We start from the raw sequence: 40712 nt of genomic DNA, 5'->3' as shown, positions 1-40712 counted from the left end.
CGGCCACTTCGGCCGCGAGCTGCCGGACTTCACCTGGGAGCGCACCGACCGCGTGGACGCCCTCAGGAAGGCCGCGGGTCTGTAGGTCCCGGACTCCGGCGACCCGGATCCCGGAAACTCCCGGCTGTACGTGACGGAAGCCCGGTACCCCTTGGGGGGCGCCGGGCTTCCGTCTGCCTGACTGTCGGTGCCGTCTGGTAGGTATGGGGCTGTGAGCAGCGAGAAGGAGCACGACGAGACCACGGACGGGCCCGAGCAGCTCGCGCTCATCCGGGAGACCGTGCGGAAGGCGAACGTGCCGCGGGCCAAGCCGCGGACCTGGCGGGGGGCCGCTCTGGCCAAGGAGCTGCCCGTCGCCCGGGTCGTCGTGAACAAGGGGTCGCTCCACCTCGACCAGTTCTTCGACTACGCGGTCCCGGAGGAGCTCGACGGCGTCGCCCGGCCCGGGGTGCGCGTCCGGGTGCGGTTCGGGGCGGGCGCCCACCAGGTGCGGAACGGACGCCGTGAGGGCGGGCGGCTGATCGACGGCTTCCTCGTCGAGCGGCGGGCCACCTCCGACTACTCCGGACCCCTCGCCGCCCTCGCCGACGTCGTCTCGCCCGAGCCGGTGCTCGGCCCCGAGCTGCTCGGCCTCGCCCGGGCCGTCGCCGACCGGTACGCGGGCAGCCTCGCCGACGTGCTCCAGCTCGCCGTGCCGCCGCGCAGCGCCCGCGCCGAGGGCCGGACCTCCCCGGAGCCGATGCCACCGCCGGAGCCCCCGGAGCCGGGGACCTGGCAGCGGTACGAGCAGGGGCCCGCCTTCCTGACCTCCCTCGCGCGCGGCGGAGCACCCCGGGCCGTGTGGAACGCGCTGCCGGGACCGCACTGGGCCGAGGAGATCGCCCGTGCCGTCGCCGCGACCCTGGCCTCGGGCCGGGGCGCCCTCGTCGTCGTACCGGACGGACGGGCGGCCGGCCGGGTCGACGCGGCGCTGACCGAGGTCCTGGGGGAGGGGCGGCACGCGCTCCTCACTGCCGAAGCGGGCCCCGAGAAGCGGTACGGGCAGTGGCTCGCCGTCCGGCGCGGCTCCGTGCGCGCCGTCGTCGGCACCCGGGCCGCGATGTTCGCCCCCGTGCGGGACCTCGGGCTCGCCGTCATCTGGGACGACGGCGACGGCAGCCACAGCGAGCCGCACGCTCCACAGCCCCACGCGCGCGAGGTGCTGCTGCTGCGCGCCGCCCACGACCGGTGCGCCTTCCTCCTCGGCAGCACGAGCTGCACCGTCGAGGCCGCCCAGCTGGTGGAGTCCGGCTGGGCCAAGGCCCTCGGCGCCGGACGCGAGCAGGTCCGCAGGGCCGCCCCCCTGATCCGGACCGTCGGCGACGGCGAACTGGCCCGCGACGAGGCCGCCCGCGCGGCCCGGCTGCCCTCGCTGGCCTGGCAGGCCGTACGGGAGGGGCTGAAGACCGGGCCGGTGCTCGTCCAGGTGCCCCGGCGCGGATACGTGCCCCGGCTGGCCTGCGAGCGCTGCCGGACGCCCGCGCGCTGCCGTCACTGCGCCGGGCCCCTGGAAGCCCCCGAGCAGCAGGAGCTGCGCTGCGGCTGGTGCGGGCGCGGCGCCCCCGACTGGCACTGCGTGGCGTGCGGATCGAACCGGCTGCGGGCCCAGATCGTGGGCGCGCGGCGCACGGCGGAGGAGCTCGGCCGGGCGTTTCCCGCGGTGCCGGTGCGGACCTCGGGGCGCGACCACATCCTCGACACCGTGCCCGGGCGCCCCGCGCTCGTCGTCTCCACCCCCGGCGCCGAACCCGTCGCCGAGGGCGGCTACGCGGCCGCGCTGCTCCTCGACGGCTGGGCCATGCTCGGCAGGCCGGACCTGCGCGCGGGCGAGGAGGCGCTGCGCCGCTGGATCGACGCGGCTTCGCTGGTGCGGGGGCAGCCCGAGGGCGGCACGGTCGTCGTGGTCGCCGAGCCGACGCTCCGTCCGGTCCAGGCGCTCGTCCGCTGGGACCCGGTGGGCCACGCCCAGCGGGAGCTGGCCGAGCGGGCCGAGCTGGGCTTCCCGCCGGTCTCCCGGATGGCCGCGGTGTCCGGACCGCCGGCGGCCGTCGAGGGCTTCCTGGCGGCGGCCGGGCTGCCGGGCGACGCCGAGGTCCTCGGTCCGGTACCGCTGCCGGTGGTCCGCCCCGGCGGGCCGCGGCGCCCCGGGGACACGCCCCCCGGCGAGCAGTGGGAGCGCGCCCTGGTCCGGGTGCCGCCGGGCAGCGGGGCGGCCCTGGCGGCGGCCCTCAAGCAGGCCCGGGCGGCCGGGCTCGCTCGCGGTGGCGGCGAACCGGTGCGGATCCGCGTCGACCCGCCGGACATCGGCTGACGCCGCCGTCGGCACCGCCCGGCGTCTCCACCGCCATGACGCGCGACGGCCGCCGGCCCCGGTGGGGCGGGCGGCCGTCGGAGGCCCGGAGCGGGTCAGCCGTTGCGCGGGCCGGGGAGGGCCGAGGGGCGCGGGTCCTCGCGGAGGGTGGCGCTGCCCGAGGTGGGCTGCGGCGGCATCGAGCGGGCGGCGGGCACCGCGGGAAGGGTGCGGGTCACGCCCGGCTCCGTGGCGTGGTCCTGCTCCGCGGGGACGCCGGGCTGCGGTGCGCGGCGGGCACCGTAACGGCGGTGGACGGCCTGCTTGGTGACACCGAGCGCGGAACCCACCGCGTCCCACGAGAAGCCGAGCGAGCGGTCGAAGTCGACCGCCGCGGTCACCAGGGTCTCGACGCTGTCCCGCAGCTCCTGGGCGAGGCGGACGGTCGGGGCGGGCGCGCGCCCGTAGACGACGAAGCCCGTCGACGGGCCGGAGCGGCGGGGACGGTAGACATTGCCCAGCTGGGCCGTGAGTGTGCGCAGTGCGTCCACCTGCCGCCGGACCCGCTCGATGTCCCGCACCAAGAGGTGCAGACTCGCCCGGGCTTGGGCGTCGTGGGTTGCGTGGTCGGCCATGTGAAAGCCTCTCGAACCGGCGATTAAGGGGGCGGGTCGCAGGGGGGGGGAACGGCGACCCGATTCGGTCAATCTCTCTTGACCAACGCGCCACCGGGAGTTGGGTCACGCTGCGGGGGCGTACACGCATATGCGCGGGGCGCTCGTCCTTCCGTACGCCCCCTTCGCGTGGGCCCTCTAGACTGGTGCGCTGCCCGTAAAGCCCCCGGACAGACAGGCAGCCGCCACCCATGAAGCTCGTCTTCGCAGGCACCCCCGAGGTCGCCGTTCCCGCCCTGGACGCCCTGCTCGCCTCCGGCCGGCACGAGGTGGCCGCCGTGGTCACCCGCCCGGACGCCCCGGCGGGGCGCGGGCGACGGCTCGTCGCCAGTCCGGTGGCCCAGCGGGCCGAGGAGGCCGGCATCGAGGTCCTCAAGCCGGTCCGGCCCCGCGACGAGGACTTCCTCGCCCGGCTCCGGGAGATCGCCCCGGACTGCTGCCCGGTCGTCGCCTACGGCGCGCTGCTTCCCAAGGTCGCCCTCGACATCCCCGCCCGCGGCTGGGTCAACCTGCACTTCTCACTGCTGCCCGCCTGGCGCGGCGCGGCGCCCGTGCAGCACTCCCTGATGGCCGGCGACCAGGTGACGGGCGCGTCCACCTTCCTGATCGAGGAGGGGCTCGATTCGGGCCCGGTCTACGGCGTCGTCACCGAGGACGTCCGTCCGACGGACACCAGCGGCGACCTGCTGACCCGGCTCGCCTTCGCGGGCGCCGGGCTGCTCGCCGCGACCATGGACGGCATCGAGGAAGGCAAGCTCCAGGCCGTGCCGCAGCCCGTCGAGGGCATCACCCTCGCCCCGAAGATCCAGGTCGAGGACGCGCACGTCGACTTCGCGGCCCCCGCCCTGCGCGTCGACCGGGTCGTCCGCGGCTGCACCCCGGCCCCCGGCGCCTGGACGCTCTTCCGCGGCGAGCGCCTCAAGCTGATCCAGGTCACCCCCCTCCCGGACCGCACCGACCTCGCCCCGGGCGAGCTCGTGGTCGGCAAGAACAACGTGTACGCCGGCACCGGCTCGTACGCCGTCGAGCTCCTCTGGGTCCAGCCGCAGGGCAAGAAGCCGATGAAGGCCGCCGACTGGGCCCGCGGCGTCCGCATCACCGCGGGGGAGCGGCTGGGGGCCTGACCCCGTGCTGCTGCCGCTTCCCGAAGGGCCCTGGTGGGACTGGGAGGTCCGTCACTACGACGGCAGCCGGCTCACCCTGGTCGCCGACGACGACCTCGCGTACCACCACGGGCTCGAGGTCGTCTTCACGGACACCCTCTACGTCCGGTGCCCGATGCACTTCATGGACCCGGAATTCCGCGCGCCCACGCCCGAGGAGCGCGCGGAGGTCACCCGGCTCGTCGGCGACGAGCCGCCCGTGCTCGTCGCCTTCGAGGCGGACGGCGGTGGCACGGTGCCGGCCGGGTGCCTGATCGCGGCCGAGGGCTGGGCGATCCGCCAGGGGCGTTTTCCCCGGGGGACGTCGGCGGACGTACGCTGAGGGGGTTCGACCCCTCATTTCGTCACGCGGAGCACCTTTGAGCGAGCAGGCACGTCGCCGTCCCCACAAGCCCTACCGGAGGCCTCAGAAGGACCCCGTCCGGATGCTGGCCTTCGAGGCGCTGAGGGCGGTGGACGAGCGCGACGCCTACGCCAACCTGGTGCTGCCGCCGCTCCTGAGGAAGGCCCGCGAGAAGGGCGACTTCGACGGGCGGGACGCGGCCCTCGCGACCGAGCTCGTCTACGGGACGCTGCGCCGCCAGGGCACGTACGACGCGATCATCTCCGCCTGCATCGACCGGCCGCTGCGCGAGGTCGACCCGCCCGTGCTCGACGTGCTCGCGCTCGGCGCGCACCAGCTCCTCGGGACCCGGATCCCGACGCACGCGGCCGTCTCCGCCAGCGTCGAGCTCGCCCGGGTGGTGCTCGGCGACGGACGGGCCAAGTTCGTGAACGCCGTGCTGCGGAAGATCTCGCAGCAGGACCTCGACGCCTGGGTGGCGCAGGTCGCCCCGCCGTACGAGAAGGACGCCGAGGACCACCTCGCCGTCGTCCACTCGCACCCGCGCTGGGTCGTCTCGGCGCTCTGGGACGCCCTCGGCGGGGGCCGCGCGGGCATCGAGGACCTCCTGGAGGCCGACAACGAGCGGCCCGAGGTCACCCTCGTCGCCCGCCCCGGCCGCTCCACCACCGAGGAGCTCGCCGCGGTCACCGAGACGCTGCCGGGCCGCTGGTCCCCGTACGCCCTGCGGATGGCCGAGGGCGGCGAGCCCGGCGCCATCGAGGCGGTCAAGGAGGGCCGGGCCGGCGTCCAGGACGAGGGAAGCCAGCTCGTCGCCCTGGCCCTGGCCAACGCGCCGCTCGAGGGGTCCGACGCCCGCTGGCTCGACGGCTGCGCGGGCCCCGGCGGCAAGGCCGCCCTCCTCGCCGCCCTCGCGTCCGAGCGCGGCGCCGCGCTGCTCGCCTCCGAGAAGCAGCCGCACCGCGCCCGCCTCGTCGAGCGCGCCCTCGCCGGCAACCCCGGCGCCTACCAGGTCATCGCCGCCGACGGCACCCGCCCGCCGTGGCGCCCCGGCTCCTTCGACCGGGTCCTGATGGACGTGCCCTGCTCGGGTCTCGGCGCCCTGCGCCGCCGCCCCGAGGCCCGCTGGCGCCGTCGCCCCGAGGACCTGGACGGCTTCGCCCCGCTGCAGCGCGCCCTGCTCACCGAGGCGCTGAGCGCCGTGCGCGTCGGCGGGATCGTCGGCTACGCGACCTGCTCGCCGCACCTCGCCGAGACCCGGGTGGTCGTCGACGACGTCCTCAAGAAGGTCGGCGGAGCCGAGCTGATCGACGCCCGCCCCTTCATGCCCGGCGTCCCGGCGCTCGGCGACGGCCCGGACGTCCAGCTGTGGCCGCATCTGCACGGCACGGACGCCATGTATCTGGCGCTGCTGCGTCGCACCGCCTGACCCCGGGCCGTCCGACCCCTCGATCACCTGACCGCAATCTCCCGGTCCGTCCCGGTCCGCGGCTCGTCGCTTCGTACCGAAATTGGTCTGGACCGGGTCCGAAACCGCTCAGCGGCAAAGAAGTACCCAAGAACGTGGGAGGCTTGGCACATGGCGCAGATCAACCCCAGCATCCTGTCCGCGGACTTCGCCCGGCTCGCCGAGGAGGCGAAGGCGGTCGAGGGCGCAGACTGGCTGCACGTCGACGTGATGGACAACCACTTCGTGCCCAACCTGACGCTGGGGGTGCCGATCGTCGAGTCGCTCTCCCGGGCGACGGGGACGCCGCTCGACTGCCACCTGATGATCGAGGACCCCGACCGCTGGGCGCCCCAGTACGTGGAGGCGGGCGCCGGTTCGGTGACCTTCCACGTCGAGGCCGCGGCCGCGCCCGTGCGGCTCGCGCGGGAGATCCGGGCCAAGGGCGCCCGCGCCTCGATGGCGCTCAAGCCGGCCACGCCGATCGAGCCTTACGAGGACCTGCTCCCCGAGCTCGACATGCTGCTGATCATGACGGTCGAGCCCGGCTTCGGCGGCCAGGCCTTCCTCGACATCATGCTGCCCAAGATCCGCCGGACCCGGGAACTGATCTCCAAGCACGGACTGGAGCTGTGGCTCCAGGTCGACGGCGGGGTCGCCGAGTCCACCATCGAGCGGTGCGCCGAGGCCGGCGCCGACGTGTTCGTCGCGGGCTCGGCGGTCTACGGAGCGGCGGACCCGGCGGCCGCCGTGGCCTCGCTGCGGGCCCGCGCCGAGGCCACGACGGCCTCGGCCGCGTGGGCGTGTGGCCACTGAACCACCGTCGGATGAACGCGGCCCGACGGGTCGCCGACAGGACCGATCAAGACCCGCCGGATCTGACAGGATGAACGGCGAGTCCAGAGTGTGAACGACAGCCGTATGCGAACAGCCGTATGCGAACAGCGGTACGTGAACAGCAGTGAGGAGATCGCGGTGGCCGGTATGTCGGCGGGACGGTCAGCCCTGCGGATGGGCCCCGCGGAGCTGGTGCAGGCGGCGGCCATGGCCCGCCGCTTCTACCTCGAGGGCAAGTCCAAGATCCAGATCGCCGAGGAGTTCGGCGTGAGCCGCTTCAAGGTGGCACGGGTCCTGGAGACCGCCCTGGAGCGCGACCTCGTGCGCATCGAGATCCGCGTGCCGGCCGAGCTGGACGCCGAGCGCTCCGACGCGCTCCGTGCCCGCTACGGGCTCCGCCACGCCGTCGTCGTCGAGTCCCCGGCGGAGGGCGAGGACGAGTCGCCCGACCCGGAGAACCTCGGCGAGGTCGCGGCCGACCTGCTCGGCGAGCTGGTCACCGAGGGCGACGTCCTGGGCCTCGCCTGGGGCCGCTCCACCATCCACATGGCGGCGGCGCTCGACCGGCTGCCGCCCTGCACGGTCGTGCAGCTCACCGGCGTGTACGACGCCGGGACCGCCGAGCGCGGCTCGGTCGAGGCCGTACGTCGTGCCGCCCAGGTCTCCGGCGGCGAGGCGCACCCGATCTACGCGCCCATGCTGCTGCCGGACCCGGCGACCGCCGCGGCGCTGCGCAGCCAGACCGGCATCGCGCGGGCCTTCGAGTACTTCGACAAGGTGACGGTCGCCTGCGTCTCCATCGGCTCCTGGGAGCCGGGCATCTCGACCGTGCACGACATGCTCTCCGACGCGGAGCGCGCCCACTACGCCTCGCTCGGCGTCGCCGCCGAGATGTCCGCGCACCTCTTCGACGCCGAGGGCCGCCGGGTCGGCCGCGACCTGGGCGAGCGGTGCATCACCGTCGAGGCGGACCGGCTGCGGCGCATCCCCGAGGTCGTGGCGATCGCCGGCGGGCAGCGCAAGGCGGCGGCGATCGGGGCGGTCCTGCGCTCCGGACTCGTCACCAGCCTGGTCACGGACCGCGCCGCCGCGGACTACCTGCTGACCGAGTCCAGCCCGGGCACGCACCCGGCGCTCGACCGGACGGACCCCGACGGCAGCTGAGCCGCCACCGCCCGCTCGCGCGGTCCTCCAGGGCCGGAGCCATCCCGTAACGGTATCTTCGGGACATGTTGCTCCGGCCCTTTCGCGTACTCCTCGCGCTCGTCCTGTGCGTCTTCCTGGCCGGATGCTCCGCCGCGGGCGGCACGGTCTCCCCGCCGCAGACCGCCACCGCGACTGCCACCACCCCCGCCGCCACCGCCCCGGCCCACGCGGCCACCGGGACCTCGGGCCTGCCCACCGTGCGGGCCGCCGACCTACCCCCCGAGGCCCGCCGCACCCTCGAACTCATCGCGCGCGGCGGCCCCTATCCCTACGCCAAGGACGGCGCCGTCTTCTCGAACTTCGAGCGGATCCTGCCGCGCAGGGAGCGGGGGTACTACCGCGAGTACACCGTGAAGACCCCCGGCGAGCGCGACCGCGGGGCGCGCCGGATCGTCACCGGGCGGGACGGCGAGATCTACTGGACCGACGACCACTACGAGACGTTCCGGGAGGTGCTCGGATGAGAATCGACGACGCCGTCCTCCTCGACCTGACCGGAGTCACGGACAAGGCCGCCCTCATGGACCGGTGCGCCGTGACCCTCGCGCTCCCCGCCTGGTTCGGCCGGAACTGGGACGCCCTGGCCGACTGCCTGGCCGATCTCCCCGAACCCGTCACCGTCGTCGTCACGGGCTGGCAGGAGTACGCCAGGACGCGCTCCCGCGAGTGGCGGACCGCCCAGGACGTCTTCGCCACGGCCGTCGACGAGAGCCCCACCCGCCTCTCCGTCCTCCTCTCCCTGGGGGAGGGTCTCGTAGGATCCGACGAACCCCCTGCCGCAAGTCTCGGATGAATGGCCCGGGGCTGGTATTCGTACCGCCGTGGGACAATGAACTACGTGCTTTTTCCCCTGGCTGAAATGCCTAGGGGCCGATCCGAACGACTGGGATGTCAGCACGTGCGTTTCCTCAATGACGTCAAGCCGCCCTACGACCTGACGTACGACGATGTGTTCATGGTGCCGAGCCGCTCGGCCGTCGGTTCCCGCCAGGCGGTGGACCTCGCCTCGCCGGACGGGACCGGGACGACGATCCCGCTCGTCGTCGCCAACATGACCGCCATCGCCGGCCGTCGCATGGCCGAGACCGTCGCCCGCCGCGGCGGCCTGGTCGTCATCCCCCAGGACATCCCGATCGAGGTCGTCACCGACGTCATCTCGTGGGTCAAGAGCCGCCACCACGTGCTCGACACCCCGATCGTCCTGGAGCCCCACCAGACCGTCGCCGACGCGCTCTCCCTGCTGCCGAAGCGGGCCCACGGCGCCGGCGTCGTCGTCGACGAGAACCGCCGCCCGATCGGCGTCGTCACCGACGCCGACCTGTCCGGCGTGGACCGCTTCACCCAGCTGTCCGAGGTCATGTCGAAGGACCTGCTCCTCATCGACGCCGACATCGAGCCGCGCGAGGCGTTCAACACGCTGGACCACGCCAACCGCCGCTACGCCCCGGCCGTCGACACGGACGGGCGCCTGGTCGGCATCCTGACCCGCAAGGGCGCGCTCCGCGCGACCCTGTACACCCCGGCCACCGACGCCGAGGGCAAGCTGCGCATCGCCGCCGCCGTCGGCATCAACGGCGACTTCGTGGGCAAGGCCAAGCAGCTGCTCGACGCGGGCGTGGACACGCTCGTCATCGACACGGCGCACGGCCACCAGGAGTCGATGATCGCCGCGATCAAGGCCGTGCGGGCCCTCGACCCGCAGGTCCCGATCGTCGCGGGCAACATCGTCGCCGCCGAGGGCGTCAAGGACCTCATCGAGGCCGGCGCCGACATCATCAAGGTCGGCGTCGGCCCCGGCGCCATGTGCACCACCCGCATGATGACCGGCGTCGGCCGGCCGCAGTTCTCGGCCGTCCTGGAGTGCGCGGCCGAGGCGAAGAAGTACGGCAAGCACGTCTGGGCCGACGGTGGCGTCCGGCACCCGCGCGACGTGGCCATGGCGCTCGCCGCCGGTGCGTCGAACGTGATGATCGGCTCCTGGTTCGCCGGCACGTACGAGTCCCCGGGCGACCTCCAGCAGGACGCCAACGGCCGGCTCTACAAGGAGTCCTTCGGCATGGCCTCCGCCCGCGCCGTCAAGAACCGCACGAGCGACGAGTCCGCCTACGACCGTGCCCGCAAGGCGCTGTTCGAGGAGGGCATCTCCACCTCCCGCATGTTCCTCGACCCGACCCGTCCGGGCGTCGAGGACCTGATCGACTCGATCATCGCGGGCGTCCGCTCCTCCTGCACCTACGCCGGTGCGGGCTCGCTCGCCGAGTTCGAGGAGAAGTCCGTGGTGGGCATCCAGTCCGCCGCCGGTTACGCCGAGGGCAAGCCGCTGCACGCCAGCTGGAGCTAGGGAGCCCTGGTCCTCCGTCGTCATGCGCCGTGGGCCCCCGGGAAATCGCTCCCGGGGGCCCACGGCGTTCCCGTACGGTTCGGCGCATGGAGATCAGGCCCTGCCGCGCCGAGGACGTGCCCGTACTCGACCGCCACATCCCCGCTCCCGGGGCGCCGAGCCGCCACGCCGACCGCTTCGCGCGCCAGGAGGCCGGCGCCGGGACGTACCTCCTCGCGTGGCGCGACGCGGTGCCCGTCGGCCACGGCCAGGTCCGCTGGGACGGCTGCGCCGCCCCCGAGGTGCGGGCCGTCCTCGGCGACTGCCCCGAGCTCAACGGCCTGGACGTGTGGCCCGAGGGGCTGCGCGGGCAGGGCATCGGGACGGCGCTGGTCCACGCGGCCGAGGAGCTGGTGCGGGAGCGCGGCGGGACCCGGCTGGGGCTCGGCGTGGCCCGTGACAACCCGCGCGCGGCGGCACTCTACGCGCGGCTCGGCTACGAACCCGTCGTCGCCTACACCGACCGCTGGACCTGGACGGACGCGGCGGGCCGCACGCACGCGTGCGCGGACGCGTGCACCTTCCTCGTCAGGCCTCTGGCGGTACGCGGCCGCTGACCGGCACGTGGGGGAGCAGGACCTCCGCCACCGCCGCCGCGATCCGGGCGTGCCCCCGGTCGTTCGGGTGCAGGCCGTCCGCCAGGTGCTCGGGGCCGAGCAGAGGGCGCCCCGGGAGGACCAGGAGCCGCCCGTCGCCCTCGGCGGCCAGATCGCGGCCCGCGCGCTCCATGGCCCTGCGCAGCTCCGTGAGCGTGGCTCCCAGGGCGTTGCGGGTGTGCTCGGCCTCCGGGCGCAGGACGGGCGAGACGAGCAGCAGGGGGACGGCCGGGTGGCCCCGGCGGACCAGACCGACGAACGCCCGGACCGTCGCGTACAGCCAGTCGGCCGTCGCGGGCACCCGGGACCAGCAGTTGGTGCCGAAGGCGAGGGTGACCACCTCGCCGGGGAGCCGCGCGAGGTGCTCGGCCAGCGGGAGCTCGCCGCGCGCCCCGCCCGCGTACCCCAGATTGACCGGATCGAGCCCGAGCAGCCGTCCCGCCGTGGCGGGCCAGGAGTGCGCGGGGCGCGTCGACCACCAGCCCTCGGTGATCGAGTCGCCGTGGACGAGCCAGCGGGGCCGGACCGGAGCGGGGGAGAGGCGGCCGCCGACGGCCCGCAGGGCGAGCGGGACCGGGGACTGGCCCTCGGGGAGATGGACGGTGAAGACACCGCCGCACGGCGGCAGGGGGAGGCTGATCGTGCCCTCCGGCGCCGGGACGGCGCAGGTCTCTCCGACGAGCCGCCGGCCCTGCCAGAGCGCGAAGCAGTGCCGCAGCGCGGCGAGCGGGTCGTCCGGATCCGGGACGGCGGCGCGGTAGCGCAGCTCCACCGCCCGCGTCCCGGGCTCCGCCGTGAACTCGAGGCGTACGCCGATGGGCAGTGCCGCCCGCTCGGCGATGTCCCACGGGAGCCGCTCCAGGTCGGCGGGGTCCGCCCGGACGGGCCGGCCGCCGTCGAGCCAGGCCGTGCCGCGCAGGAAGGGCGCCGGGGCGAGCCAGCCCACCGAGACCTCCGATCGTGGGGTTGCCGGGGGATCGCAGCGTCGGACACGGGGCGCGAGGAGTCAAGGCACGCGCAGGCGTCCGAGGGGGTGGGCGCGCCGGGCCGCCCGGGAGGGCGTGGAGACCCCAATGTGCCGATTCATGCAGGGGCGCGCAATGTTTCCCCGTCTGCGCCGCGAGAGCGCAATGATCATTCGGCACTGCGCAACAACCCTGCATTACGAGTGCGAACCTCAGCCCCTTAGGCTCGTGCCCCGTACCAGGAGTGGCGGCGACCGCCTGCTCGGCGGTTCCCCTCCCCCGTGGGCTTGTTCCGGCATGCCCACGTGCCGCCGTGGTCGTCCCACCGCCTACAGGCAGCGATAAGGAGCCTCCGCAGTGCTGGACCACGGCGCAGCCCCGCCGGTCGTCGACACGGCCACCCCCAAGACCTCCGCGCTCGGCGCTCTCACCCGGCGCAAGCCGGTGGAACGCCTGGTCATGGAGGGTGGGCAGGGTGAGGGCGGCAGCCTCCGCCGCTCGCTCTCCATGTGGCAGCTGACCATGATCAGCATCGGTGCCACGCTCGGCACCGGCATCTTCGTCGTCCTCGGCGACGCTGCCCCCAAGGCCGGACCCGCCGTGACGATCTCCTTCGTGATCGCGGGCCTGACCGCTCTCTTCTCCGCCCTGTCCTACGCGGAGCTGGCCGGATCGGTGCCCGTCTCCGGGTCCTCGTACTCGTACGCGTACGCAACGATGGGCGAACTCATAGCCTGGGTCTGCGGCTGGTGCCTCGTGCTGGAGTACGGCGTCTCCGTCGCGGCCGTGGCCGTCGGCTGGGGCGAGTACCTGAACGAACTCCTCGACGGCACCCTGGGAATCACGATTCCCGAGCAGGTCTCCTCCCCGATGGGCGAGGGCGGCTTCATCAACCTGCCCGCGCTTGTCGTGGTGCTCCTCGCCATGGTGTTCCTGATGCGTGGTGCCAAGGAGAGCGCCCGGATCAACTCGATCATGGTCGCGGTGAAGATCGTCACCCTGCTGCTCTTCATCGGCATCGGCTTCCTGGGCATCAAGGGCGGCAACTACACCCCCCTCGCCCCGCTCGGCATCATGGGCATCAGCGCCGGTGCCGCCACGCTCTTCTTCTCGTACATCGGCTTCGACGCCGCCTCCACCGCCGGTGAAGAGGCCAAGAACCCGAAGCGCGACCTGCCCCGCGCGATCATGCTCTCGCTGCTGATCGTCACCGTGCTCTACGTCCTCGTCGCCTTCGTCGCCGTCGGCGCCATGCCCTGGCAGGACTTCGGGGACACCGAGGCCGCGCTCGCCAAGATCATGACCGACGTGTCGGGGCACTCCTTCTGGGGCGTCGTCCTCGCCGCGGGCGCCGTCGTCGCCATCGCCTCCGTCGTCTTCGCCGTCCTCTACGGCCAGACCCGCATCCTCTTCGCGATGTCGCGCGACGGACTCGTCCCCAAGGTCTTCGCCAGGGTCGACACCAAGTCCGGCGCCCCCCGCGCCAACGTGGTGATCGTCTCCCTCTTCTGCGGCACCCTCGCCGCCTTCATCCCGCTCGGCAAGCTCGCCGACGCCACCAGCATCGGCACGCTCTTCGCCTTCGGCCTCGTCAACGTCGCCGTCGTCATCCTGCGCAGGACCCGCCCCGACCTGCCGCGCACCTTCAAGGTCGCGCTCTTCCCGATCACGCCGATCCTCGGCCTGCTCGCCTGCGGCTACATGATGTTCAGCCTGGACACCGCCACGTGGATCGTCTTCGGTGGCTGGATGGTGGCGGGCCTCGTGTTCTACTTCCTGTACGGCATGCGCCGCTCCCGACTGGCCTCGGACCCGGCCGTGGCAGAGGCCCCAGCAGAGAAGTGATCCACCCGCAGTGCGACTGAACGACCTCGACGAACGCATCGTCCACGCCCTCGCGGAAGACGCCCGCCGCAGCTACGCCGACATCGGCTCGCTCGTCGGACTCTCCGCGCCGGCCGTGAAACGGCGTGTGGACCGGCTCAGGGCCGAGGGCGCCATCACCGGTTTCACCGTACGGGTGGACCCGGCGGCGCTCGGCTGGGAGACCGAGGGCTTCGTCGAGATCTACTGCCGCCACAACACCTCGCCGGACGACATCCGGCGAGGTCTGGAGCGGTATCCCGAGGTGGTGTCCGCGTCGACCGTCACCGGTGACGCGGACGCCGTCGTCCAGGTCTTCGCCTCGGACATGCGCCACTTCGAGCGCGTCCTGGAGCGGATCGCGGGCGAGCCCTTCGTGGAGCGCACCAAGTCGGTGCTGGTGCTCTCGCCGCTGCTACGGCGGTTCTCCTCGGGCTCACCCGCGTAACCCCGCGGGGCGCCGGCGGTCCGGGCGGCGCGGGCCGTGGTTCCCGCACCGCCCTCCGCCCACCCACCCCCGTGGGGCGGTCTACTCGGTCGGGTAGACGAACTCCCAGGGGGTGACTTCGAAGTCGCCCGTGCCCTTCTCGACCTTCTCGAAGGGTGCGCCGCTGAGGCAGGGCTGCACCTTGTCCTTCTTCGGGTCGGCGGTCATCCACGTGTAGCCGAGCCGGTCGCCGTTCACGTCGTCGTGGACCGTGACGCCGACGCGCGCCTTCTTGAACTCCTTCACATCGGTCTCGACGACGACACCCGTCACCACGGCGACCTTGCCGCCGGTGGTGAGGCAGTCGACCTTGACCTTCGCGTATCCGCCCCAGTCGCCCTTGTAGTGGCTGAAGCGGAACGTGCCGGTGGCCTTCATCGGGTCCATCCGGTCCTTCTCCGCGAGATGCGCGTCGAAGGTGAAGGTGATGTCGTCCCCGGCCGGCCTGTACAGCTTGGCCGTGCCGGTCAGCGCGGCGGCCTCCGAGACCGTGGCCCGGGCCGCGGCCGGGGCGGGAGCCTCGTCCACCGTGGCGGCGGCGATGCCCCCGGCTCCCAGAGTCAGCAGGACGGCGGCGGCGACGGCGACGGTCTTCGTACGGCGGTTCATGGCTTCCCGTTCCTCTCGGCAGGTCGTCCGGTGGGTCTTCCGGACGAGCACCACTCTTCCGGCCGGCCGCCGCCCGGTCGTCGCGCCGCAGGACGGTCCTCGTCTCCGCCGCGCGGCGGGGAGCCCTCCGCCCTCGGGCGGAGCCCCGCGCCCCTCGCTGGAGCCCCGCGCAACGAATCGCCGTGGTGGCCGGAGATCGCGCAACGGTTCGACGGTCGGTCCGCAACGCTCCCGCCTTGTCCGAACAGAGCGCGAAACCGTACCGTTTTTGACGTCTTCCCCTTGTACTCCGACCCACCCGAGGATCGCCCATGCCCGCGCTGCGCACCGCCCTGCTCCAGAGCTCCGGCGAGCTCGGTGACGTGGCCGCCAACCTCAAGATCCTCGACGAGGCCGCCGCCCGCGCCGCCGCCGCCGGAGCGGGCGTCCTGCTCGCCCCCGAGCTCTTCCTCACCGGCTACGCCATCGGCGCCGACATGGCGCGCCTGGCCGAACCGGCCGACGGCCCCTCCGCCCGCGCCGTCGCGGCGATCGCCGTGCGCCACGGCCTCGCCGTCGGCTACGGCTACCCGGAGCGGGACACCGAGCGCCACGGAGTCCTCTACAACGCGGCCCGGCTCGTCGGCCCCGACGGGGACGTGCTCGCCGACTACCGAAAGACCCACCTCTTCGGCGGCTTCGAGACGACCTGGTTCACCCCCGGTGACCAGGCCGTCGTCCAGGCCGAGCTCGGCGGACTCACCGTCGGCATGATGATCTGCTACGACGTCGAGTTCCCGGAGAACGTACGGGCGCACGCGCTGGCCGGCACGGACCTCCTCCTCGTGCCGACCGCGCTCATGCACCCCGCCGAGATCGTGCCCCTGTCCGTGGTGCCGGTCCGTGCCTTCGAGAACCAGCTGTACATCGCGTACGCCAACCGGACCGGCCCCGAGGGCGACTTCGAGTTCGTCGGCCTCTCCGCCCTGGCCGGCCCCGACGGCACCGCCCGCGCCCGCGCCGGGCGGGGCGAGGAGCTCGTCATCGGGGATGTCGACCCCGAATTCCTGGCGGCCTCCCGCGCGGAGAACCCCTACCTCCGCGACCGGCGCCCGGGCCTCTACGGCCCCCTCGTCTGAGCCGCCCCCCCGCCTTCCCGACCGCCTCACCTTTTTCCGTGCAAGGAGTCCGTACCCCATGACGTCCACGGTGCCCACGACCGCCGTCCCCCACAGCGACGGCCAGCCGCCGATCACCATGTTCGGTCCGGACTTCCCGTACGCCTACGACGACTTCCTGGCCCACCCGGCCGGGCTCGGTCAGATACCGGCCACCGAGCACGGCACCGAGGTCGCCGTCATCGGCGGCGGTCTGTCCGGCATCATCGCCGCGTACGAGCTCATGAAGATGGGCCTCAAGCCCGTCGTCTACGAGGCCGACCAGATCGGCGGCCGACTGCGGACCGTGGGCTTCGAGGGCACCGCCACCGAGGGCCTCACCGCCGAGATGGGCGCGATGCGCTTCCCGCCCTCCTCGACCGCGCTCCAGCACTACATCGACCTCGTCGGCCTGGAGACCACGCCCTTCCCGAACCCGCTGGCCGAGTCGACCCCCTCGACCGTCGTCGACCTCAAGGGCGAGTCGCACTACGCCACCACCGTCGACGACCTCCCGCAGGTCTACCGCGACGTGATGAACGCGTGGAACGCCTGTCTGGACGAGGGCGCCGACTTCTCCGACATGAACCAGGCCATGCGCGAGCGCGACGTCCCGCGCATCCGCGAGATCTGGTCGAAGCTCGTCGAGAAGCTCGACAACCAGACCTTCTACGGCTTCCTCTGCGAGTCCGAGTCCTTCAAGTCCTTCCGGCACCGCGAGATCTTCGGCCAGGTCGGCTTCGGCACCGGCGGCTGGGACACCGACTTCCCCAACTCCATCCTGGAGATCCTCCGCGTCGTCTACACCGAGGCCGACGACCACCACCGCGGCATCGTGGGCGGCTCGCAGCAGCTGCCGCTGCGCCTGTGGGAGCGCGAGCCGGAGAAGATCGTCTACTGGGCGCAGGGCACCTCGCTCAGCTCCCTGCACGAGGGCACCCCGAAGCCGGCCGTGACCCGGCTCAACCGGACCGCCGGCAACCGGATCACCGTCACGGACGCCTCCGGCGACATCCGCACCTTCCCTGCGGCGATCTTCACCGCCCAGTCGTGGATGCTGCTCTCCAAGATCGCCTGTGACGACTCGCTCTTCCCGATCGACCACTGGACGGCGATCGAGCGCACCCACTACATGGAGTCGTCGAAGCTCTTCGTGCCTGTCGACCGGCCGTTCTGGCTGGACAAGGACGAGGAGACCGGCCGTGACGTCATGTCGATGACGCTGACGGACCGGATGACCCGCGGCACGTACCTCCTGGACGACGGCCCGGACAAGCCGGCCACCATCTGCCTCTCGTACACGTGGTGCGATGACAGCCTGAAGTGGCTGCCGCTCTCCGCGAACGAGCGCATGGAGGTCATGCTGAAGTCGCTCGGGGAGATCTACCCGAAGGTCGACATCCGGAAGCACATCATCGGCAACCCCGTGACGGTCTCCTGGGAGAACGAGCCCTACTTCATGGGCGCCTTCAAGGCGAACCTGCCGGGCCACTATCGCTACCAGCGCCGCCTGTTCACGCACTTCATGCAGGAGGGGCTGCCCGAGGACAAGCGCGGCATCTTCCTCGCGGGCGACGACATCTCCTGGACGGCCGGCTGGGCCGAGGGCGCGGTGCAGACGGCGCTCAACGCGGTCTGGGGCGTGATGCACCACTTCGGCGGCGGCACCGACGCCACCAACCCCGGCCCGGGCGACGTCTACGAGGAGATCGCCCCGGTCGAGCTGCCGGAGGACTGAGTCCCCGTACGGGTCACGGCCTGGTGAGCGGCGTGAGCAGCATCCGCCCCACCAGGCCCACCGAGCGGTCGAGGCGCTCGGTGAACTCCCCGGCCAGCTCCGGCAGCCCGCGCAGCTGCCAGAGCGAGCGCGCGGCCAGCCAGGCCCCGTCGCGGGCCCGGTCCAGGCTCCAGCAGCCGAGCAGATGCGTCAGCGGGTCCGCGATCTCCAGGAGGTCCGGGCCCGGCATCAGTTCCTCCCTGATGCGCTCCTCCAGGAGCAGGAGGATGTCGCCGACCTGGTCGAACTCGTCCTCCAGGTCGGCCGGCGTGCACTCCAGGGCGCGGCACGTGTCGACCACGGCGAGCGCCAGGTCGTGGCCGACGTGGGCGTTGATCCCGGCGAGCGCGAACTGCAGGGGGCGCACGCCGGGGTGGCGCCGGTAGTGGAAGAGCGGCCGCCAGCAGGCGGGCGCCGGGCCGCCGGCGGCGACGGCGTCGACCGCCGTGAGGTAGCGCTCGGCGAAGCGCACGTCGAGGGTGGCGGCGGCCGTGCGGTCGGCGAAGGTGCCCGCCTGGATCGCGTGGCCGATCTCCTCGGTGACCGTCAGGTAGACGCGGTTGAAGACCGCGACCCCGTCGGCCGGATGCCAGGTGGTGCGAAGGGTGCGCATGCGGTCGACCACGGGATCGACCGCCACGAACTGCCCGATGTCCCGACCGGCTTCCCGACCGGTCTCCCGGGCGACGTCCCCGCCGATGTCATGACCGCTGTCCTGCCCGAGCTGCTGGGTCTGCGCCATGGGGGCAGGTTTCCAGGCGCCGGGCCGGGAGGGAACTCCCCGGGCCCGGCTTCCCCAGAACGGGCGAATCAGTCAGCTCTTCGACAGCGGATCCTCGTCGGAGGTGCTCTCGTACGAGCTCGTGCCGGAGTCCAGGAGGGGTTCCTGCTCCTTCAGGTGGGCCGGGGCGAAAGCCCGCAGCACGTGGTAGCCGGTGATGACGACGATCGTGCCGAGCGCGATGCCGCCCAGCTCGAAGGTGTCGGTGAAGGCGAGCTTCACCCCGCCGACGCCGATGATGATGCCGGCGGCGGCCGGGACCAGGTTGAGCGGGTTGCGCAGGTCGACCTTGGCGTTGATCCAGATCTGGGCGCCGAGCAGGCCGATCATGCCGTAGAGGATCACGGTGATGCCGCCGAGGACCCCGCCGGGGATGGCGGCGACGATCGCGCCGAACTTGGGGCAGAGGCCGAAGAGGAGCGCGAAGCCGGCCGCGGCCCAGTAGGCGGCGGTCGAGTAGACCCGGGTGGCGGCCATGACGCCGATGTTCTCGGAGTACGTGGTGTTCGGCGGGCCGCCCACGGCGGTCGACAGCATCGAGGCGGCGCCGTCGGCGGCGATGGCCGTGCCGAGCTTGTCGTCCAGGTTGTCCCCGGTCATCTCGCCGACGGCCTTGACGTGTCCGGCGTTCTCGGCGATCAGTGCGATGACCACGGGCAGCGCGACCAGGACGGCGGACCACTCGAAGCTCGGTCCGTGGAAGGACGGGAGCCCGATCCAGTCGGCCTGCGACACACCGGACAGGTCGAGTCGCCAGTGGTCGGTGACCTGGCCGCTCGGGGACATCGAGTGGATCCTGCCGAAGACGAGGTCGAAGATCCAGGAGATGGCGTAGCCGAAGATCAGACCGAGGAAGATCGCGATCCGGGACCAGAAGCCGCGCAGACAGACCACGGCCAGACCGGTGAACAGCATGACGAGCAGCGCCGTCCACTGGTCCTGCGGCCAGTACGTCGACGCGGTGACCGGGGCCAGGTTGAAGCCGATCAGCATGACGACGGCGCCGGTCACGATCGGCGGCATCGCCGCGTGGATGATCCGCGCGCCGAACTTCCGCACCGCGAGACCGGCGAGGAAGAGCACCCCGCCGACGACGAGGACCGCGCCGGTCACGGTGGCGCTGGTGCCGCCCGAGGCCCGGATGGCGGCGGCGACGCCCACGAAGGAGAGCGAGCAGCCCAGGTAGGACGGGACGGTGCCGCGGGTCGCGAGGAGGAAGATCGCGGTCGCGACACCGGACATCATGATCGCGAGGTTCGGGTCCAGACCCATGAGGACCGGGGCGACGAAGGACGCCCCGAACATGGCGACGACGTGCTGGGCGCCGAGGCCGACGGTACGGGGCCAGGAGAGCCGCTCGTCCGGCCGGACGACGGCCCCGGGAGCAGGTGTTCTCCCGTCGCCGTGCAGGGTCCAGCGCACGCCGAGGTTCATGAGGTCGCTCCCGTTCCGAGGTTCCGGCGGCCGTGTCGTGACCGCAAAAGATCAGCCACATGCTATGCGCCCCGACCTGCCGGAACCGCCTCGCGTCCGGCGTCTCGGAACCGCCTCGCGTCCTGCGCCCCGGGCCCGTCCGCATCCGGACGGACCCGGGGCGCGGTCGCCGTTGCGCGGGTCGCCGTTACGCGACCGGGCCGGGGCTCTTCGCCGCGGCGTCGTCGGCGCGGGTCGAGGCCGCCGCCGAGCGGGCGCCGGACCGGAGCACGCCCGCGCCGAGCACCAGGCCCAGGGCCAGCAGGGTGACCAGGCCGAAGGAGAAGAGGAGCGAGGTCGCGTCGGCGATGCCGCCGATCGCCGAGGGGGCGATGAGACCCGAGGTGTACGTGATGGTGGCGACGCCCGCGATGGCCTGGCTGGGGTTCGGCCCGCTGCGGGCCGCCGCGGCGAAGGCGAGCGGGACGACGACGGCGACGCCGAGCCCGATGAGGCCGAAACCGGCCATCGCGACGGCGGCGTGCGGGGCGAGGACGACCATGAGCCCGCCGAGGGTGGCGACGGCGCCCCCGACCCGTACCGTACGGACCGCGCCGAAGCGGTCCACGACGCGGTCGCCGACCAGCCGGGCCACGGCCATCGTCAGCGCGAAGGCGGTCGTCGAAGCGGCCGCGAGCCCGGCCGAACTGCCCAGCTCGTCCTGGAGGTAGACGGCCGACCAGTCGAGGCTGGCGCCCTCCGCGAAGACCGCGCAGAAGCCGATGGCGCCGATGACCAGCGCGGACTTCGGCGGCAGGGAGAACCGTGGCGGTGCCTCCTCGTCCGGGGAGCTCTGGACGTCCAGGACGCCCTGGCAGCAGGCCAGGCCGAGCGCGGTGAGGGTCAGGGCAGCGAGCAGGTGGTGGACGCGGGCGTCGGCGCCGATGTGGGCCGCGACCGTGCCGGCGGCCGAACCGAGCAGCGCGCCCACGCTCCACATGCCGTGCAGGCTCGACATGATGGACTTGCCGAGCCGGTTCTCGGTCTCGACGCCGAGCGCGTTCATCGCCACGTCGGACATGCCCGCGGTCGCGCCGTACACGAAGAGCACGCCGCACAGCCCCCACACGTTCGGTGCCAGCGAGGGCAGCGTCAGGGAGAGCGTCCACAGGGCGAGCAGGCCGCGCAGGGCCGTGCGGGCGCCGAAGCGGTGGCTGATGGCGCCGGCCAGCGGCATCGAGAGGGAGGCGCCGAGCGCGGGGAAGGCGAGCGCGAGCCCGAGCTGTCCGGCGCTGACGCCCGCGTGCTCCTGGATCCACGGGATGCGGGTCGCGAAGCTGCCGGTGACCGCGCCGTGGACGCAGAAGACCGCGGCGACGGCGAAGCGCGCCCGCCGCAGACGCTCGGTGCTGAAGACGGTCTCCGCCGCCATGTGCCCTCCCTGGGTGGTGTGTGGGGCTGTGCCGGTGCTCTGGCGCGTAAACTATCAGGAACCCTGCCTGATAAATAGATCGCGGGACGGCATCCGTGCCGGAGCGCGTCTGAGAGGATCGCCGCATGGCCGCATCCCCGAGCACCGCACGAGCCATCAACGACCGGTTCGCCCTGCGACTGCTCCAGGACGAGGGTCCGCTGACGGCCACTCAGCTCAAGACCCTCACCGGGCTCTCCCGCCCCACGGTCGCCGACCTCGTCGAGCGTCTCCAGGGCTCCGGGCTCGTCCATGTCGTGGGGGAGTCCGGAGCCGAGCGCCGGGGCCCCAACGCCAAGCTGTACGGACTCGTCGCCGACCGGGCGCACCTCGCCGCCCTCGACGTGCGCACCAGCTCCGTCTCCGTCACCGTCGCAGACCTGCTCGGGACCACCCTCGCCGAGGCCTCCGTGCCCGTCGGTGACGACAGCGGCACCGGATCGGCCGTCGAGAAGGCGGTCACGCTCCTGGAGCGCACCGTGAAGGAGGCCGGCGCCGACCGGCTGCACACCGTGGCCGTCGGCGCCCCCGGCCTCATCGACCCGGCCACCGGAGAGCTGCGCGACTCCTCGGGACTGCCCGCCTGGCACCGGCGGTTCGTCGGCGTCCTCCAGGAGCGGCTCCCCGCCCACGTCCTCGTCGAGAACGAGACCAACCTCGCCGCCCTCGCCGAACTGCGCGAGGGCGCGGCGCACGACCGCGAGGACTTCGTCCTGCTCTGGCTCGGCCAGGGCGTCGGCGCCGCCGTCGTGCTCGGCGGGCGGCTGCGCCGCGGGGCCTCCGGCGGCGCGGGCGAGATCGGCTTCCTGCCGGTCCCCGGCACCTCGGGGCTCCCCTCGGCCACCGGCTGCGACGGCGGCTTCCACGAACTGGCCTGCGCGGCCGCCGTCGAGACCCTGGCCGCCGCCCACGGCCTCGCCCCGTCCGAGGCACTCGCCTCGGCCCACGCCCCCTTCCTGGACGCACTCGCCCGCCGCCTGGCCGTCGGCGCGGCGGCCATCGCCTCCGTCCTGGACCCGGGCTGCGTGGTCCTCGCGGGCGAGACGGGGCACCAGGGCGGCCCCGCGCTCGCGGCCCGCGTCGAGTCGGAGCTGGCGGCCCTCTCCCCGCTCCGCACGGAGGTCCGCCCGACGGCGCTCGGCGACGCGGCCGTCCGGCGCGGCGCGCTCCTCCTCGCCCGTGACACGGCCCAGGACGCGCTCTTCGGGCCACCGGCCAGGGGGCTCTAGGGGGAGTCGTGCGGATTCGTGCCGAGATGTCTACGGGTCACGGTCCGACCGGCCTGATGGGCCGCTACGCCCCCGTCGGCCGCTCCGGCCCGCCGAACCGCCGCGCCAGGAACTCGTCGAACGTCACGTGGCCGACCGCGCGGTCCGGTGCCAGGTGCTCGCCGCGCCGCAGCCCCCGGTACGCCCTGCCCGGCAGCGGCACCTCGACGATGCGGCGCCGGCGGCCGCTGGCCCGCAGGTAGGAGTGGGCCAGCTCGACGAAGGTACGGATCTCCGGGCCGGCCATGTCCTCCACCCGGTGCGCCGGCGGCCCCGCGGCCAGCCCGGCGAGGCGCGCGGCCGCCTCCGTCACCTCCAGGGGCTGGTCCCGTACCTCCTTGGGCAGCAGCATCACGGGCGGCTTGGCGAGGCCTTCGAACAGCCGGAGGATCAGGTCGTGGAACTGGGTGGTGCGCAGCAGCGTCCAGCCGATGCCCGAGCCCTGGATCATGCGCTCCACCGTGTACTTGGTGCGGTAGTAGCCGAGCGGCACCCGGTCGACGCCGACGATCGAGATGTACAGGAGGTGCGGCACCCCGGCCCGCCGTGCCGCTTCGAGCAGGATCCGCGTGGCGTCCTGGTCGCCGCGCAGGATGTTGCTGCAGTGGACGACCGCGTCCACCCCGTCGACCGCGCGGTCGAGCAGCGGCCCGCCCTGTCGCAGGTCGACCGCGTACGGCGGGGAGTGCCTGCTGAGGACCCGTACGTCGTGGCCGTCCGCGCGCAGCCGCTCGCAGACGGGGCGGCCGAGGGTTCCCGTGCCACCGGTCACCAGGATCGTGCTCATCTCTCCAGACTGACGGCCCCGGCCCCGGTCCGCTACACGCGGGAGGCGCCCGGCGCGCGAACGCCGGGTCCGTCGTCGCGGGGTCCGCCCACACGGCGCTCGGCACACGCGGCGCTCGGCACACGCGGCGCTCGGCACACGCGGCGCTCGGCACACGCGGCGCTCGGCACACGCGGCGCTCGGCACACGCGGCGCTCGGCACACGCGGCGCTCGGCACACACAGCGCTCCGCCCACACAGCGCTCCGCCCACACAGCGCTCCGCACACGCGGCAGTCCGCACACGCGCGGAGCGCCGCGCCCCGGACAGGGGGGCGCGGCGCGGTGGGGGCCCGGCGGCGGCAAGGGCCGTGGGAATCCGCCGCCGGGGGTCTTTCGGGTTTTTCCCAGGGCTGCGTCAGCACTGGGTCAGCAGGGGGTCAGCAGGCGCCGAGGTCCTTCCAGACGCCCCAGTCGCCGGTCGTGCCCGGCGTCTCGTTCTGGGTCCACCACTGGGCCTTGTACTTGCGGCCGTTGTGGGAGACCTCGTTGCCCGCGTTGTAGATCGTGCCGGCCACGTACGCCGGGACCGTGCCGCAGCCCGTGGGCGGCGTCGTCGGAGGCGTGGTCGGGGGAGTGGTCGGCGGGGTCGTCGGCGGAGTGGTGGGAGGCGTGGTCGGCGGGGTGGTGGGCGGGGTCGTCGTACCCGGCTCCACGACCGTCGTGCCGCGCGCCAGGTCGCCGGCGAGGGCGTACGTCGTGCCGTTGATGTTCACCGTCCAGTTGGAGGGGGTGGACACCGGCAGGTAGTAGTTGAACGCCAGGTCGACCGAGGCGCCCGGGGCCAGCGACTGCCAGGCCGGGAGCTTCAGGGAGACGCGGTGGAAGTCGCCCTTCAGGCCGCCCACGTTGGAGCCCGTGTGGTCGCTGCTGATGACCTTGGTGCCGAAGCCCGACTGGTCCGAGGCGTTGGACGGGGCAGAGGTGCCGTAGTCGAACTGGAACTCGGTGCCGCCCGGCAGCGCCGTCGCCGTGTTGTTGGTGATCTTGATCTTCGGGGTGATCGGGTAGTTCGAGTCGCCCAGCTTGAACTCGGTGAACTGGGTGTCGATCTTCACGGCCTGGGTCGGCAGCGTCGCGTTGGACTTCTTGGCGCCGTACGGGGTGGCCGCCTTGAACTTGTCGTACATCAGCGAGGTGAGCGTGGAGCCCATCTCGTACTGGCCCTTGGTGGCGTTCCAGGCGTAGTCGCCGGCCATCTCCCAGACCATCGTGCCGCCGATGCCCTTGTCGACCACGTAGTCGGCCTTGGCGGCCACCGACTGCTCGTCCTCGGTGGAGAGGAAGACCTTCTTCTGCGCGTTCCACAGCCACGGCGCGACCAGGGTCGAGTCGTACTTGCGGGCGTAGGTGCCGGTCAGGGTGGTGTTGGCCGGGAAGCCGTACTGGGTGACGTAGTCGCCGACGATCCCCTTCTCGAGGTTCTTGGCGTGCCACATCGGGTTGGAGCCGGCGGGCGACTCGACACCGTTGGTGTCCTTGTCGTGCCACAGGTTGTCGATGCCGGTGGCGCCGTCACCGCACTTGGTCAGACCGGCGCCGGCCGGGCAGGTGGTCGCGGAGGCCTTGCCCCACAGACCGTCGGTGCCGCCCTGCACGTTCTTGTGGCCGCGGGTGTAGTAGGGCAGGCCGATGTTGATCCGGCCGGCCGGCATCGAGCCGCGGAAGTAGTGGTAGGCCCAGTCGGTGTTGAGGTAGCCGATGTTGCCGTACTGCGCCGAGCCGTAGACGTTGGCGGCGGCGAGCTCGCCGTCCTTGCCGTCGTCGAAGAGGGAGGCGTTGGGACCGACGTACTCGTTCCAGGCGCCGTGCAGGTCGTAGGACATGATGTTGACGTAGTCCAGATACTTCTGCATCTGGAAGGTCTCCATGCCGCGCAGCAGGTAGCCGGAGGAGGGGGCGGCGACGGTCAGCAGGTAGTGCTTGCCGTCGGCGGCGCCCGCCGCGTCGAGCTTCTCGCGCAGGGACTTCATGAGGGCCGCGTAGCCCTGCACGAGTCCGGCGCGGCGCGCGTTCGCGAGCTGCCAGTCGAGCGGGTTGCCGGCGTCCTTCATGGTCGTCGGGTATTCGTAGTCGATGTCGACGCCGTTGAAGCCGTACTTGCGGATGAAGTCGACGGACGAGGCGGCGAAGGTGTCGATCCCGGCCTGGTTGACCGAACCGTCGGCGTTGGTGGCCATCGAGTAGAAGCCGCCGGAGTTCACCCGGTCGCCGTTGTCCGCGAAGTAGCCGCCGGTCTCCGCCCAGCCGCCGACCGAGATCAGCGTCTTGACGTTCGGGTGCTGCTTCTTGAACTTGTTGAGCAGGTTGAAGTGGCCCTTGTAGGAGAACGAGGGGTCCATCTCCGCGCCGGCGACGCCGGGCCAGGTCATCCCGGTGGCCGCGTTGTTCGGACCGTCCGTGCCGACGGAAAGCTTGTTGTCCCCGCCGATGTGACCGAAGGCGTAGTTGATGTGGGTGATCTTCTCCCACGGGATGTCCTTGGCCAGGTACGCGGGCTGGCCGTTCTTGCCGTCGCGCCAGCCGGTGAAGTAGCCGATGACCCGGCGCTGGTGGTCCGCGCCCATCTTCTCGCGGCCCTCGGTGTCGTAGACCGAGCAGTACGGGACGTCGACGCCCGGGGTCTTGTAGAGCCCGTCGGGGCGACAGGACTCGTTGTCGGCCGCGTACGAGACGCCGCCGGAGAGCGAACTGAGCAGCAGCCCGGCGACGGCCGCGCCGGAGGAGAGCAGCGAGGCTCTTTTCGCGGTGGGGGACAACACGATCGGTTCCTCCTGGGGGCGGAGTCCGCCCACGCCCTCAGGGCGTAGGGGGGAGTGATGGAACACAACGAACAAGGGGGTGGGTCGTGTTGGGCCCGTGGAGTGCGCACCCCGCCGGACCGTTCCTAGGAGGTGACACGGAGATTAAGAGGACTAGACCAGTGCGTCAATAGGTCTGGACCAAAGAGGAATCCTGTGGGACTCTGTGAGCCAGACCACAGGATCTCGGCCACATCGCTTCGCGCGGCTCGTGGCACACTGGCCCTGTATCAGCAGCAGCGCACTCCGGGGTCGGTGTAATTCCGAACCGGCGGTATAGTCCGCGACCCGTCCGCAGCCAGCGGCCGGTTGACCAGGTGAAATTCCTGGACCGACGGTGAAAGTCCGGATGGGAGGCAGTGCGCGGCGGGTGACCCTTCCAGGGGTGTGCCGGCCGTACGTCCGCTGGTCGCCGTGTCGTCACCGATCGGCGTACCCAGAGGGCCGTGGCCTCGGCGCACCCTGTGCGAGGCGTCCCACCCGCTCTCTGTCGTCATCGACAGGCCCCGGAGTCCGTGCCCGAAGAGGCAGGAGGACCCGGTGGCCCAGCAGGCCGACATCACCGCCATGCGACGCGCCGTCGAGCTCGCCGCACGCGGTCTCGGCGCCACCAGCCCCAACCCCGTCGTCGGGTGCGTCGTCACCGACGCCTCCGGACACCTGGTCGGCGAAGGCTTCCATCAGCGCGCCGGCGGCCCGCACGCCGAGGTCCACGCCCTGCGCGAGGCCGGAGTCCTGGCCCGCGGCGGCACCGCCTACGTCACCCTCGAACCCTGCAACCACACCGGCCGCACCGGCCCCTGCGCCCAGGCGCTGATCGAGGCCGGGGTCAGCCGGGTCGTGTACGCGGTCGGCGACCCGAACCCGCAGGCCACGGGCGGTGCCGACACCCTGCGCGCCGCCGGCGTGGAGGTCGAGCAGGGCCTCCTGGAGGACGAGGCCCGGGCGGGCAACATCGCCTGGCTCACCTCCGTCCGCCACGGCCGGCCCTTCGTCCGGTGGAAGTACGCCGCCACCCTCGACGGCCGCATCGCCGCCGCCGACGGCACCTCCCGCTGGATCAGCTCCCCGGAGTCCCGCGCCGACGTCCACCGGCTGCGCGCCGAGGCCGACGCCGTCGTCGTCGGCTCCGGCACCGCCCGCGCCGACGACCCCCATCTGGCCGTACGTGGGATCGAGGAGGCCGTGCAGCCCCTGCGGGTCGTCGTCGACACCGAGGCGACCGCCGTGAAGCCCGGCGCCCGGATCCTCGACGACGCGGCCCCCACCCTGATCGCGATCGCCGAGAACGCCGAGAACGCCGAGAACGCTGCGACCGGCCTGCCCGACGTCGTACGCCTCCCCAGGGCCGGGCGCGGCCTGTCCGTACCCGCCCTCCTGGACGCCCTGCACGAGCGCGGCGTCCGCTCCGTCCTCCTCGAAGGCGGCCCCACCCTCGCGGGCGCCTTCGTCGCCGCGGGCGCCGTCGACCAGGTCGTCGGCTACCTCGCCCCGGTCCTCCTCGGCGCGGGCCCGCAGGCCCTCGCCGACGCCGGAATCACCACCATCACCGACGCGTTGCGGCTCGACGTCATCGAGACCGCGCGCATCGGCACCGACATCCGCATCACCGCCACCCCCAAGGAGCGCTGACCGTGTTCACCGGAATCGTCGAAGAACTGGGCGAGGTCGTCGCCGTCGAGCAGCTGGAGGACGCCTCCCGCTTCCGACTGCGCGGCCCCCTGGTCACGGAAGGCGCCCAGCACGGCGACTCCATCGCCGTCAACGGTGTCTGTCTCACGGTCGTCGAGCACGGCGACGGCGAGTTCACCGCCGACGTCATGGCCGAGACCCTCAAGCGGTCCAGCCTCGGCGCCCTCGAAGCGGGCTCCCGCGTCAACCTGGAGCGGCCCATGGCCGTCGGAGACCGCCTCGGCGGCCACATCGTCCAGGGCCACGTCGACGGCACCGGCACCATCCTCGACCGGACCCCGTCCGAGCACTGGGAGATCGTCAAGGTCGGCCTCCCCGCCCACCTCTCCCGCTACGTCGTCGAGAAGGGCTCGGTCACGGTCGACGGCGTCAGCCTCACCGTCGTCGAGGTCGCCGACGACTGGTTCACCATCAGCCTCATCCCCACCACCCTCGCCCTGACCACGCTCGGCATCAAGCAGAGCGGCGACCCGGTCAACCTCGAGGTCGACGTCATCGCCAAGTACGTCGAGCGGCTGCTCGGCCCGAACGCCCAGGAGAACGGCAAGTGAACTGGCTCAACTCCGAGGCGTTCACCGTCCTCGACCAGCACATCAAGTGGTCCGACATGATCGGCAACACGATCGGTCTGATCGCGCTGGCGCTCGGCTGGCGCCGGTCCATATGGACCTGGCCCGCCCAGTTCCTCTCCGGCGTCATCCTCTTCGTCGCCTTCGCCGCCGGACACCTCGCGGGCAGCGCCGGCAAGCAGGTCGTCGTCATGATCGTCGCCGCCTGGGGCTGGGCGCAGTGGAACCGCGGCCGCCAGAACGCCCAGGACGGCTCCATCGCGGTCCGCTTCGCCACCTGGCGCGAGCGCGGCCTGCTGGTCGGCGGAGCCGCCCTCGGCACCGTCGCCGTCGCGATGCTCTTCACCGCCTTCCCGAGCCTGTCCTGGGACCCGTGGCCCGACGCGTACATCTTCGTCGGCACCGTCGTCGCCATGTACGCCCAGTCGCGCGGCATGGTCGAGTTCTGGTTCGCCTGGCTCCTCGTCGACCTGGTCGGCGTCCCGCTGAACTTCGCCAACGGCTATGCCTTCTCCGGCTTCGTCTACATCATCTACGGCGCACTCGTCCTCTGGGGCATGCGCGACTGGTGGCTGCGCTCCCGCGCCACCACAGTCCTGGAAGGAGCCCACGCATGAGCGCGATTCCCCTCTGGGACGCCACCGACCTCGCCCTCGACCCCGTCGAGCAGGCCATCCGCGACATCGCCGCCGGCCGCCCCGTCGTCGTCGTCGACGACGAGGACCGCGAGAACGAGGGCGACCTCGTCATCGCCGCCGAGAAGGCGACCCCCGAGATCGTCGCCTTCATGATGAGCGAGTGCCGCGGACTGATCTGCGCGCCCATGGAGGACGAGGAGCTGGAGCGCCTCCAGCTCCCGCAGATGGTCGAGCACAACACCGAGTCGATGCGGACCGCCTTCACCGTCTCCGTCGACGCGTCCCCCGCCCACGGCGTCACCACCGGCATCTCCGCCGCCGACCGCGCCACCACCCTGCGCATGCTGGCGAGCGGCAGCCACGAGCCGACCGACTTCGTCCGCCCCGGCCACATCTTCCCGCTGCGCGCCAAGGCCGGCGGCGTCCTCGTCCGCAACGGCCACACCGAGGCCGCCGTCGACCTCGCCCGCCTCGCGGGCCTCCGCCCGGCCGGCGCGATCGTCGAGATCGCCGGCGAGGACGGCGTCATGCTGCGCCTGCCCGAGCTGGTGCCCTTCGCCCGCAAGCACGGCCTCACGATCATCTCCATCGAGGACCTGATCGCCTACCGGCGCTCCGCCGAGCCGACCGTCCGCCGCGAGGCCGAGGTCCAGCTCCCCACCGCACACGGCGACTTCACCGCGTACGGCTACCGCTCCACCGTCGACGGCGTCGAGCACGTCGCCCTCGTCCACGGCGAGATCGGCGACGGCGAGGACCTCCTCGTGCGCGTCCACTCCGAGTGCCTGACCGGCGACATCTTCCACTCGCTGCGCTGCGACTGCGGCCCCCAGCTCCAGGCCTCCATGGACCGGATCACCGAGGCGGGCCGCGGCGTCGTCGTCTACCTCCGGGGCCACGAGGGCCGCGGCATCGGCCTGCTCTCCAAGCTCCGCGCGTACGAGCTCCAGGAGCAGGGCCGCGACACCCTCGACGCCAACCTGGAACTCGGCCTGCCCGCCGACGCCCGGGACTACGCGGCCGGCGCGCAGATCCTCGCCGACCTCGGCGTCCGGAGCCTGCGCCTGATGACCAACAACCCCGACAAGATCGACGCCCTCACCCGGCACGGCCTCACCGTCGAGGGCCGCGAGCCGATGCCCGTCACGGCCGGCGAGCACAACCTCCGCTACCTGCGCACCAAGCGGGACCGGATGGGCCACGACCTGCCCTGGCTGGACGGCTCCCCGGCCTCCACCTGCGGCAACCAGTAATCACGTACGTATCCACCGGCAAGGAGAAACATGAGCGGCAAGGGCGCACCCGTCCTCAGCGTGAAGAACTGCGGCGACCTGCGGGTCGCGGTCATCGCGGCCCAGTGGCACGAGAAGATCATGGACGGCCTCGTCGACGGCGCCCTGCGCGCCCTCGCTGAGCTCGGCATCGACGAGCCGACGCTGCTGCGCGTCCCCGGCAGCTTCGAGCTCCCGGTCGTGGCGAAGGTCCTCGCCGGGCGCGGTTACGATGCCATCGTCGCGCTCGGAGTCGTCATCCGCGGCGGAACCCCGCACTTCGAGTACGTGTGCCAGGGCGTGACCCACGGCCTCACCCAGGTCTCGATCGACACCGGCGTACCCGTCGGATTCGGCGTCCTCACCGTCGACAACGAAGAGCAGGCCCTCGACCGGGCCGGCCTCGAAGGCTCCTCCGAGGACAAGGGCCACGAAGCGGTCACCGCCGCTGTCGCCACCGCCACCACACTGCGCACGGTCAGCGAACCCTGGCGCTAGGTAGCACGCCCCCACCCCGTACTCTTAGGACCATCATGGCGAACGAAACCCGGAAGAGCTTCGAAGAGCTCTTCGACGAGCTCAAGCTCAAGGCAGAGACCGGCGACCCGGCCACCTCGCGCACCGCGGAACTGGTGGGCAAGGGCGTCCATGCCATCGGCAAGAAGGTCGTCGAGGAGGCCGCCGAGGTCTGGATGGCCGCCGAGTACGAGGGCAAGGAAGCGGCCGCCGAGGAGATCTCGCAGCTGCTGTACCACGTGCAGGTGATGATGGTCGCCCGCGGGATCTCGCTCGACGACGTCTACGCCCACCTCTGAGCACACCCGTCCCACCGTTCCGAAAACTCCCAGGCAAAGGAAGCTCACCTCATGCTGCGCATCGCCGTTCCCAACAAGGGTTCCCTCTCCGGACCTGCGTCGGCAATGCTCCATGAGGCGGGCTACCGGCAGCGCAAGGAGTCCAAGGAGCTCGTGGTCATCGACCCCGACAACGAGGTCGAGTTCTTCTACCTGCGGCCGAAGGACATCGCGATCTACGTCGCCTCCGGGAAGCTGGACATCGGCATCACCGGCCGTGACCTGCTCCTGGACTCCGGAGCCAGCGCCGAGGAGATCCTCGCGCTGAACTTCGGCCGCTCCACCTTCCGCTACGCCACCAGGCCGGGCACGGCGAACGGCCCGGAGGACTTCGGTGGCATGACCATCGCGACCTCCTACGAGGGCATCGTCGCCAAGCACCTCGCCGACCAGGGCATCGACGCCTCCGTCGTCCACCTGGACGGCGCGGTCGAGACCGCGATCCAGCTCGGTGTCGCCCAGGTCATCGCCGACGTCGTGGAGACCGGTACCAGCCTGCGCAACGCGGGCCTGGAGGTCATCGGCGAGCCGATCCTCACCTCCGAGGCCGTCGTCGTCCGCCGCCACGGCGCCGCCGACGACAACCCGCAGGTGCAGCAGTTCATGCGGCGCCTCCAGGGCGTCCTGGTCGCCCGCTCGTACGTGATGATGGACTACGACTGCCGCGCCGAGCACCTGGAGCAGGCCGTCGCCCTCACCCCGGGCCTCGAGTCGCCGACCGTCTCCCCGCTGCACAACGAGGGCTGGGTCGCCGTCCGAGCGATGGTCCCCGCCAAGGAGGCGCAGCGGATCATGGACGACCTGTACGAGATCGGCGCGCGCGCCATCCTCACCACCGCCATCCACGCCTGCCGCCTCTGACGGCCGCCCAGCCGGTACCACCCCCCGAGGCACGGAGGAAGCCCCCGATGTCCGATGCACCGCTGCCCGCCCTTCCGGTCACCTTCCGTCCCGGGCGGACCCGGGCGGTCCTGCTGACCCTGAGCGTCACGATGTTCGTCGTCGTCACCGTCGTGGCGCTGATGCTGGAGCGGCTGGGTCCGGGGGAGCGCGCCAGCTTCGTCTTCACGGCCGCGCTGCTCTCCGGGATCCTCGTCCTGCTGAGCCGCCCCAAGGTCGTCGCCGACGACGAGGGCGTCACGGTCGTCAACATCACCCGGACCCGGCGGCTGGCCTGGGCGGAGATCGTCAAGGTCAACCTCCGCCCCGGCGACGCCTGGGTCTTCCTCGACCTGAGCGACGGCACCAGCCTGCCGGCGCTCGGCATCCAGCCCGGAATCGCCAGGGAAGCGGCCATCCGGGACGCCCGTGCCCTGCGGGCCCTGGCCGACAGCCGCGGGACGGTCGCGGAGCGGGTCTGACACCCGGCCTGGCGGTCGTACGAGGACCGGAAGGCGAACGGATCCCGGGCGGGAGAACCCGGATCCGTCCCCCATCCGGGTCGGACCCCCTGCCCCCCGGGGCGTTGGCGTGACTACTCTGGAGGCGGTGGTGCCCGAGCGGCACCACCGCCTCGCGTGTGCAGGGCCGCGTCTTCACGGCCCGCGGGGCCGCCCTTCGACCCGAGGAGTGACTCCCTCCAGCAATGGACGGATCGTCCGGTAGTACCTGCGCCGCCCCCTCCCAGGAGGCGGCGGCATGATCATCTCCCTTCTGCTGCTCGCCGCGGCCTTTCTCCTGATCCTCGCCAACGGCTTCTTCGTGGCCGCCGAGTTCGGTCTCGTGACCGTCGAGCGCGCCGAGGCCGAGCGAGCCGCGGCAGCCGGCGACCGGCGCGCCCGCACCGTCGTCACCGCCCTGCGCGAGCTGTCCTTCCAGCTCTCCGGAACCCAGCTCGGCATCACGCTCACCTCGCTCGTCGTCGGCATGCTCGCGCAGCCCGCGCTCGCCGGCCTGCTGGACGGGCCCCTCACCGCGACCGGCCTGCCCGAAGGGGCCGTCTCCGGCGTGGCGGTGGTGGTCGGGATGCTGCTCGCCTCCGCCGTCCAGATGGTGGTCGGCGAGCTCGTACCGAAGAACTGGGCGGTCTCCCGGCCGCTCCAGGTCGCCCGCTTCGTCGCCACCCCGCAGCGCCGCTTCTCCGCGCTCTTCCGCCCGGTGATCGCCCTGCTCAATCGCGTCGCCAACCGGCTCGTACGGCTCCTGGGCGTCGAGCCCACCGAGGAGCTGGACTCCGTCCGGACCCCCGGCGAGCTCGTCTCGCTCGCCCGGCACTCCGCCCTGGCCGGCGCGCTCGAACAGGACACCGCGGACCTCTTCGTACGGACGCTCTCCCTCGGCGGCCTCACGGCCGGCCAGGTCATGACCCCACGCGTGAAGGTGAGCGCCCTCCAGTGGGACGCCACCGCGGCCGACGTCCTCAACCTCACCCGGGCCACCGGCCTCTCGCGGTTCCCGGTCTACCGAGACCGCATCGACGAGATCGTCGGCATGGTCCACCTCAAGGACGCCCTCGCCGTCACCCCGCACGCCCGGCTGCGCACCCCCGTCGGCCGGATCGCGGTCCCGCCGCTCCTCGTCCCCGAGACGCTGCCCGCCCAGGCCCTCCTGGAGCAGCTGCGCAGGGAGCAGCCGATCGCCGTCGTCGTCGACGAGTACGGCGGTACGGCCGGCGTCGTCACCCTGGAGGACATCGTCGAGGAGCTCGTCGGCGAGGTGCGCGACGAGCACGACACCCCCGCCGACGGCCACCCCGAGCTGGCCGCCGCCCCCGCCGAGGACGGCCGCCCCGCCTGGGAGGCCGACGGATCCTGCCGGGTCCACACCCTGCGCCGGATAGGCCTCGACGTGCCCGACGGGCCGTACGAGACCGTCGCCGGGCTCGTCGCCGACCTCCTCGGGCGCATCCCCGCCCCGGGCGACCGCGCCGAGCTCCCCGGCTGGCGGCTCTCGGTGCGCCAGGTCGACCGCTACCGGGCCGGGCGCGTCCGGCTCGTGCGCACCGGCCCTGAGCCGGAGCCGGGTCACGCCCCGGTCCTCGACCGGGGCAACCGGTCGGCACCGGCCCCGGCCCCGGAGCCGTACGCCGATCCGCTCGCGACGGACACCGGCGCCCCGCTCGTCGCGGAGGGCGTCCGATGAGCACGCTCCAGCTGCTGTTCGCCCTCGTCCTCGTACTGGCCAACGGCTTCTTCGTCGGGGCCGAGTTCGCGCTCGTCTCCGTCCGCCGCAGCCAGATCGAACCGCTCGCCGGCGCCCGCGCCCAGCAGGTCCTGCACGGTCTGGAGAACCTGCCGCAGATGATGGCGGCTGCCCAGTTCGGCATCACCGTCTGCTCGCTGACCCTCGGCGCCGTCGCCGAACCGACGGTGGCCCGGCTCCTCGAACCGGTCTTCCACACGGTCGGCGTCCCCGAGGGCCTGATCCACCCGCTCGGATACGTCATCGCCCTCGCCGCGGTCGTCTTCCTCCACCTCGTCATCGGCGAGATGGTCCCGAAGAACCTGGCGATGGCCGCGCCCGAGCGGACCGCGCTCTGGCTCGCCCCGGCACTGGTCGGCTTCGCCCGGCTCTGCCGGCCGGTCACGGCCGCGCTGGGCGCCTGCGCCCGGCTCGTCCTGCGGGCGTTCAAGGTCGAGCCGAAGGACGAGGTGGAGGCGGTCTTCACCCGGACGCAGCTCGGCCGGCTCGTCGAGGACGCCGGCCAGGCCGGGCTGCTCGACCCGGCCGAGCAGGAGCGCCTGGAGGACGCCCTCGAACTGGGCAGCCGCCCGGTGACGGACGTCCTCATCGCCCAGTCCTCCCTGGTGACGGTCCCGCCGTCCGTCACCCCGCGCGAGATCGAGGACCTGACCGTACGGACCGGCTACTCGCGCTTCCCGGTCCGCGCCGAGGCGCGCGGCACCTTCATGGGCTTCGTGCACGTGAAGGACGTCCTCGACCTGGAGGACCGGGAGCGGGCCGTACCGCACCAGCTGTGGCGGCCCATGGCGACGCTCCGCGCCGAGCTGCCCCTCGACGACGCCCTCACCGTGATGCGCAGGGCCGCGACCCATCTGGCGCAGGTCGCGGACGGCTCGGGCCGGGTCCTCGGCCTGGTCGCCCTGGAGGACGTCCTGGAGATGCTGGTGGGCGAAGTCCGTGACCCCGCCCACCGGCTGCCCGTGGGTCAGTAGCCCGGGGGCTCCTGCTGCGGGCCGCGGTCGATCGGACCGCGGCCCGACAGGACCTCGCCGTACGCCTGCATGAGGTCGGCGAGCCGGAGGGTCGCGAGGTCGTCCCGGGTCGGTGTACCCGGGTAGCCGGAGAGCCGCAGGTCCCGGTAGGCGCAGGACTTCTCGTACAGGGTGCGCAGGAAGCGGCCGTTGCCCAGCTCGTCGATCCAGCCCTGCTCGACGACGTGTCCGCTGATCGAGCGGAGCTCGTCCCGGGCCTCGTCGTCCCAGCCGTCGCCGTTGGCCGCCGCCAGGACCGCGCCGATCGCGGTGAGTTCGAGCGGCCGGTACGAGGGGAAGTCGACCCGCGTGGTGAAGCGGGAGGACAGGCCGGGGTTCGTGCTGAGCAGCCGGTCCATGCCCTCGGGGTAGCCGGCCAGGATGACCACCAGATGGTCGCGGTTGTCCTCGGCCCGCTTGAGCAGGACCTGGAGGGCTTCGTCGCCGTAGGCGTCGCCCTTGCTGTAGCCCGTGTTGGAGAGCGCGTACGCCTCGTCGACGAAGAGCACCCCGCCGAGGGCCGAGTCGATGAGCTCGTTGGCCTTGACCGCCGTCTGGCCGAGGAACTCTCCGACGAGGTCGGCCCGTTGGGCCTCCACGAGGTGGTCGCCGCCGAGCAGCCCGAGGGCGTAGAAGACCCGGCCCAGAATCCGGGCGACCGTGGTCTTGCCGGTCCCGGACGGGCCGGAGAAGACGAAGTGGCGCTTAGGAGGCTGGACGGGGAGCCCCTGTTCGGCGCGCAGCCGTGCCATCTCCAGCTGCGCGGAGAGCGCCTTGACCTGCCGCTTCACCGGGTCGAGCCCGACCATGCCCTCCAGCTCGGCGAGCGCCTCCGCGAGCAGGACGGGGTCGGTGGGCCCGGCGGGGAAGCGCGGCGGCCCCGGCTGCCCGGGCAAAGACGCCTTCTGCCGTACGGTCTCGGGCGGAGCGACGGGAACGACCGGCGGTGCGGGCTCCGGCGCGAGCCGCAGTCCGTCGCCCAGCGCCCCGGCTTCCGGGTCCGGGCCGGGCGCGGTGTCCACGGTCTCCTGGCCGAGACCGCCGCCGACGGTGCCGAGGGCGACCGTCGCGAGGCCGGACGGGTCGTCCACGCCGTCGTACCCCTCGAAGCCGTCGTACTCGGCGATGGCCGCGAGCCGGGCGGCCGTGTCCATGAAAGCCGGGTCGATCCGGTGCACGGCCCGGTAGAGCGGCAGCGCCGCAGCGCTGCGCCCGGTGCCCTCGTGGGCGCGGGCGAGCCAGTAGCGGAGCTCCTTGCGCTGCGGCTGCTCGCTGCGGCAGCGCATCAGCGAGGCCGAGAGCAGCGGCTCGGCCTGGCCGTACATCTCCAGGCGGACCCGGGCCATGCCGCCGAAGAGGCCCGCCTCGATGCCGAGCAACGGGTCGTCGACGAGGGTCTCCGTATGGCGGACGAGCTGGTCCCAGTCCTTGACGAGATAGGCGCGGCAGGCGTGCAGGAAGCGGACCTGCGGGTCGGTGTCGACCGGGGGGAGTCCGGCGAGCGCCCGGTCCAGCTCCGGCACGTGGCGGCCGTCGAGCCAGTGGGAGGCGTGGGCGAGCAGGAGGTCACGCGGCTTCTCCAGGACGGGCTGCACCCACCAGCCCAGCCAGTACCAGGAGTTCAGCGTGCGGCGGTGCCGGGTGCGCTGCTCGCCGAAGCGCTCCCGGTTGCGGTACATGCGCAGCAGCGCGGTCGTGGTGTCGACCCGGAGCGCGTGTAACCCGAGCCAGGCGTCCGCCATCCCGGGGTCGATCCGTACCGCCGTCCGGAACTCGTCCTCCGCCTGCGGATAGGCGCCCATCGTGTAGGCGTCGACTCCGCGCAGCCAGGCGAGCTCGGCGGGGGCAAGCGAGCCCTGCGTGCCGATGTCCATCGGGTCCCCCACAACCGTCTTCGCATGGACGGGATTTGACCGCACCTGGGGGCATCGTACCTGCGCAGGGGGTGTGCGCTTAAGGAGAAGCGCATGATCCGGAAGCAGTGACCCTGGGTGAGCGTCGGGGGGCGCGAGGGGGCTTCCGAGGGGGTGATCGGGACAGAACGAAGCCCCCGATCACGGGGGAACAACCGGGGGCTTCGTGTCCGAGGCGGCTCCGAAAAGCCGCACATTGAGAACGTAAGACCTGTACGCCCCCGGGGTCAAGCGGTGTTGAAGCACTTGCGGAAGCGGACTTCCAGCCCCTCAATTCGCGGACATCGAGCCGTCACGGTGCGTGATGATCTGGTCCTGGCCCGCTGTCGCAGAGGGCCCGGGAAGCCAGTCGTACCCCTCACGACGCTCCCGTACCAGGGTGTCGGCGAAGGGCCGGGAGGGGTCCTCGGCGAAGTGGCGAGTCTCCGCCAGAGTCCAGCCGTCCCAGAAATCGGTCTGCTCCGGGCCGTCCCGGTGCCGCCCCCGGGTCCAGGACTCCTCGGGCGCTCGTTCCATCCACAGCAGCCACGCCAGGAACGGCCGCACCACCGCCCTGCCGGCGCCGACGCCCTCGACGAGGACGACCGGGGCCGGCGGCAGTGCGCGGGCCTCGCCGAAGCAGCGGTGGGTCCAGTCGTACGGCATGTACTGCGCGGTCTCGCCCCGGGAGAGCGGTTCCAGGACCTGCCGCCGCAGTCGGCCGGTCCAGGCGAAGAGCTCCTCGTGGGTGGCGAGGTCGTCGAGGTGGAGGACGGGGGCGCCGCCGAGGGCGCCGGCGAGGCGGGCCGCGAGGGTGGACTTCCCGGAGCCGGCGTGGCCGTCGACCGCGACGAGCCGGACCGGTCCGCAGGAGGGCGGGAGCCGGAGCAGGGCGTGTGCCGCGTGGTCGAGGTCGGTCATGGGCCCAGGGTAGGGGAGTCGGGGACCGCCGCAGGTCAGGGAGGTACCACCGTCAGTGGTCGAGACCAATATTGGTTCGGCGACGCGGGGCGAAGTGCTGGCGGACGCCCCGCGCCAGCCGGGATAGTGGGCCCGCGCAGCAGGCCCGTACGCCCACCGTTCTCGACTCGTTCTCGACTGGGGGTCACCGCCCATGACCAGCTCCACCCCGCGCAGAACCGTCCTCGCCGCGGCTCTCGCGGCCGCCGCGGGAACGGCCGCGGCCACCGCCGTCCCCGCCTCGGCGACCGCCCCCGACGGCCCCGCGGCCCCCGACCCCGGCGCGGCGGCCGACCGAGCCGCCCAGGGCCACACACCGGCTCCCGGCCTGGTCGACAACCGCTTCTGGCACTCCTACACCGACTGGAGGTGCGGCAGCGCGGCCGGGACGAAGGCGGTCGCGGGACGCCGCCCCGGGCTGGTGCTCGCCACCCCCGCGGGCCGCACCGAGTACGCCGACCCGCACACGGGCCGGACCTCGGCCTGGGAGTACGCGAGCTGGACCTCGCCCGCGCACACCTCGACCGTGCCCGCCACCGAGGTCATCGCCTCCTGGAACGCCCACACGCCGCCCGGCACCTGGCTCCAGGTCGAGCTGTCCGGCACGTACTCCGACGCCACCGACACCCCCTGGTACGTGCTGGGGCGCTGGGCCTCCGGCGACGGCGACATCCGGCGCACCTCGGTCGACGACCAGACCGACGGCAAGAGCTCCGTCTGGACCGACACCTTCGCCATCGACGACGCGGCGAGCGGCCTCCGGCTGACCTCCTACCGCCTCCGCCTGACGCTGTACCGCACCCCGGGCAGCGGCCTCACCCCCACGGTGTGGCGGCTCGGCGCGATGGCCTCGGACGTCCCGGACCGCTTCACCGTCCCGGCCTCCGAACCCGGACCCGCCCGCGAGCTGACCGTGCCGCGCTACTCGCAGAACACCCACGTCGGGCAGTACCCCGAGTACGACAACGGCGGCGAGGCCTGGTGCAGCCCGACCTCCTCCCAGATGATCGTCGAGTACTGGGGACGCCGCCCCTCGGCCGAACAGCTTGCCTGGGTGAACCCGGACTTCGCCGACCCCCAGGTCTGCCACGCGGCCCGCTTCACCTACGACCACCAGTACGAGGGCTGCGGCAACTGGCCCTTCAACGCCGCCTACGCGGCCACGTACCCCGACATGAACGCCGTGGTCACCCGGCTCCGCTCGCTCACGGAGCTCGAAACCCTGGTCCGGGCGGGCATCCCGGCCATAACGTCCCAGTCCTTCCTCAAGGAGGAACTGACCGGCGCCGGCTACGGCACCTTCGGCCACCTCATGACCGTCATCGGCTTCACGGCGACCGGCGACGTCATCGCCAACGACCCCGCCTCCCCGAGCAACGAGGCGGTCCGCCGGATCTACCCGCGACGCGAGTGGGAGAACATCTGGCTCCGGACCAAGCGCTACAACGCGAGCGGGCGAGTGGTCTCCGGCACAGGCGGGGTCTGCTACCTCTACTTCCCGGACCGTCCTTCGCCCGCCCAGCGCAGGGCCCTCGCGGCCCTCGGCATCGGCTGACCGGGGCGGGCGGCCCCGGGGGACGTGACCGACGTCTCTACCCCGGGGCCGCCCCCGTGCCGCACTGTGGTGGCCATGACCGCAACCACCTACGCCCGATTCCTCTCCCGCGCCCGGACGGGCGGCCCCCGGGACGGAGACGGCCCCAAGATCCTGGAGCACGTGCTCGGCTGGACCCTGGTCGTCGTGCTCGCCGGGTTCGTCACCCGGGCGGGCCTCATGTGACGCAGGCCGTGTGATGCCCCCGGACGGAACGGGCATACTCCCCGCGACCCCGTGCGCGCACGCTCGCGCCGCCCGCCAGGGAGGAGCACCCGGCCATGTCCGAAAGCCCCGCCGGCGGCGTGGAGCGCCGCCTGCCCAGCGACGAGGCCCGGGAGCTGCTCGCCCTGGTCCGTGACATCGCCCGGCGGGAGATCCTCCCGCGCGCCGCGGAGGAGGAGGCGGTGGGCGTGTTCCCCCGCGAGCTCTTCGCGCTGCTCTCCCGGTCGGGGCTGCTCGGACTCCCGTACGACCCGGCGTACGGCGGGGGAGGCCAGCCGTACGAGGTGTATCTGCAGGTCCTGGAGGAGCTCGCCGCCGCCCGGCTCACCGTGGGTCTCGGAGTCAGCGTCCACACCCTCTCCTGCCACGCGCTCGCGGGCTTCGGCACCGAGGACCAGCGGGCCGAGCACCTGCCGGCGATGCTCGGCGGCGGCCTTCTCGGCGCGTACTGCCTCTCCGAACCGTCCGCGGGCTCGGACGCGGCGGCGCTGC

At 72.7% G+C, this 40712-nt stretch carries 38 protein-coding genes and 1 riboswitch (1 of these 39 only partly in view); of the genes, 28 read left to right on the top strand and 10 right to left on the bottom strand.

Annotation, left to right across the window (positions count from 1 at the left end):
• Nucleotides 1–211 precede the first annotated feature (211 nt).
• Nucleotides 212–2350, top strand: a complete 2139-nt coding sequence (locus IE124_RS30660; RefSeq protein WP_189512697.1) for a primosomal protein N' — start codon at nt 212–214, stop codon at nt 2348–2350.
• A 95-nt stretch (nt 2351–2445) separates the two neighbouring features.
• Here IE124_RS30660 and IE124_RS30655 read toward each other — a convergent pair whose 3' ends face one another.
• Complete coding sequence (locus tag IE124_RS30655) at nt 2446–2964, bottom strand: hypothetical protein (RefSeq protein ID WP_189512695.1); 519 nt, start codon at nt 2962–2964, stop codon at nt 2446–2448.
• A 230-nt stretch (nt 2965–3194) separates the two neighbouring features.
• On the opposite strand from IE124_RS30655, the gene fmt reads away from it, so the two are divergent.
• The 9 genes from fmt (at nt 3195) to IE124_RS30610 (ending at nt 10936) form a co-directional block, all read left to right on the top strand.
• A complete protein-coding gene (fmt, locus tag IE124_RS30650) occupies nt 3195–4127 on the top strand; it encodes a methionyl-tRNA formyltransferase (RefSeq protein ID WP_189512693.1) in 933 nt (310 codons plus the stop codon).
• 4 nt (nt 4128–4131) lie between these two features.
• Entirely contained in the window at nt 4132–4488 is a 357-nt protein-coding gene (locus IE124_RS30645) for a hypothetical protein (protein WP_189512691.1), read from the top strand.
• A gap of 37 nt (nt 4489–4525) precedes the next feature.
• Nucleotides 4526–5938 (top strand): RsmB/NOP family class I SAM-dependent RNA methyltransferase, encoded by a 1413-nt coding sequence (locus IE124_RS30640; protein ID WP_189512689.1) that lies wholly within the window; start codon nt 4526–4528, stop codon nt 5936–5938.
• A 150-nt stretch (nt 5939–6088) separates the two neighbouring features.
• Nucleotides 6089–6772: a ribulose-phosphate 3-epimerase gene (rpe, locus tag IE124_RS30635; RefSeq protein ID WP_125748970.1), complete on the top strand. Its 684-nt coding sequence runs from the start codon at nt 6089–6091 to the stop codon at nt 6770–6772.
• A 168-nt stretch (nt 6773–6940) separates the two neighbouring features.
• Nucleotides 6941–7957: a sugar-binding transcriptional regulator gene (locus IE124_RS30630; RefSeq protein WP_024760841.1), complete on the top strand. Its 1017-nt coding sequence runs from the start codon at nt 6941–6943 to the stop codon at nt 7955–7957.
• 65 nt (nt 7958–8022) lie between these two features.
• A complete protein-coding gene (locus tag IE124_RS30625) occupies nt 8023–8463 on the top strand; it encodes a guanyl-specific ribonuclease (protein ID WP_189512662.1) in 441 nt (146 codons plus the stop codon).
• The gene (locus IE124_RS30620; RefSeq protein ID WP_189512659.1) at nt 8460–8792 is read left to right on the top strand and encodes a barstar family protein; all 333 of its coding nucleotides are present in this window, start codon (nt 8460–8462) and stop codon (nt 8790–8792) included. The genes IE124_RS30625 and IE124_RS30620 overlap by 4 nt, the downstream gene beginning before the upstream one ends.
• 105 nt (nt 8793–8897) lie before the next feature.
• Nucleotides 8898–10340 (top strand): GuaB1 family IMP dehydrogenase-related protein, encoded by a 1443-nt coding sequence (locus tag IE124_RS30615; protein ID WP_189512656.1) that lies wholly within the window; start codon nt 8898–8900, stop codon nt 10338–10340.
• Nucleotides 10341–10426: 86 nt separating this feature from the next.
• On the top strand, nt 10427–10936 hold the full coding sequence (locus IE124_RS30610) for a GNAT family N-acetyltransferase (protein ID WP_189512653.1): 510 nt from the start codon (nt 10427–10429) through the stop codon (nt 10934–10936).
• Here the strand turns inward: IE124_RS30610 and IE124_RS30605 are convergent.
• Nucleotides 10908–11921 (bottom strand): GDSL-type esterase/lipase family protein, encoded by a 1014-nt coding sequence (locus IE124_RS30605; protein WP_189512650.1) that lies wholly within the window; start codon nt 11919–11921, stop codon nt 10908–10910. The genes IE124_RS30610 and IE124_RS30605 overlap by 29 nt on opposite strands.
• 376 nt (nt 11922–12297) lie before the next feature.
• On the opposite strand from IE124_RS30605, the gene IE124_RS30600 reads away from it, so the two are divergent.
• Entirely contained in the window at nt 12298–13785 is a 1488-nt protein-coding gene (locus IE124_RS30600; RefSeq protein ID WP_189512647.1) for an amino acid permease, read from the top strand.
• A 10-nt stretch (nt 13786–13795) separates the two neighbouring features.
• Nucleotides 13796–14251: an Lrp/AsnC family transcriptional regulator gene (locus IE124_RS30595; protein WP_015032260.1), complete on the top strand. Its 456-nt coding sequence runs from the start codon at nt 13796–13798 to the stop codon at nt 14249–14251.
• A gap of 81 nt (nt 14252–14332) precedes the next feature.
• On the opposite strand, the gene IE124_RS30590 is transcribed toward IE124_RS30595, so the two are convergent.
• The gene (locus IE124_RS30590; protein ID WP_189512644.1) at nt 14333–14899 is read right to left on the bottom strand and encodes a Repetin; all 567 of its coding nucleotides are present in this window, start codon (nt 14897–14899) and stop codon (nt 14333–14335) included.
• A gap of 311 nt (nt 14900–15210) precedes the next feature.
• On the opposite strand from IE124_RS30590, the gene IE124_RS30585 reads away from it, so the two are divergent.
• Together IE124_RS30585 and IE124_RS30580 are read left to right on the top strand one after the other, a co-directional pair.
• Complete coding sequence (locus IE124_RS30585) at nt 15211–16017, top strand: carbon-nitrogen hydrolase family protein (protein ID WP_189512642.1); 807 nt, start codon at nt 15211–15213, stop codon at nt 16015–16017.
• Nucleotides 16018–16075: 58 nt separating this feature from the next.
• A complete protein-coding gene (locus tag IE124_RS30580; RefSeq protein WP_189512639.1) occupies nt 16076–17773 on the top strand; it encodes a flavin monoamine oxidase family protein in 1698 nt (565 codons plus the stop codon).
• Nucleotides 17774–17786: 13 nt separating this feature from the next.
• On the opposite strand, the gene IE124_RS30575 is transcribed toward IE124_RS30580, so the two are convergent.
• The 3 genes from IE124_RS30575 to IE124_RS30565 all read right to left on the bottom strand — a co-directional run bounded on the left by IE124_RS30575 (nt 17787) and on the right by IE124_RS30565 (nt 21438).
• A complete protein-coding gene (locus IE124_RS30575) occupies nt 17787–18554 on the bottom strand; it encodes a DUF5995 family protein (protein WP_268246766.1) in 768 nt (255 codons plus the stop codon).
• A 72-nt stretch (nt 18555–18626) separates the two neighbouring features.
• A complete protein-coding gene (locus tag IE124_RS30570) occupies nt 18627–20027 on the bottom strand; it encodes a uracil-xanthine permease family protein (RefSeq protein WP_189512636.1) in 1401 nt (466 codons plus the stop codon).
• A gap of 187 nt (nt 20028–20214) precedes the next feature.
• Nucleotides 20215–21438, bottom strand: a complete 1224-nt coding sequence (locus tag IE124_RS30565; RefSeq protein WP_189512633.1) for an MFS transporter — start codon at nt 21436–21438, stop codon at nt 20215–20217.
• A gap of 125 nt (nt 21439–21563) precedes the next feature.
• On the opposite strand from IE124_RS30565, the gene IE124_RS30560 reads away from it, so the two are divergent.
• Nucleotides 21564–22706 carry an ROK family transcriptional regulator gene (locus tag IE124_RS30560; RefSeq protein ID WP_189512630.1) on the top strand — a complete coding sequence of 381 codons (1143 nt, stop codon included), beginning with the start codon at nt 21564–21566 and terminating at the stop codon, nt 22704–22706.
• 64 nt (nt 22707–22770) lie between these two features.
• Here the strand turns inward: IE124_RS30560 and IE124_RS30555 are convergent, their stop codons facing one another.
• Together IE124_RS30555 and IE124_RS30550 are read right to left on the bottom strand one after the other, a co-directional pair.
• Entirely contained in the window at nt 22771–23532 is a 762-nt protein-coding gene (locus tag IE124_RS30555; protein WP_189512627.1) for an SDR family oxidoreductase, read from the bottom strand.
• Nucleotides 23533–23950: 418 nt separating this feature from the next.
• Nucleotides 23951–26332, bottom strand: coding sequence for a chitinase C-terminal domain-containing protein (locus tag IE124_RS30550; protein ID WP_189512624.1), 2382 nt, complete (start codon nt 26330–26332; stop codon nt 23951–23953).
• Nucleotides 26333–26608: 276 nt separating this feature from the next.
• Nucleotides 26609–26738: riboswitch (FMN riboswitch) on the top strand.
• 173 nt (nt 26739–26911) lie between these two features.
• Between IE124_RS30550 and ribD the strand changes: the two genes are divergently transcribed.
• From ribD to IE124_RS30500, 10 genes are all read left to right on the top strand, one after another.
• Complete coding sequence (gene ribD / locus IE124_RS30545; RefSeq protein WP_189512621.1) at nt 26912–28003, top strand: bifunctional diaminohydroxyphosphoribosylaminopyrimidine deaminase/5-amino-6-(5-phosphoribosylamino)uracil reductase RibD; 1092 nt, start codon at nt 26912–26914, stop codon at nt 28001–28003.
• A 2-nt stretch (nt 28004–28005) separates the two neighbouring features.
• The gene (locus tag IE124_RS30540) at nt 28006–28614 is read left to right on the top strand and encodes a riboflavin synthase (RefSeq protein ID WP_189512618.1); all 609 of its coding nucleotides are present in this window, start codon (nt 28006–28008) and stop codon (nt 28612–28614) included.
• Nucleotides 28611–29249 carry a nicotinamide mononucleotide transporter family protein gene (locus tag IE124_RS30535; protein WP_189512615.1) on the top strand — a complete coding sequence of 213 codons (639 nt, stop codon included), beginning with the start codon at nt 28611–28613 and terminating at the stop codon, nt 29247–29249. Before IE124_RS30540 ends, IE124_RS30535 begins: the two co-directional genes overlap by 4 nt.
• Nucleotides 29246–30523, top strand: coding sequence for a bifunctional 3,4-dihydroxy-2-butanone-4-phosphate synthase/GTP cyclohydrolase II (locus tag IE124_RS30530; protein ID WP_189512612.1), 1278 nt, complete (start codon nt 29246–29248; stop codon nt 30521–30523). The genes IE124_RS30535 and IE124_RS30530 overlap by 4 nt, the downstream gene beginning before the upstream one ends.
• A gap of 30 nt (nt 30524–30553) precedes the next feature.
• Nucleotides 30554–31039, top strand: coding sequence for a 6,7-dimethyl-8-ribityllumazine synthase (gene ribH / locus IE124_RS30525; protein WP_189512609.1), 486 nt, complete (start codon nt 30554–30556; stop codon nt 31037–31039).
• Nucleotides 31040–31074: 35 nt separating this feature from the next.
• Nucleotides 31075–31356 carry a phosphoribosyl-ATP diphosphatase gene (locus IE124_RS30520; RefSeq protein ID WP_030493648.1) on the top strand — a complete coding sequence of 94 codons (282 nt, stop codon included), beginning with the start codon at nt 31075–31077 and terminating at the stop codon, nt 31354–31356.
• A gap of 51 nt (nt 31357–31407) precedes the next feature.
• Entirely contained in the window at nt 31408–32256 is an 849-nt protein-coding gene (gene hisG, locus IE124_RS30515; RefSeq protein ID WP_189512606.1) for an ATP phosphoribosyltransferase, read from the top strand.
• Nucleotides 32257–32303: 47 nt separating this feature from the next.
• Nucleotides 32304–32756 (top strand): PH domain-containing protein, encoded by a 453-nt coding sequence (locus IE124_RS30510; protein ID WP_189512603.1) that lies wholly within the window; start codon nt 32304–32306, stop codon nt 32754–32756.
• Nucleotides 32757–33033: 277 nt separating this feature from the next.
• Entirely contained in the window at nt 33034–34476 is a 1443-nt protein-coding gene (locus tag IE124_RS30505; protein WP_229833036.1) for a hemolysin family protein, read from the top strand.
• Nucleotides 34473–35510 (top strand): hemolysin family protein, encoded by a 1038-nt coding sequence (locus tag IE124_RS30500; RefSeq protein ID WP_189512601.1) that lies wholly within the window; start codon nt 34473–34475, stop codon nt 35508–35510. The genes IE124_RS30505 and IE124_RS30500 overlap by 4 nt, the downstream gene beginning before the upstream one ends.
• Here the strand turns inward: IE124_RS30500 and IE124_RS30495 are convergent.
• Both IE124_RS30495 and IE124_RS30490 read right to left on the bottom strand, forming a co-directional pair.
• A complete protein-coding gene (locus tag IE124_RS30495) occupies nt 35504–37423 on the bottom strand; it encodes an AAA family ATPase (protein WP_189512598.1) in 1920 nt (639 codons plus the stop codon). The genes IE124_RS30500 and IE124_RS30495 overlap by 7 nt on opposite strands.
• A gap of 309 nt (nt 37424–37732) precedes the next feature.
• Nucleotides 37733–38362, bottom strand: coding sequence for a uridine kinase family protein (locus IE124_RS30490; RefSeq protein WP_189512596.1), 630 nt, complete (start codon nt 38360–38362; stop codon nt 37733–37735).
• A 193-nt stretch (nt 38363–38555) separates the two neighbouring features.
• Here IE124_RS30490 and IE124_RS30485 point away from each other — a divergent pair, with 193 nt between their 5' ends.
• The 3 genes from IE124_RS30485 to IE124_RS30475 all read left to right on the top strand — a co-directional run.
• Nucleotides 38556–39956 carry a C39 family peptidase gene (locus IE124_RS30485; protein ID WP_189512593.1) on the top strand — a complete coding sequence of 467 codons (1401 nt, stop codon included), beginning with the start codon at nt 38556–38558 and terminating at the stop codon, nt 39954–39956.
• A gap of 75 nt (nt 39957–40031) precedes the next feature.
• Entirely contained in the window at nt 40032–40181 is a 150-nt protein-coding gene (locus IE124_RS30480; protein ID WP_189512589.1) for an SCO1431 family membrane protein, read from the top strand.
• Nucleotides 40182–40276: 95 nt separating this feature from the next.
• On the top strand, nt 40277–40712 hold the 5' portion of the coding sequence (locus IE124_RS30475) for an acyl-CoA dehydrogenase family protein (protein ID WP_189512586.1). Its footprint extends 737 nt past the window's final position; the window shows 436 of its 1173 coding nt (coding positions 1–436); its start codon is at nt 40277–40279; the stop codon falls past the right edge of the window.

It is taken from the genome of Streptomyces narbonensis (genome assembly GCF_014649015.1).
In the GTDB taxonomy this organism is placed as follows: domain Bacteria; phylum Actinomycetota; class Actinomycetes; order Streptomycetales; family Streptomycetaceae; genus Streptomyces; species Streptomyces narbonensis.
The sequence above is the reverse complement of the archived record's forward strand: the minus strand, read 5'-3'. Positions and strand labels throughout refer to the sequence as shown.

Bases quoted from the DNA above. Each gene is read 5' to 3' on its own strand.
- IE124_RS30500 (WP_189512601.1), top strand. From the start codon at position 34,473: ATGAGCACGCTCCAGCTGCTGTTCGCCCTCGTCCTCGTACTGGCCAAC.
- fmt (WP_189512693.1), top strand. From the start codon at position 3,195: ATGAAGCTCGTCTTCGCAGGCACCCCCGAGGTCGCCGTTCCCGCCCTG.
- IE124_RS30505 (WP_229833036.1), top strand. From the start codon at position 33,034: ATGATCATCTCCCTTCTGCTGCTCGCCGCGGCCTTTCTCCTGATCCTC.
- IE124_RS30575 (WP_268246766.1), bottom strand. From the start codon at position 18,554: ATGGCGCAGACCCAGCAGCTCGGGCAGGACAGCGGTCATGACATCGGC.
- IE124_RS30490 (WP_189512596.1), bottom strand. From the start codon at position 38,362: ATGACCGACCTCGACCACGCGGCACACGCCCTGCTCCGGCTCCCGCCC.
- IE124_RS30510 (WP_189512603.1), top strand. From the start codon at position 32,304: ATGTCCGATGCACCGCTGCCCGCCCTTCCGGTCACCTTCCGTCCCGGG.
- IE124_RS30480 (WP_189512589.1), top strand. From the start codon at position 40,032: ATGACCGCAACCACCTACGCCCGATTCCTCTCCCGCGCCCGGACGGGC.
- IE124_RS30655 (WP_189512695.1), bottom strand. From the start codon at position 2,964: ATGGCCGACCACGCAACCCACGACGCCCAAGCCCGGGCGAGTCTGCAC.
- ribH (WP_189512609.1), top strand. From the start codon at position 30,554: ATGAGCGGCAAGGGCGCACCCGTCCTCAGCGTGAAGAACTGCGGCGAC.
- IE124_RS30590 (WP_189512644.1), bottom strand. From the start codon at position 14,899: ATGAACCGCCGTACGAAGACCGTCGCCGTCGCCGCCGCCGTCCTGCTG.
- IE124_RS30625 (WP_189512662.1), top strand. From the start codon at position 8,023: ATGTTGCTCCGGCCCTTTCGCGTACTCCTCGCGCTCGTCCTGTGCGTC.
- IE124_RS30485 (WP_189512593.1), top strand. From the start codon at position 38,556: ATGACCAGCTCCACCCCGCGCAGAACCGTCCTCGCCGCGGCTCTCGCG.
- IE124_RS30570 (WP_189512636.1), bottom strand. From the start codon at position 20,027: ATGAACCTCGGCGTGCGCTGGACCCTGCACGGCGACGGGAGAACACCT.
- IE124_RS30565 (WP_189512633.1), bottom strand. From the start codon at position 21,438: ATGGCGGCGGAGACCGTCTTCAGCACCGAGCGTCTGCGGCGGGCGCGC.
- IE124_RS30495 (WP_189512598.1), bottom strand. From the start codon at position 37,423: ATGGACATCGGCACGCAGGGCTCGCTTGCCCCCGCCGAGCTCGCCTGG.
- hisG (WP_189512606.1), top strand. From the start codon at position 31,408: ATGCTGCGCATCGCCGTTCCCAACAAGGGTTCCCTCTCCGGACCTGCG.
- IE124_RS30560 (WP_189512630.1), top strand. From the start codon at position 21,564: ATGGCCGCATCCCCGAGCACCGCACGAGCCATCAACGACCGGTTCGCC.
- IE124_RS30620 (WP_189512659.1), top strand. From the start codon at position 8,460: ATGAGAATCGACGACGCCGTCCTCCTCGACCTGACCGGAGTCACGGAC.
- IE124_RS30580 (WP_189512639.1), top strand. From the start codon at position 16,076: ATGACGTCCACGGTGCCCACGACCGCCGTCCCCCACAGCGACGGCCAG.
- IE124_RS30555 (WP_189512627.1), bottom strand. From the start codon at position 23,532: ATGAGCACGATCCTGGTGACCGGTGGCACGGGAACCCTCGGCCGCCCC.
- IE124_RS30585 (WP_189512642.1), top strand. From the start codon at position 15,211: ATGCCCGCGCTGCGCACCGCCCTGCTCCAGAGCTCCGGCGAGCTCGGT.
- IE124_RS30520 (WP_030493648.1), top strand. From the start codon at position 31,075: ATGGCGAACGAAACCCGGAAGAGCTTCGAAGAGCTCTTCGACGAGCTC.
- rpe (WP_125748970.1), top strand. From the start codon at position 6,089: ATGGCGCAGATCAACCCCAGCATCCTGTCCGCGGACTTCGCCCGGCTC.
- IE124_RS30630 (WP_024760841.1), top strand. From the start codon at position 6,941: ATGTCGGCGGGACGGTCAGCCCTGCGGATGGGCCCCGCGGAGCTGGTG.
- IE124_RS30610 (WP_189512653.1), top strand. From the start codon at position 10,427: ATGGAGATCAGGCCCTGCCGCGCCGAGGACGTGCCCGTACTCGACCGC.
- IE124_RS30530 (WP_189512612.1), top strand. From the start codon at position 29,246: ATGAGCGCGATTCCCCTCTGGGACGCCACCGACCTCGCCCTCGACCCC.